General features: G+C 68.3%; 52 protein-coding genes and 2 tRNA genes (2 of these 54 cut by a window edge). 17 read left to right on the top strand and 37 right to left on the bottom strand.

Translation table 11 applies throughout. The features are described from left to right. Positions 1–508, top strand: partial view of a permease gene (locus AAY78_RS11650; protein WP_046748489.1) — the end only. 815 nt of this gene lie to the left of the window's left edge; the window shows 508 of its 1,323 coding nt (coding positions 816–1,323); its start codon lies beyond the left edge, outside the window; it ends in the stop codon at positions 506–508. A 20-nt stretch (positions 509–528) separates the two neighbouring features. On the opposite strand, the gene mutM is transcribed toward AAY78_RS11650, so the two are convergent. From mutM to AAY78_RS11620, 6 genes are all read right to left on the bottom strand, one after another. Beyond that, a complete protein-coding gene (gene mutM / locus AAY78_RS11645) occupies positions 529–1,395 on the bottom strand; it encodes a bifunctional DNA-formamidopyrimidine glycosylase/DNA-(apurinic or apyrimidinic site) lyase (RefSeq protein ID WP_046748453.1) in 867 nt (288 codons plus the stop codon). Beyond that, positions 1,388–2,080 carry a ribonuclease III gene (gene rnc, locus AAY78_RS11640; protein ID WP_046748452.1) on the bottom strand — a complete coding sequence of 231 codons (693 nt, stop codon included), beginning with the start codon at positions 2,078–2,080 and terminating at the stop codon, positions 1,388–1,390. The genes mutM and rnc overlap by 8 nt, the downstream gene beginning before the upstream one ends. 10 nt (positions 2,081–2,090) lie before the next feature. Beyond that, the gene (gene rpmF, locus AAY78_RS11635; RefSeq protein WP_017830754.1) at positions 2,091–2,300 is read right to left on the bottom strand and encodes a 50S ribosomal protein L32; all 210 of its coding nucleotides are present in this window, start codon (positions 2,298–2,300) and stop codon (positions 2,091–2,093) included. 2 nt (positions 2,301–2,302) lie between these two features. After that, positions 2,303–2,851 carry a YceD family protein gene (locus AAY78_RS11630; protein ID WP_046748451.1) on the bottom strand — a complete coding sequence of 183 codons (549 nt, stop codon included), beginning with the start codon at positions 2,849–2,851 and terminating at the stop codon, positions 2,303–2,305. Positions 2,852–2,922: 71 nt separating this feature from the next. Further along, positions 2,923–3,420, bottom strand: coding sequence for a pantetheine-phosphate adenylyltransferase (coaD, locus tag AAY78_RS11625; RefSeq protein ID WP_046748450.1), 498 nt, complete (start codon positions 3,418–3,420; stop codon positions 2,923–2,925). A gap of 30 nt (positions 3,421–3,450) precedes the next feature. Beyond that, positions 3,451–5,625 (bottom strand): ATP-dependent DNA helicase RecG, encoded by a 2,175-nt coding sequence (locus AAY78_RS11620; RefSeq protein ID WP_046748449.1) that lies wholly within the window; start codon positions 5,623–5,625, stop codon positions 3,451–3,453. Positions 5,626–5,686: 61 nt separating this feature from the next. On the opposite strand from AAY78_RS11620, the gene rsmD reads away from it, so the two are divergent. After that, positions 5,687–6,304, top strand: a complete 618-nt coding sequence (gene rsmD, locus AAY78_RS11615; RefSeq protein ID WP_046748448.1) for a 16S rRNA (guanine(966)-N(2))-methyltransferase RsmD — start codon at positions 5,687–5,689, stop codon at positions 6,302–6,304. Here rsmD and thiL read toward each other — a convergent pair. Next, positions 6,274–7,269: a thiamine-phosphate kinase gene (gene thiL, locus AAY78_RS11610; protein ID WP_046748447.1), complete on the bottom strand. Its 996-nt coding sequence runs from the start codon at positions 7,267–7,269 to the stop codon at positions 6,274–6,276. The genes rsmD and thiL overlap by 31 nt on opposite strands. Positions 7,270–7,292: 23 nt before the next feature. Between thiL and AAY78_RS11605 the strand changes: the two genes are divergently transcribed. After that, entirely contained in the window at positions 7,293–7,775 is a 483-nt protein-coding gene (locus AAY78_RS11605) for a DUF3515 domain-containing protein (protein WP_046748446.1), read from the top strand. 20 nt (positions 7,776–7,795) lie between these two features. Here the strand turns inward: AAY78_RS11605 and AAY78_RS11600 are convergent, their stop codons facing one another. The 6 genes from AAY78_RS11600 to leuC form a co-directional block, all read right to left on the bottom strand. Continuing rightward, a complete protein-coding gene (locus tag AAY78_RS11600) occupies positions 7,796–8,878 on the bottom strand; it encodes a D-alanine--D-alanine ligase family protein (protein ID WP_046748445.1) in 1,083 nt (360 codons plus the stop codon). Beyond that, positions 8,784–9,917 carry an NAD(P)H-dependent glycerol-3-phosphate dehydrogenase gene (locus AAY78_RS11595; protein ID WP_046748444.1) on the bottom strand — a complete coding sequence of 378 codons (1,134 nt, stop codon included), beginning with the start codon at positions 9,915–9,917 and terminating at the stop codon, positions 8,784–8,786. The genes AAY78_RS11600 and AAY78_RS11595 overlap by 95 nt, the downstream gene beginning before the upstream one ends. Next, entirely contained in the window at positions 9,907–10,671 is a 765-nt protein-coding gene (locus AAY78_RS11590; protein WP_046748443.1) for a lysophospholipid acyltransferase family protein, read from the bottom strand. The genes AAY78_RS11595 and AAY78_RS11590 overlap by 11 nt, the downstream gene beginning before the upstream one ends. Next, positions 10,668–12,035: a UDP-N-acetylglucosamine 1-carboxyvinyltransferase gene (murA, locus tag AAY78_RS11585; protein WP_046748442.1), complete on the bottom strand. Its 1,368-nt coding sequence runs from the start codon at positions 12,033–12,035 to the stop codon at positions 10,668–10,670. Before murA ends, AAY78_RS11590 begins: the two co-directional genes overlap by 4 nt. Positions 12,036–12,100: 65 nt before the next feature. Then, positions 12,101–12,697, bottom strand: coding sequence for a 3-isopropylmalate dehydratase small subunit (gene leuD, locus AAY78_RS11580; protein ID WP_046748441.1), 597 nt, complete (start codon positions 12,695–12,697; stop codon positions 12,101–12,103). 3 nt (positions 12,698–12,700) lie between these two features. Then, positions 12,701–14,143, bottom strand: coding sequence for a 3-isopropylmalate dehydratase large subunit (leuC, locus tag AAY78_RS11575; RefSeq protein ID WP_046748440.1), 1,443 nt, complete (start codon positions 14,141–14,143; stop codon positions 12,701–12,703). A 205-nt stretch (positions 14,144–14,348) separates the two neighbouring features. Between leuC and AAY78_RS11570 the strand changes: the two genes are divergently transcribed. After that, complete coding sequence (locus tag AAY78_RS11570) at positions 14,349–15,644, top strand: O-acetylhomoserine aminocarboxypropyltransferase/cysteine synthase family protein (protein ID WP_046748439.1); 1,296 nt, start codon at positions 14,349–14,351, stop codon at positions 15,642–15,644. Next, the gene (locus tag AAY78_RS11565; protein ID WP_046748438.1) at positions 15,641–16,954 is read left to right on the top strand and encodes an LLM class flavin-dependent oxidoreductase; all 1,314 of its coding nucleotides are present in this window, start codon (positions 15,641–15,643) and stop codon (positions 16,952–16,954) included. Before AAY78_RS11570 ends, AAY78_RS11565 begins: the two co-directional genes overlap by 4 nt. A 17-nt stretch (positions 16,955–16,971) precedes the next feature. On the opposite strand, the gene AAY78_RS11560 is transcribed toward AAY78_RS11565, so the two are convergent. Continuing rightward, a complete protein-coding gene (locus AAY78_RS11560) occupies positions 16,972–17,469 on the bottom strand; it encodes a DUF427 domain-containing protein (protein WP_046748437.1) in 498 nt (165 codons plus the stop codon). 49 nt (positions 17,470–17,518) lie between these two features. Beyond that, the gene (locus AAY78_RS11555; protein WP_046748436.1) at positions 17,519–18,523 is read right to left on the bottom strand and encodes a TerC/Alx family metal homeostasis membrane protein; all 1,005 of its coding nucleotides are present in this window, start codon (positions 18,521–18,523) and stop codon (positions 17,519–17,521) included. A 281-nt stretch (positions 18,524–18,804) separates the two neighbouring features. On the opposite strand from AAY78_RS11555, the gene AAY78_RS11550 reads away from it, so the two are divergent. The 4 genes from AAY78_RS11550 to AAY78_RS11535 all read left to right on the top strand — a co-directional run bounded on the left by AAY78_RS11550 (position 18,805) and on the right by AAY78_RS11535 (position 22,411). After that, complete coding sequence (locus AAY78_RS11550; RefSeq protein WP_046748435.1) at positions 18,805–19,365, top strand: RNA polymerase sigma factor; 561 nt, start codon at positions 18,805–18,807, stop codon at positions 19,363–19,365. Next, entirely contained in the window at positions 19,362–20,504 is a 1,143-nt protein-coding gene (locus AAY78_RS11545) for a DUF4349 domain-containing protein (protein ID WP_046748434.1), read from the top strand. The genes AAY78_RS11550 and AAY78_RS11545 overlap by 4 nt, the downstream gene beginning before the upstream one ends. A gap of 117 nt (positions 20,505–20,621) precedes the next feature. After that, positions 20,622–21,170, top strand: a complete 549-nt coding sequence (locus tag AAY78_RS11540) for a helix-turn-helix domain-containing protein (protein WP_046748433.1) — start codon at positions 20,622–20,624, stop codon at positions 21,168–21,170. Then, positions 21,170–22,411: an MFS transporter gene (locus AAY78_RS11535; protein ID WP_046748432.1), complete on the top strand. Its 1,242-nt coding sequence runs from the start codon at positions 21,170–21,172 to the stop codon at positions 22,409–22,411. Before AAY78_RS11540 ends, AAY78_RS11535 begins: the two co-directional genes overlap by 1 nt. A gap of 60 nt (positions 22,412–22,471) precedes the next feature. On the opposite strand, the gene AAY78_RS11530 is transcribed toward AAY78_RS11535, so the two are convergent. After that, positions 22,472–22,544: transfer RNA gene (locus AAY78_RS11530), tRNA-Glu, on the bottom strand. Between the two features lie 150 nt (positions 22,545–22,694). Here AAY78_RS11530 and AAY78_RS11525 point away from each other — a divergent pair. Both AAY78_RS11525 and AAY78_RS11520 read left to right on the top strand, forming a co-directional pair. Beyond that, positions 22,695–23,333: an MBL fold metallo-hydrolase gene (locus AAY78_RS11525; protein ID WP_046748431.1), complete on the top strand. Its 639-nt coding sequence runs from the start codon at positions 22,695–22,697 to the stop codon at positions 23,331–23,333. A 3-nt stretch (positions 23,334–23,336) separates the two neighbouring features. Next, complete coding sequence (locus AAY78_RS11520; RefSeq protein WP_046748430.1) at positions 23,337–24,218, top strand: aminoglycoside phosphotransferase family protein; 882 nt, start codon at positions 23,337–23,339, stop codon at positions 24,216–24,218. Here AAY78_RS11520 and pepN read toward each other — a convergent pair. Together pepN and AAY78_RS11510 are read right to left on the bottom strand one after the other, a co-directional pair. Continuing rightward, positions 24,211–26,697 carry an aminopeptidase N gene (gene pepN, locus AAY78_RS11515; RefSeq protein ID WP_046748429.1) on the bottom strand — a complete coding sequence of 829 codons (2,487 nt, stop codon included), beginning with the start codon at positions 26,695–26,697 and terminating at the stop codon, positions 24,211–24,213. The genes AAY78_RS11520 and pepN overlap by 8 nt on opposite strands. Positions 26,698–26,741: 44 nt before the next feature. Next, entirely contained in the window at positions 26,742–29,195 is a 2,454-nt protein-coding gene (locus tag AAY78_RS11510; RefSeq protein ID WP_046748428.1) for a hypothetical protein, read from the bottom strand. Positions 29,196–29,336: 141 nt separating this feature from the next. Here AAY78_RS11510 and AAY78_RS11505 point away from each other — a divergent pair, with 141 nt between their 5' ends. Together AAY78_RS11505 and AAY78_RS11500 are read left to right on the top strand one after the other, a co-directional pair. Further along, the gene (locus AAY78_RS11505; RefSeq protein ID WP_046748427.1) at positions 29,337–29,834 is read left to right on the top strand and encodes a hypothetical protein; all 498 of its coding nucleotides are present in this window, start codon (positions 29,337–29,339) and stop codon (positions 29,832–29,834) included. A 1-nt stretch (position 29,835) separates the two neighbouring features. Continuing rightward, on the top strand, positions 29,836–30,843 hold the full coding sequence (locus AAY78_RS11500) for a DUF3137 domain-containing protein (RefSeq protein WP_231589708.1): 1,008 nt from the start codon (positions 29,836–29,838) through the stop codon (positions 30,841–30,843). Here the strand turns inward: AAY78_RS11500 and AAY78_RS11495 are convergent. The 3 genes from AAY78_RS11495 to AAY78_RS11485 form a co-directional block, all read right to left on the bottom strand. Then, entirely contained in the window at positions 30,809–31,822 is a 1,014-nt protein-coding gene (locus AAY78_RS11495; RefSeq protein WP_046748426.1) for a DNA topoisomerase IB, read from the bottom strand. The genes AAY78_RS11500 and AAY78_RS11495 overlap by 35 nt on opposite strands. A gap of 87 nt (positions 31,823–31,909) precedes the next feature. Then, on the bottom strand, positions 31,910–32,410 hold the full coding sequence (locus tag AAY78_RS11490) for a hypothetical protein (RefSeq protein WP_046748425.1): 501 nt from the start codon (positions 32,408–32,410) through the stop codon (positions 31,910–31,912). Positions 32,411–32,419: 9 nt separating this feature from the next. Further along, positions 32,420–33,742, bottom strand: a complete 1,323-nt coding sequence (locus AAY78_RS11485) for an MFS transporter (RefSeq protein ID WP_231589707.1) — start codon at positions 33,740–33,742, stop codon at positions 32,420–32,422. Positions 33,743–33,786: 44 nt separating this feature from the next. Between AAY78_RS11485 and AAY78_RS11480 the strand changes: the two genes are divergently transcribed. Next, a complete protein-coding gene (locus tag AAY78_RS11480) occupies positions 33,787–34,563 on the top strand; it encodes a hypothetical protein (protein WP_156172649.1) in 777 nt (258 codons plus the stop codon). 33 nt (positions 34,564–34,596) lie between these two features. Here AAY78_RS11480 and AAY78_RS11475 read toward each other — a convergent pair whose 3' ends face one another. From AAY78_RS11475 to AAY78_RS11420, 12 genes are all read right to left on the bottom strand, one after another. Further along, a complete protein-coding gene (locus tag AAY78_RS11475; protein WP_046748423.1) occupies positions 34,597–37,956 on the bottom strand; it encodes an ATP-binding protein in 3,360 nt (1,119 codons plus the stop codon). Beyond that, positions 37,953–38,615 carry a DUF4194 domain-containing protein gene (locus AAY78_RS11470; protein WP_046748422.1) on the bottom strand — a complete coding sequence of 221 codons (663 nt, stop codon included), beginning with the start codon at positions 38,613–38,615 and terminating at the stop codon, positions 37,953–37,955. Before AAY78_RS11470 ends, AAY78_RS11475 begins: the two co-directional genes overlap by 4 nt. Beyond that, a complete protein-coding gene (locus AAY78_RS11465; RefSeq protein ID WP_046748421.1) occupies positions 38,608–40,071 on the bottom strand; it encodes a DUF3375 domain-containing protein in 1,464 nt (487 codons plus the stop codon). The genes AAY78_RS11470 and AAY78_RS11465 overlap by 8 nt, the downstream gene beginning before the upstream one ends. A gap of 96 nt (positions 40,072–40,167) precedes the next feature. Beyond that, a tRNA-Gln gene (locus tag AAY78_RS11460) sits at positions 40,168–40,239 on the bottom strand. A 101-nt stretch (positions 40,240–40,340) separates the two neighbouring features. Next, entirely contained in the window at positions 40,341–41,846 is a 1,506-nt protein-coding gene (gene gltX, locus AAY78_RS11455; protein ID WP_046748420.1) for a glutamate--tRNA ligase, read from the bottom strand. A 53-nt stretch (positions 41,847–41,899) separates the two neighbouring features. After that, positions 41,900–42,460, bottom strand: coding sequence for a hypothetical protein (locus tag AAY78_RS11450; RefSeq protein WP_046748419.1), 561 nt, complete (start codon positions 42,458–42,460; stop codon positions 41,900–41,902). Positions 42,461–42,515: 55 nt separating this feature from the next. Beyond that, positions 42,516–43,280 (bottom strand): class I SAM-dependent methyltransferase, encoded by a 765-nt coding sequence (locus AAY78_RS11445; protein WP_046748418.1) that lies wholly within the window; start codon positions 43,278–43,280, stop codon positions 42,516–42,518. Further along, the gene (locus tag AAY78_RS11440; protein ID WP_046748417.1) at positions 43,277–44,536 is read right to left on the bottom strand and encodes an MFS transporter; all 1,260 of its coding nucleotides are present in this window, start codon (positions 44,534–44,536) and stop codon (positions 43,277–43,279) included. The genes AAY78_RS11445 and AAY78_RS11440 overlap by 4 nt, the downstream gene beginning before the upstream one ends. After that, a complete protein-coding gene (locus tag AAY78_RS11435) occupies positions 44,533–45,309 on the bottom strand; it encodes a fumarylacetoacetate hydrolase family protein (protein WP_046748416.1) in 777 nt (258 codons plus the stop codon). Before AAY78_RS11435 ends, AAY78_RS11440 begins: the two co-directional genes overlap by 4 nt. A 139-nt stretch (positions 45,310–45,448) precedes the next feature. Further along, on the bottom strand, positions 45,449–46,549 hold the full coding sequence (locus tag AAY78_RS11430) for a branched-chain amino acid aminotransferase (protein ID WP_046748415.1): 1,101 nt from the start codon (positions 46,547–46,549) through the stop codon (positions 45,449–45,451). Positions 46,550–46,611: 62 nt separating this feature from the next. Then, a complete protein-coding gene (locus AAY78_RS11425; protein WP_046748414.1) occupies positions 46,612–47,655 on the bottom strand; it encodes a 3-isopropylmalate dehydrogenase in 1,044 nt (347 codons plus the stop codon). An 81-nt stretch (positions 47,656–47,736) separates the two neighbouring features. Next, complete coding sequence (locus AAY78_RS11420; RefSeq protein ID WP_046748413.1) at positions 47,737–49,272, bottom strand: MFS transporter; 1,536 nt, start codon at positions 49,270–49,272, stop codon at positions 47,737–47,739. Between the two features lie 95 nt (positions 49,273–49,367). Here AAY78_RS11420 and AAY78_RS11415 point away from each other — a divergent pair, with 95 nt between their 5' ends. Then, entirely contained in the window at positions 49,368–49,910 is a 543-nt protein-coding gene (locus AAY78_RS11415) for a TetR/AcrR family transcriptional regulator (RefSeq protein WP_046748412.1), read from the top strand. Between the two features lie 66 nt (positions 49,911–49,976). Here the strand turns inward: AAY78_RS11415 and serA are convergent, their stop codons facing one another. From serA to AAY78_RS11400, 3 genes are all read right to left on the bottom strand, one after another. Continuing rightward, positions 49,977–51,581, bottom strand: a complete 1,605-nt coding sequence (gene serA, locus AAY78_RS11410) for a phosphoglycerate dehydrogenase (protein ID WP_046748411.1) — start codon at positions 51,579–51,581, stop codon at positions 49,977–49,979. A 123-nt stretch (positions 51,582–51,704) separates the two neighbouring features. Next, complete coding sequence (locus tag AAY78_RS11405; RefSeq protein WP_046748410.1) at positions 51,705–52,040, bottom strand: hypothetical protein; 336 nt, start codon at positions 52,038–52,040, stop codon at positions 51,705–51,707. Then, positions 52,037–52,558: a hypothetical protein gene (locus AAY78_RS11400; RefSeq protein ID WP_046748486.1), complete on the bottom strand. Its 522-nt coding sequence runs from the start codon at positions 52,556–52,558 to the stop codon at positions 52,037–52,039. Before AAY78_RS11400 ends, AAY78_RS11405 begins: the two co-directional genes overlap by 4 nt. A gap of 85 nt (positions 52,559–52,643) precedes the next feature. Between AAY78_RS11400 and AAY78_RS11395 the strand changes: the two genes are divergently transcribed. Continuing rightward, on the top strand, positions 52,644–53,612 hold the full coding sequence (locus AAY78_RS11395) for a hypothetical protein (protein ID WP_046748409.1): 969 nt from the start codon (positions 52,644–52,646) through the stop codon (positions 53,610–53,612). Positions 53,613–53,625: 13 nt separating this feature from the next. Here the strand turns inward: AAY78_RS11395 and AAY78_RS11390 are convergent, their stop codons facing one another. Continuing rightward, complete coding sequence (locus AAY78_RS11390; RefSeq protein WP_046748408.1) at positions 53,626–54,288, bottom strand: GntR family transcriptional regulator; 663 nt, start codon at positions 54,286–54,288, stop codon at positions 53,626–53,628. A 52-nt stretch (positions 54,289–54,340) separates the two neighbouring features. On the opposite strand from AAY78_RS11390, the gene AAY78_RS11385 reads away from it, so the two are divergent. Beyond that, a protein-coding gene (locus AAY78_RS11385) for an FAD-binding and (Fe-S)-binding domain-containing protein (protein ID WP_046748407.1) crosses the window boundary here: on the top strand, positions 54,341–56,299 show its 5' portion. The gene runs 897 nt beyond the window's last position; 1,959 of the gene's 2,856 nt are visible here — the first part of the coding sequence; its start codon is at positions 54,341–54,343; the stop codon falls past the right edge of the window.

Genomic DNA, 56,299 nt, shown 5'->3' with positions numbered 1-56,299 from the left:
GCCGAAAGCGGCTTGGCGGCAGGTCGGTGGTATCGCCACGGCGAGCTTCATGGCCGTCTTCGCCGGTACCGGAGTCGCGCTCTTGAGCATGATGAGCACCTCCGATGCCGCTGCCGCCGACATCGCGCTCGCCGATGACATCCGGACCGGTCTCATCATCACGCTCATCGGCTCCTTCCTGATGGTCGCGGCGTCGGTCGGGGTCAACCAGGCCTCAGACGTCCTCGACCAGCGCGAGCTGCACCGCAGTCTGCATCACCTCGGCATGCCTCTCGAGACCGTGGACAGGGCGCGACGGCGGGCGATCATGTCACCGCTGCTCGTGACCGCGACCGGCTCCGCGCTCGTGGCCGCGATCCTCGTGTTCCCGTTGGTCGGCATCGCGCTGATCACGGCACCAGAGTCGCTGCTGACCATCGCGCTCGTGGTGTCCGTCGGGATCGGTGTCGTCTGGGCGACGACGTGGGCGACCCGTCCGCTCCTGCAGCGTTCCTTCGTGTCTGCGTGAGCGCAAACCGTCCGGAGCAGCTATCTCGGCAGCCGCTGGCAGCGCGGGCAGAAGTGAGAGCCGCGGTTCATGAAGCTCTCGCGCACGATGGGCGTTCCGCACCGCGGGCAGGGCTTGCCCTGCTGCCCGTAGGCGTTGAGCGAGTGCGCGAAATAGCCGGCTTGGCCGTTGACGTTGACGTACTGCGCATCGAAGCTGGTTCCGCCCTCGGCGAGGGCTTTCGCGAGCACGAGCCGGACCTCGGCGAGCAGCCTGCGGACGGCCTGCGTCGACAGACGATCGGCCGGCGTCTCGGGGTGTATCCGCGCTGCCCACAGCGACTCGTCTGCGTAGATGTTGCCGATCCCGCTCACGACACCCTGATCGAGGAGAACACGCTTGATCGCACTCCCCCGTCGCCCCAGAGTTGCTCGAAAGCCACGGTCGTCGAATGCCGGATCCAGGGGGTCACGAGCGATGTGCGCCACCTGAGTCGGGATCCGCGATCCGCCGTCGTCGATCAGCGCATCGACGGCGAGGGATCCGAAGGTCCGCTGATCGGCGAAGACGATCGCGAGCTCGCCGTGCCGGGGATGCTCGATTCCGATCCGCACCCGCTCATGTCGTTCGGCCCCCGCGTCGGGCGCGCGCAACAGCATCTGACCGCTCATTCCGAGATGCCCGATCAGCGCAGAATCCTCGTCATCGAGCGGCAGCCACAGGAACTTCCCGCGGCGCGATGCGTCGGTGAAAATGCGTCCCTCGAGGCGAGCGACGAAGTCAGCGGCACCGGCCACGTGACGAGTGAGGGCGCGCTCGTCGAACACGCTCACCGCGGTGATGGTCGATCCGATCACGGCCGGTGCGAGGCCTGCGCGGACGACCTCGACCTCGGGAAGTTCAGGCACGCTCGCTGAGGGTACGCCACACGCTGAGGGCTGCTGCCATCTCGGCGGTCTTCTTGCTGCTGCCGGCACCCGTCATGCTCACGTCGCCCACGCTGACCGTGGCCAGGAAACGACGGTCGTGGTCTGGTCCGCTCGCCTCGACCGAGTAGCGAGGCGGGGTGGCGCCGAGCCGGGCGGCGAGCTCCTGCAGGCTGGTCTTCGGATCCATGGCCGCACCGTAGCGCTCCGGGTCAGCCAGCAGGGGCTCCGTCAGTCGGAGCACCAGTTCCGTGGCAGCGTCAGGACCTGCCGAGAGGTAGGTCGCGCCGATGACGGCTTCCATGGTGTCGGCCAGGATGGAGTCCTTGTCCCGACCGCCGGTCTGCTCCTCGCCGCGGCCGAGCAGCAGATGGCTGCCGAGGTCGATGCCCCGAGCCACCTCGGCGAGGGCGACGGTCGACACGACGCTGGCTCGTCGCTTCGCCAGCTCGCCCTCATCGAGATCAGGATGCGTGGTGAAGAGCATGACGGTCACCGCCTGCCCGAGCACCGAGTCACCGAGGAACTCGAGCCGCTCGTTGTGCGGGATGCCGCCGTGCTCGTACGCGTAGGAGCGGTGGGTGAGGGCCAACTCCAGAAGCTCCGCGTCGATATCGACGCGGAGCTTTTCTGGGAGAGGTCTCGTCCCCCCGGGGACCTCCGTCACGGTACGCGACTCAGACGTCGGCGACCTTGCGGCCCTTGTACTCCAGGAAGAGCTCGGTGCCCTGCGAGTCGGTGACGACCTTGGCCTGGTGAGGACGGCTGTAGACGACCTGGCCGTTCTCGATGGTCTTGACGAGCGCGACGGGCGCCGCCTTCCACTGCGCGCGACGCGAGCGGGTGTTCGAACGGGATACCTTGCGCTTCGGGGGGTTACCAGCCATGACTAGCTCTCTTCTTTCTCGGCGGCACGAGATTCTTCCGTGCCGTCTTGGTCTGTGATGTTCTGGAGCGCACTCCACCGAGGATCGATGGGAGCGGCCTGCTCCGTTCCGGTGCTCACGGTCAGTCGTTCACCCGTTTTCGGGTCGAGACCCGGGCAATCCGGCTGACACACCGGCTGAAAAGGAAGTGCCAGTACGGCCGCATCCCTGACGAGAGTTTCAAGATCCACGTGGTCGTCTTGAACCTCGAAGTCAGTTTCTTCCTCACCAGGATACGCGAAAAGCTCCTGGAACTCGACTTCGACGGGCCGAGTGATGTCCATCAGGCATCTTCCGCACACGCCGGCGTACTCGGCCTCGGCGATTCCCGACACGAGGATGCCCTCGTGCACCGACTCGAGGCGGACATCGAGATCGAGCTCGGAGCCGGCCTCGTACGACACGATCCCCTCACCCCATGACTCGGCGAGGGCGACGGTGAACTCGTGTTCCCGCATCTCCCCCGGACGCCGGACGATGTCACGGACGGGGAGCACGAAAGGGCCGTTCATTCGAGAGCGCACACTCCCATGCTACCGGCCGCTGCACGCTGTCGTCCTGATTCCGCGTCCAGGCGAGAGGTTCAGATCCCTCGGGATCCCGTGTCCAGGAATGCAGCGACCGCGGGCGGAACGAAGGGACTCACATCGCCACCGAGAGACGCGACCTGGCGGACGAGGGAACTCGAGACCATGGCGTGCGAGGGGTCGGGAAGGAGGAAAACCGTCTCGATGCCGGCGAGGTGTCTGTTGACGATCGCCATCGGCGACTCGTACGCGACATCGATCTGCGAGCGGATGCCCTTCACGAGCACTCCCGCGTTGACGTCACGGGCGTAGTCGACCAAGAGCCCCATGCTCCACGAACCGATCACGATCTCGCCCTGCATGCCGTCGTCGGCGATCGACCTCTCCAGCAACGAGAGCCGCTGCGCGATGGGGAGCATCGCCTCTTTGCCCGGATTGTGCACGACCAGCACGTGCAGCTCGTCGTAGAGGGCCGCGGCGCGCCGGATCACATCGAGGTGACCCAGGGTAGGCGGATCGAAGGAACCCGGGACGACGGCGATCCGGCTGCTCATGGTTCCAGCCTAGGGCACGCCGGTTCCCCGTCAGTTCTTCGCCAGCGCCGCCCGATCCTCGTCGCTCACCCGGCGCCCGATGGCCTCGCGGAGACCCGGGTGATCAGCCAGCTGCGGGTCGGCGGCGAGGATACCTTCCGCGACCTCGCGTGCGCGGGTGATCAGCCCTGCGTCCTTCACCACCCTGAGCAGCTTCAGAGAGGAGCGAACGCCCGCCTGGGCGGCGCCCAGCACGTCGCCTTCGCCGCGCAGCTCGAGATCGACCTCCGCCAGGGCGAACCCGTCGAGAGTCGCCGCCACCGCGTCGACGCGCTCACGGGCCAGCGTGCCCGCCTCAGCCTCGGTCACGAGCAGGCAGAGCCCTGGCACGCCGCCTCGACCGACCCGGCCGCGGAGCTGATGCAGTTGAGAGACCCCGAACCGGTCCGCGTCGAGGACGATCATCGTCGACGCGTTCGGCACGTCGACGCCCACCTCGATCACGGTCGTGGCCAGGAGCAGATCGATGTCACCGCGTGCGAACGACTGCATCACGGCATCCTTCTCATCCGCTGGCATACGACCGTGGAGCACGGCACGCCGCAGTCCACCCAGCGTCGGATGGGTCGCCAACGCCTCATCGAGCTGCACCACGCCCCAGCGCGGCCCTGACGCTCCCTCCGGAGCGAGTGCCTGCTGCTCCCCCGCCTCCGTCGTCTTCTTGGCCGTGTCGATCGCGGCGCACACCGCGAAGACCTGCCGTCCCTGGGCTATCTCCTCGGCGGCGCGCTCCCACACACGGTTGAACCACCCCGGGTGCTCTGCGAGCGGGGCGACGAAGGACTCGATGCCGGCACGCCCGGCCGGCATCGTGCGGATCACGGAGGTGTCGAGGTCGCCGAAGACGGTCATCGCGACCGTCCTCGGGATCGGAGTCGCGGTCAGCACCAGCGCGTGCGGACTCGATCCCTTCGCGCGCAGCGCCTCGCGCTGCTCGACGCCGAACCGATGCTGTTCGTCGACGACGACCAGACCGAGATCGGCGAAGGTGGTCTTCTCGCCCAGCAGCGCATGAGTACCCACGACGATCAGTGCCTGACCCGAAGCGACCCGCAGGGCTGCCTTGCGGCGATCGGCCGCCGGCATCTGACCGGTCAGGAGTGTCGGCATCAACAGCGGCGCGAGATCGGGACCGAGCATCTTGGTGATCGAGCGAAGGTGCTGCCCCGCGAGCACCTCCGTCGGCGCGATCAAGGCGGCCTGGCCGCCGCTCTCCGCCACCTGCAGCATCGCCCGCAGAGCGACCAGGGTCTTGCCGGAGCCGACTTCTCCCTGGACCAGACGGTTCATGGGCCAGGCGCCCACGAGGTCCGCGGCGATCTGTCGTCCCACCGTCTCCTGGTCGGCGGTGAGCGTGTACGGGAGGCTTGCATCGAAACGTTCGAGCAACCCGCCGGGCATCGAGGGGCGAGACGTGGCGGCCAGCGCCCGGATCGCGTCGCGCTGCTGCAGGAGCGCCGTCTGCAGGGTGAGGGCCTCATGCATTCGCAGCGTCCGCACGGCCGGATCGATGTCGTTCCGTGTCCGCGGTCGATGCACGAGCTCCAGCGCCTCGCGCGCGGTGAGCAGTTCTTCGCGCTCCCTGATCTCCGCGGTCAGGGGATCGGGCGCGTCCACCAGGTCGTCGAGAACCCGACCGACCAGTCGGGCGATCTGCCATGTCTGGATCGCGGACGTGGCGGGGTAGATGGGGATCGGCACGGTGGCGCGCGCGTCGGCGCTGCGACGGGCGGCGTCCTCATCATCGAACAGCTCGTACTCGGGGTGGGCGAACTGCGTCACGCCGTTGAACTCCCCGACCTTGCCGGAGAACACACCGCGACGACCGACTGCGAGATCCTTCGAGCGCCACTCCGCCGCGCCGACGTTCTTCGCGAAGAACGTGAGAGACATGCGTCCGATGCCGTCGCCGATCACGACGTCGACCATCGCACCGGGACGGTTCCGCATCCGTCGGAAGCTCGAGGAGAGCACCTCGGCCACGATGGTGACTGTCTCGCCGAGCGGGAGGTCACGGATGGGCGTCAGCTCTCCCGGATCGGCGTAGCGGCGAGGGTAGTGGGACAGGAGGTCGCCGACGCTCTTCATGCCGAAGGCCCGACCGAGCGTCTTGGACGACGCCGCACCGATGGCGTCCTCCAACGAGGAATCGAGCGTGAGCGACATGCTCCGAGTCTAGGGAACACGACGGACACGGCAGGCACTCGAGCTGTCGTATCGTGAACGGGTGACGAGGATCATCGCAGGCAGCGCCAGAGGGGCCCGGCTCGAGGTTCCGGGCTCGGGAACCCGACCCACGAGCGACCGTGTACGCGAATCGCTGTTCGGCGCGCTGGAGTCCCTGAGCGCCATCGCCGGCGCACGGGTCCTCGACCTGTACGCCGGTTCGGGCGCCCTCGGACTCGAGTCGCTCAGCCGTGGAGCAGCGAGCGTCGAGTTCGTGGAACGCGGCCGCCAGGCCGCAGCCATCGTCCGACGCAACGCGGAAGTCGTCGCGAAGGCGGGGAGCCTCCCGCTCGGGCGCGTTCACGAGAGCACGGCGCATGCCTTCCTGCATCGCGCCGTCGGACCCTACGACCTCGTGTTCAGCGATCCGCCCTACGACCTCGACGACGCGGCCATGACGGCAGACCTCGTCGCGCTCGCACCGCTGCTGTCCTCGGACGCCGTGGTGGTGGTGGAACGAGCTCGTCGGTCCACGCCTCCGGACTTCGGCGCCGCGAACCTGGAGCAGTTCCGCGAGAAGTCGTACGGCGACACGAACCTGTGGTGGGCCGAGCCGGCGACGGAGGACGAGGACCCTGGCCCCATGGGTCAGCCCGCGGCCGAGTCCCAGTCCCGATAGGGATCCCAACCGCTGAGGTCGACCGGCTGCTCATCGCACAGCAGGTCCTCATCGCCGGCGGCGCGCACCCTGCCGATGGCTCGGAACGCCGGCGGCAGGAGCCCCTCGGGAAAGGTGGCGAGCAGCGCGTGATCCTCTCCCCCGGCGAGAGCTCGCGCCGGATCGGTGCCGAGGAGCGCACTGTCGAGGGCGATCGTCACGCCGGACGCGGCAGCCATCCGTCGCGCATCGAGAGCCAGCCCGTCGGAGATGTCCATCATGGCGGTCGCGCCGGCCGTCGCCGCCACCGCGCCGAGACCGATCGGGGGCGACGGGCGCAACTGCGCCTTCACGGCTTCGCTCTCGCCTGCTGCGAGAGCGCCAGGGTCGACGGGCACCGGCACATCCCCATCCCGGAACCTCCCGAACAGAACGGCGAGACCGCGTGCCGCGTGACCTAGCTCCCCGGCGACGGCGACCACGTCACCAGGACGTGCGCCGCTCCGCGTCACCGCTGCGCGTCCCTCCAGGTCGCCCAGGGCCGTGACCGCGACGGTCAACGTGTCGGAGACGGTGAGATCACCACCGACGACCGCACAGCCCGGCGCGAGCGCGGCACAGGCATCCCGGAAGCCGTCGGCGAGTCGCTCGACGAAGGAGACTCGTAGTTCGCGCGGCACCGCGAGTGCGACCAGGAGCGCCGTCGGGCGCGCGCCCATGGCAGCGACGTCCGCGAGATTCACCGCCGCAGACTTCCAGCCGAGGTCGTATCCGCTGGACCAGGCGAGGCGGAAGTCGGGGCCGTGCACCAGCGTGTCGGTCGTCGCCACCACGGAGCCCGACGGGGTCGCTATCACTGCGGCGTCATCGCCCGGCCCGATGAGCGCGTGCGAGGCGGCCGGCGTGCGTGACAGTATCGCGCGGAGGATGCGCCCTTCGGGCACATCTCCCAGGCGTGGATCGTCGGCGTCGGGTCGGGAGGGCATGCTGTCAAAGGTAGCCTGGAAGCATGCCCCGTTCCCGTCGCCTCGCTGCCCTCGCCGGAGCAGCGGCACTCAGCGCTGTGCTCGCCGGCTGTGCGACCACCGTGCATCTCGAGCCCGCAGCGGATGCGAACAACCCCGCATGCGCGAACGTGTCTGTACTGCTCCCGGAGAGCGTCGGCGGTCTCGATCGCGTCTTCACCGATGCGCAGGCGACAGGTGCGTGGGGAGACCCCACGGTCGTTCTGCGCTGCGGCGTAGAACCCCCTGCTCCGTCCGCGCTGGTGTGCACGACCATCGGAGGAGTCGACTGGCTGGTCCTCGACCAGGAGGAGGAGCGTCAGCGCCTCGTCACGTTCGGTCGCGACCCTGCGGTGGAGGTCACGATCAAGCGCGGCGAGCAGATCGACTTCCAGACCATCGTCGACAAGATCTCGGCCAGCATCCAGTCGGGGCTTCAGCCTGCCACCGGGCAGTGCACTGATCGCGTCGAGTTCCCCGCGGGCTGATCCCCCGGGGAACCGGACGCTCAGCGGCGAAGGCCGGCTTCGACGAGCTCGGTGATGAGATCGCCGTAGCTCAGACCCGACGCGACCCAGCACTTGGGGAACATCGAGATGGGCGTGAACCCCGGCATCGTGTTGAGCTCGTTCACCACGAGTTCGCCGGAGGGTGTCAGGAACATGTCGACACGCGCGAGCCCGCGCCCGTCCACCGCCTCGAAGGCCTGGACGCCGATCTCCTGGATGGCGGTGCGCTCCGCCTCAGTGAGGTCCGCAGGACACACGACGTCCACACCGTCCCCACCGAGGTACTTGCCCTCGAAGTCGTAGAAACCCCGCGACGTCAGCACGATCTCCCCGGGGAGCGATGCACGGACGCCGTCGACGCCCTCGAGCACGGCGACCTCGATCTCGCGGCCGCTCACGCCGGTCTCGATCAGCACCTTGTCGTCCTCGGCGAACGCCACGGCCAGCGCCGCATCGAGCTCGTCGGCATTCTCGACCTTGGAGACGCCGACACTCGAGCCCGCCCGCGCGGGCTTCACGAACACAGGAAGACCGAGGCCTGCGGCCCGCGTGCGCACGTCGGAGGCGTCACGGTCCCAGTCCTTTCGCCGCACCGTCACCCAGGGCGCGACCGGGATCCCGGCCGCCTCCAGGGCGATCTTCATGAAGTGCTTGTCCATGCACAGTGCGGAATCGAGCACGCCACCACCGGCGTAGGGAACCTCGAGCGTGTCGAAGTATCCCTGGATCGTCCCGTCCTCGCCGTGCGGTCCGTGCAGGATCGGGAGCACGACATCGATCTCACCGAGGCCCGCGACGGAGCCGTCGGTCTGCACCACACGGAGTGTGCGATCGCCTCCCGGCTCGGGCCACAGGACGCGCGTGCCGTTGTCGACGACCTCCGGGAGGTGCTCCGCGTCCAGGGGGAACTTCGCCGGGTCGTCGTCCTCGAGCACGAAAGCGCCCTCGCGAGTGATCCCGACGGGGATCACGTCGTATCGGTCGCGATCAATCGCCCCCAGAACGCCCCCCGCCGTTGCGGAACTGATCGAATGCTCGCTGGAGCGCCCGCCGAAGAGCACCACCACCGTCTGCTTGTCCATGGTTGGTCCTCTCACCCTGCGGGGTGTCGTCGTCCGTCGTCAGGTGGGGTGCGATGTCCCGCGGATCCATCTTGCCGTCGAGCACCATCTTCACCTGCTCGACGATGGGCATGTCGATCTCCGCCTCGCGCGCCAGCTGGAGGATCGGCGCGACGGACGCGAGCCCCTCTGCGGTCTGCTGCATCTGCTTCACCACGTCCTGGAAGCTGTACCCCTGTCCGAGCAGACGCCCGGCGGTGTTGTTGCGACTCAACGGGGACTGGCATGTGGCGATGAGATCGCCGAGACCCGCGAGACCCTGGAGAGTCTCCGGATGCGCGCCGTTCGCCACGGCGAAGTCGGTCATCTCCACCAGTCCGCGGGTGATGATCGACGCCTTGGTGTTCTCGCCATAGCCCACGCCGTCGACGATCCCGATCGCGACCGCGATCAGGTTCTTCAGGACGCCGCCGAACTCGGTTCCGATCACGTCGGTGTTCACGAAGGTGCGGAAGTAGCTGTTCCGTGCTGCGCGTGCGACGATCTCCGCCGTCTCCTGGCTCCGCGAGGAGATGACGGCTGCGGTCGGCTGCTCACGGGCGATCTCGAGCGCGAGGTTCGGCCCGGACGCCACGGCCACGCGATCGGGGTCGCAGCGCAGCTCCTGCTGGATGACCTGACTCATCCGCAGCCCGGTGCCGCGCTCGACACCCTTCATGAGGCTGATGATCTTCGTGTCGCTGTCGGCGATCAGCGGCCGCAGCGCCTTCAGGTTCTCCCGCAACGACTGGCTCGGCACGGAAAGATAGACCTGGTCGACGCCGTCGAGCGCGGTCGCGAGCTCATGCGTCGCAGCCATGGTGCGCGGAAGGTTGATCCCTGGCAGGTAGCGGGAGTTCCGCTTGCCCTCGTTGATCTCCTGCGCGAGCTCGGCTCGGCGCGCCCACATCGTCACCTGCGCGCCGCCGTCGGCGAGGATCTTCCCGAAGGTCGTGCCCCAGCTGCCCGCGCCGATCACGGCGACTCGTGGACCGACCGGCGCGGTTCTCTTAGGAGTCAAGGCGTCCCGTCTCCTTCTGGCCGTGGGTTGCGGGATTCCAACGTTCGGCCGGTGCCTTCTCGTCGCGGATTTCCTCGAGGAGCGCCGTGATCGCGTTCATGAGCCGAGTGGTCGCTTCGTTGAGGGCTGCCGGCTCCCCGGCGCGCCCTCGCAGATCGGACACGTCGACCGGGTCGCCGATGAGCACAGTCACGGGCTTGCGCAGCGGCCAGAGGCTCAGACCCTTCTGGTAGCGCCCCATGATCTCCTGCGTGCCCCACTGTGCCATCGGGATCAGCGGGATGCCGTCGGCGAGTGCCAGTCGCACCGCGCCCGACTTGCCGCGCATCGGCCACAGGTCGGGATCCCGCGTCAGCGTGCCTTCCGGATAGACGATCACGCCGCGGCCGTGCTCCACGAGCTCTTCCGACTGCTTCATCGTCTGACGCGCGGACGCCGCAGAAGACGTCCGGGCGACGGGGATCATGCCCGTGCGGTGCAGGAACCAGCCGAGAACGGGAACCTTGAACAGGCTCTCCTTGGCCATGAACCGCGGCGCACGACCGGCACGCCACACGGCGACCGCGACGATCAGCGGATCGAACTCCGAGTAGTGGTTGGGCGCCAGGATGTAGGAACCCTGCTGCGGCAGCTTCTCGGCCCCGCGGATCCGGATCTTCGCGATCAGCGACACCGGGGGGATGACGAGCGCCGCGAGCGGCCAGAAGATGCTCGGACGCTTCGTCTCCGATGAACGGGACGTCACGGCGGTCACCGGATGACGTCGAAGTCGGCGCCGAGCGCGTCGAGCTTGGCGAGGAACTTCTCATACCCCCGGCTCAGGATGTCGACACCCGACACCTTCGATTCGCCCGTGGCTGTCAGGGCTGCGATCACATGGCTGTATCCCCCGCGAAGGTCGGGGACCACGATGTCGGCACCGTGCAGCGGTGTGGGGCCGGTGATGACGGCGGCCTGTTCGAGGTCGCGACGAGGAACGCGCCGCGGTCCGTCCTGCAGACCCCGGGGGTGCACGACGATGTCGGCACCCATCTTCACGAGCGCGTCGGTGAAGCCCATGCGGTTCTCATACACCGTTTCGTGCACGACCGAGCGACCGTGCGCCTGGGTCAGTGCGACCACGAGCGGCTGCTGCCAGTCGGTCATGAAGCCGGGGTGCACATCCGTCTCGATCACGACCGGCTTGATGTCGCCGTCGCGACGGAACAGGATGCCGTCCTCCTGGATGTCGAACCAGCCGCCAGCCTTGCGGAAGACGTTGAGGAAGGTCAGCATCTCCTGCTGCTTGGCGCCGCCGACGAAGATCTCACCGTCGGTGGCCAGCGCTGCGGATGCCCACGATGCGGCTTCGTTGCGGTCGAAGATCGAGCGGTGGTCGTAGCCGCGGAGCTTCTCCACGCCTTCGATCACGATGACCCGGTTCGGCTCGTAGGAGATGATCGCGCCCATCTTCTGCAGCACGGCGATCAGGTCCATGATCTCGGGCTCGATGGCCGCGTTGCGCAGCTCGGTGACGCCTTCGGCGCGGACCGCGGTCAGCAGCACCTGCTCGGTCGCGCCGACGCTCGGGTACGGGAGGTGGATGTTCGCGCCGTGCAGGCGGGTTCCCCCGGTCGAGAGGCGGATGCCGCTGGGGAGCTTCTCGACGATGGCGCCGAACTTGCGCAGTGCGTCCAGGTGGAAGTCGATCGGACGGTCGCCGATGCGGCAGCCGCCGAGGTCGGGGATGAACGCCTGGCCGAGCCGGTGCAGCAGCGGGCCGCAGAACAGGATCGGGATGCGCGATGCCCCCGCGTGCGCGTCGATCTCCTCGAAGTGCGCGGACTCGACATCGCTCGGGTCGAACACGAGCGAACCGGGCTCATCGCCCTCTGAGACGCGGACGCCGTGCACTTCGAGCAACGACCGCACGACGGCCACATCGCTGATCGCCGGCACATCGCGCAGGGTGCTCACGGTCTCGCCGAGGAGCGAGGCGACCATGGCCTTGGTGGCCAGGTTCTTCGCGCCCTTGACGTCGACGCGTCCCCGGAGCGGGCGTCCGCCGCGAATGGCGAGGACGTCTCCGGTGAGTGCAGGGACTCCGTCCGGAAGAGCGTCGCGCACAGGTGTCGTCATTCGGAGCCTCACTTCATCTACGGATTTCGGGGGCGGGTTGCCCCTGGCTCCCCCGCCCCCACCGTCTACTGAACGGGAAGGGTTCGGGGCCGCCACGACTCGCGACGGGCCTCGAACTGCGCGATCTTGTCTTCGTTGCGCAGCGTGAGCCCGATGTCATCGAGCCCTTCGAGGAGCCGCCATCTAGTGTAATCGTCGATCCCGACCTCGGCCTGGACGTCACCGATCGACGCGGTGCGCGCCTCGAGGTCGACGGTCATCTTCGCACCGGGATTCCGGTCGATCTCGGCCCAGAAACGCTCGAGATCCTCTTCCGAGATCGTCGCGGCGAGCAGGCCCTGCTTGCCCGCATTGCCGCGGAAGATGTCGGCGAAACGCGGGCTGAGCACGACCTTGAAGCCGAAGTCGCGCAACGCCCACACGGCGTGCTCACGGCTGGAACCGGTGCCGAAATCGGGACCGGCGACGAGCACGGAGGCACCCTGGAAAGACGCCTGGTTGAGCACGAACTCGGGGTCCTGCCGCCAGCCGTGGAACAGTGCGTCTTCGAAGCCGGTCTTCGTGACGCGCTTCAGGAACACCGCAGGGATGATCTGGTCGGTGTCGACGTTCGAACGCTTCAGCGGAGCGGCGATGCCGGTGTGGGTGGTGAACTTCTCCATGGGTCAGAACCCTTCCGTCAGGTCGCTCGGGCTGGACAGGGTGCCGCGGATCGCCGTCGCAGCGGCGACGAGGGGCGACACGAGGTGAGTGCGCCCTCCCTTGCCCTGACGACCCTCGAAGTTGCGGTTCGATGTCGATGCGCAGCGCTCCCCCGGGGCCAGCTGATCGGGGTTCATGCCCAGGCACATCGAACAGCCGGCGAAGCGCCACTCCGCACCGAAGTCCTTGATCACCTTGTCCAGGCCCTCGGCCTCGGCCTCCAGGCGCACTCTGGCGGATCCGGGCACCACCATGACGCGGACGCCATCGGCCTTCTTCTTGCCCTGGATGATCGATGCGAACGCGCGCAGATCCTCGATGCGGCTGTTGGTGCACGACCCCATGAAGACCGCGTCGACCGGCACCTCCTTGAGAGGAGTGCCCGGAATCAGATCCATGTACTCCAGGGCGCGCTCGGCGGCCGCGCGCTCGTTCGGGTCGTCGATCTCGGCGGGATTCGGAACCGCGGCGGAGAGCGAGCTCCCCTGTCCGGGGTTGGTACCCCACGTCACGAAGGGCTCCAGCTCGTCGGCGTCGATGAAGACCTCCGCGTCGAACGTCGCCCCGTCGTCGGTCGGGAGCGTGCGCCAGTAAGCGACGGCATCGTCCCAGTCCTGGCCCTTCGGGGCGTGCGGGCGGCCCTCGAGGTAGGCGAAGGTCGTCTCGTCCGGCGCCACCATCCCGGCGCGGGCACCGGCCTCGATCGACATGTTGCAGATCGTCATGCGACCCTCCATGGAGAGCGCTCGGATCGCACTGCCGCGGTACTCGAGGACGTAGCCCTGACCGCCTCCGGTCCCGATCTTCGCGATCACGGCCAGGATGATGTCCTTCGCCGTGACGCCGGCACGCAGAGTGCCCTCGACGTTGATGGCCATCGTCTTGAAGGGCTTGAGCGGAAGCGTCTGGGTCGCCATGACGTGCTCGACCTCGCTGGTGCCGATGCCGAACGCCATCGCACCGAACGCGCCGTGGGTGGACGTGTGCGAGTCACCGCAGACCACGGTGATCCCGGGCATCGTCAATCCGAGCTGAGGACCGACGACGTGCACGATCCCCTGCTCCGCATCGCCGAGCGAATGCAGACGCACACCGAACTCGGCCGCGTTGCGCCGGAGCGTCTCGATCTGCGTCCGGCTGGTCAGGTCTGCGATCGGCTTGTCGATCTCCCACGTCGGGGTGTTGTGGTCCTCGGTCGCGATCGTCAGGTCGAGGCGCCGCAGTGGACGCCCCTCGCTGCGCAGGCCGTCGAACGCCTGCGGGCTGGTGACCTCGTGCACGAGGTGGAGGTCGATGTAGATGAGGTCGGGCTCCCCGTCCTCGCCCTTCACGACGAGGTGGTCGTCCCAGACCTTCTCGGCGAGTGTCCTGGGGCGTGCGGAATCCGCACCGGCGGTGGTGGTCATGGCGTGTCTCCTGTGGCTGGCGGTTCGGCCCACGATGGACTCCGCGACGAGGAGGGGCTCAGAACGAGGTCTCGTCGCGGCGCCTAAGAAGAAGGAGCACGGTCCGCATGACGTCAGATTACCACCGCTCCGACATGCCCCGACCCGTCATGACACTCTGAGGACACCCGCACCAGCTGCGCATCGACCGACCGAGAGGCACCGCATGACCGTCGACACCGCCCGCTTCGCCACCCGCGCGGTCCATGCGGCGAGGAGCAGAGAGACGGCCGCCTCGCGGGCCACGCCGATCTACCTCACTGCGGGCTTCGAGTTCGACGACTTCGACCACGCGGCGGATCATTTCAGCACCGGTGCCGGATTCGGGTACACCCGAACGGGGAACCCCACGGTGCGCGCGGTGGAGCGTCAGCTCGCCGCTCTCGAGTCGGGGGCGGACGCGGTTCTGGTCGCGAGCGGGCAGGCCGCCGTGGCGACGGCTCTGCTCACCGTCGCGGGTGCCGGCGATCACATCGTCTCCTCCACGCACATCTACGAAGGCACGAGGGGCCTCTTCCTCGACAACCTGGCCCGACTCGACATCGAGACCACGTTCATCGACGACATCTCCGACCCGGAGGCCTGGCGTGCCGCGATCCGCCCGAACACGCGGGCACTGTTCGCGGAGTCGCTCGCGAACGCCCGCAACGACGTTCTCGATGTGCGCGGCGTCAGCGACATCGGCGACGAGCACGCGATCCCGCTGATCGTCGACAACACGCTGGCGACGCCGGCGCTGCTGCGTCCGATCGAGCATGGTGCGGCCATCGTGGTGCACTCCGCTTCGAAGTTCCTCGCCGGGCACGGATCCGTCCTCGGCGGTGTGATCGTCGACGACGGCCGTTTCGACGCAGACCTCGCCGGCCACAATGCACCCCACCTCGTCCTTCCCGGTCGTGGTGACACGCCCAGCGTCTTCGCCCGCCACGGCGGACGCGCACGGATCGGGTACGCGCGAGAGTCCGTGGCCCCGCGATTCGGCGCTTCCCCCTCGCCTCTCAACGCCTTCCTGATCGGGCAGGGCGTGGAGACCCTGGGGCTGCGTGTGGAGAGGCAGTCACGGAATGCACTGCAGATCGCGCAGTGGCTGGAGCAGCACGCCGAAGTCGAGAGCGTGGACTACGTCGGGCTCCCCTCCCACCCGGATCACGAACTCGGGCGACGGTATCTCGATGGTGGCTCCGGCTCGATCTTCACGTTCACGTTGCGAGGGGGGCTTCCGGCGGCTCGAAGATTCGTCGAGCACGTGCAGGTTTTCACGCACATGACCCACATCGGCGACGTGCGCTCTCTGGTGCTGCACCCAGGAACGACGAGTCATGCCCAGCGGACCGAAGAGGAGCGCGAGGTCCTCGGCGTCCGTCCGGGAACTCTGCGACTCTCGATCGGCATCGAGGACGTGGACGATCTCATCTCCGACCTGTCCCACGTGCTGCAGCACGTGCGGGAGACGGTGGCATGAGCCGCCCACAGCACTTCGGCTGGTTCCTCGCGCGCGGCTTCGGGCCGCAGGGGTGGGGCTACCCCGCGCTCGATTGGGACTACGACTGGACGCGCCCCGACGTCTATCAGCACGCCGCACGCACGCTCGAACAGGCGGGGTTCGATCTCGTCATCATCGAGGATGCGCCGTCGCTGGGATCGCCCTCGACGATCGACCTGCGCGTGCGGCATGCGTTCGGCGGCCCCAAACACGACCCTCTTCTCCTCGCGCCCTACCTCTTCCAGGCCACCAGGCACCTCGGCGTGGTGCCCACCGTCAACCCGGCGGCCTACCTCCCGTACACCGCGGCGCGGCAGTTCGCGACGCTGCAACACCTGAGCGGACACCGGCTGGGCCTCAACGTCGTCACCGACACGGGCAGCGCACGGCACTTCTCCGACGCGGCGCAGCTCGGCCACGACGAGGCATACGACCGGGCAGAGGAATGGCTCTCCGGTATCCGCGCCCTGTGGCGCAGCTGGGATGACGGCGCATTGCTCGCCGACCGTGAGACCGGTGTCTTCGCGGACGGCAGCCGGCTGCGGGCCACCGAGCATCGCGGCGAGTACTTCGCCTTCGACGGGCCGCTGAACGCCGTGCCCTTCACCGACGGGGATCCCGCGATCGTCTCACCCGGCGGTTCCGGCCGCGGGCTCGGCTTCGCAGGCGCCAACTCCGATGTGCAGCTCGCGCTCGCTCCGTTGCACGAGAAATCCGTGCGAGAGTATCGCGCCAAGGTGCACGATGCCGCGCTCGCGAAGGGAAGGCGACCCGAGGACATCAAGATCCTCTTCGCCATCCAGCCCGTGATCACGTCGTCGAGCGAGGAGGCCGATCGGATCGTCGCGGCGTCGGCGCAGCCCGACGATTCCGCCCTCGTCCAGATCGCGCGCAAGCAGTCGAGCGACCTCGAGACCGATCTGACCTCCCTCGACCTCGACGAGCCACTCGACATCTCCATCTTCGGAGCGCACGTCTCCCGTGGAAGCATCCAGCGTCTGGTCGGCGATCGCGACCAGGATGCCCCGTTGCGCGCTCACCTCACAGCCCTCGCCCGCACCGGCAGGATCACGGACCGTACGGGGTTCGTCGGGACCGCGCACGAGTTCGCCGATCTGATCGAGGAGCTCGGCGAATGGGGCAACGACGGCGTGCTGCTCTGGGGCGACTTCCATCCGGTGACCCTCCACCGAACGCTCGACGAGCTCGTCCCCGTCCTGCGTCGACGCGGCATCCTCCGGCGCGAGTACGCGGAGGGCGGCCTGCAGGCGAACCTCCACCAGTTCTGACCGATTCCGACCGAGCCTCACCAACCCCGCGAGCCGGGAACGCCCTTGAAGGGGCCGACGACCCACGAGGTGACCCAGCCGCCGTAGAACCCGCCCGGCTGCGGAGAAGCGACCTCGTCGCCGACGGTGCACTCATCCATCTGCCCCGCGTACACGGCGACCCGATCGGACAGGATCTCGAACCCGCGAGCCGGCTGCGGGTAGGTCCAGGCGGCTCCTGGGCGCACCGTGTCGCCGGCGCGCACATCGAAGTATCGTGCGGAGCCCTTGAACTCGCAGAACGACGAGCCGGCGGCGTCGACGAGAGCACCGGGGACGAAGTCCGCGATCGGAAGATAGTAGACCGGAGGATGACTCGTCTCCAGCACGCGGACGGCGTCCACCGTGTCGGCGATCAGCTGGCCGCCGAGCCGGATCGTGATGCGCTCCACGACTGCCTCGACACGCGGTGGCCTCGGGTAGTCCCAGACGGATTCCTGCCCAGCGGCGGGGGCGATGGGGCGCGGCGTGTGCATCTGCTCACCCTACGTCTGCTCGCGATATGTCGCGCGATACCGTGCCACGTCATTCGACGGGGGTCGTGGTCCTCGCCGCCCGCTTCTCACGCGCGGAGGCGATGAGGCTCGCGACCGTGGCGATGGTCATCGACGCCAGGATCACGCCGAGCGAGACCATGTTGCTGATGTCGGGGACCCATTCCACGTGCTCCCCGCCGTTGATGAACGGCAGTTCGTTGACATGCAGGGCGTGCAGGATCAGCTTCACGCCGATGAAGCCGAGGATGACGGCGATGCCGTAATGGAGGTAGCGCAGGCGATCGAGCAGATCGCCGAGCAGGAAGTACAGCTGACGCAGACCCATGAGCGCGAAGATGTTCGCCGAGAAGACGAGGAAGCCGTTCGTCGTGATCTCGAAGATCGCGGGGATCGAGTCGATCGCGAAGATCAGGTCGGTCACACCGATCGTGATGAAGACGATCACCATGGGCGTCCACATCCGCTTGCCGTCGACCGTCGTGCGGATCTTCGAGCCGTCATAGGTCTCGCTGATGTCGACTCGACGACGCAGCAGACGGACGATGAAGTTCTCGCGTTGCACCTCTCCCTCGTGGTCACCCTCCGGCATCGCCTGACGGATCGCGGTCCAGATGAGGAACGCGCCGAAGATGTAGAAGATCGGCGAGAAGTTCTCGACGATCGCGACACCGGCCAGGATGAAGAGCCCGCGCAGCACCAGCGCGATGATGATGCCGATCATGAGCACCTGCTGCTGCAGGCGCCGCGGTACGGCGAACTGCGCCATGATCAGCACGAACACGAACAGGTTGTCGATCGAGAGGCTGTACTCCAGTGCCCACCCGGTGATGAAATCGCCCGCGTTCTGCCAGCCGCCGACGTTGCCGAGGAGCACCGCGAACAGCAGCGCGAGGCCGACGTAGAACACGACCCAGAGGGTGGACTCCTTCGTCGACGGGATGTGCGGCCGAAGCCGGATGAGCAGCAGGTCACCGATCAGGATGATCGTGAGGACGACCATCGAGGTGATCTCGAACCAGACGGGGATTTCCAAGGGCGCACTGGACCTTTCGCGGAGGGGTCGGGAAGGAGTCGAAAGTCTCTCCCCCGCACGGATGTGCGTCGCGCGCCCGGAGCAACGATGACGGTGCTCGTGATGACGGACGCGCGTTTGCGGGATACTCCCTCTCGCCCGGGCAATGCTACCCGAGGCACGGGGCGAGCGGGAACGGATTGCATTCGAATCTCATCCGCCCGCTCGGCATGGACCACCGATCTGAGACGATGGGGCGGCGATCGACACTCTCCTCGTGAGAGACACCGAACGGAACCAGGATGCCCCTGCACACAGATGATCAGAGATGGGCGGCGCAGGCCGCGGGCGGCGACGAGAGCGCCTTCCGCGAGCTGTACCGCGCTCACGTGCGACCCGTGTACTGGATCGCTCAGGGAATCCTCGCCTCGTCGGCGGATGCCGAGGACGTGACACAGGAGACGTTCGTCGTCGCCTGGGGGAAGCTGCCCGACCTCGAACTCCGGGGCGAGTCGATCCTTCCGTGGCTCGCCACGATCTGCCGGTTCCAGGCGGCGAATCGGCTCCGGCAGCGTCGGCGAGACCAGGCGCACACCGCCGAGGCCGTCGACGAAACACTGCTGGCGGACACGGTGAGCGTCGAGGAACAGGTCATCACCGCGGAGCTCGCGGCGCGGATCACCCGCGAGGTGGGCACGCTCAGCGAGTTGGATCGTGAGGTCTTCCGTCTGTGCGCCACGGAGGGATACGCCTACCAGGTCGCTGCGGATGAGCTCGGGGTGACGCACGCCGTCGTCCGGAACCGTCTCTCACGAGTGCGCACGCAGCTGCGAGGCGCCGTGACCGAAGCGAGGGACGCATGAACGACCAGACCACCAGCGGCGACCTGCCAGAACTCTCGGACGAGACCATCGCCCGCATCGAAGATGCCGTGTTCACAGAGATCGCCGCAGAGCGGGCGCGGGCACCGCGCACCGCGAAAGAGACGCGGTCGCGGCGACGCGGCTGGCTCACGGCAGGCGGTATCGCTGCAGCCTTCGCTGTCGGAGTTCTCGTGACCCCGCCCATCCTCAGCGCGGTCGGCGGGGCGAGCTCCGTCACCGCCGACGGCGTCAGCATGTCCGAAGACTCCGCCACGGATGCCGCACCGTCGGGTCCCGAGCGGATCACGGGTCTGACCGCCGAGTCGGCACCGGACGGCGCTCTGAGCCCGGACGCGAGCGCGGGTGCGCTTCCCGGCGTTGCGGCGAACGACAGCGGTCGCGAGATCATCGCCACGGCGCAGGCGACCGTTCAGGTGAAGGACATCTCCGAAGCAGCAGCTGAGATCGCCGCTCTCGCCGAGGAGCACGGCGGCTACGTCGAGAGCACCGAGATCGGGAAGTCGGTCGCCGTCGACGGCTCGTCCGAGCCCGTTCCAGATCCCGCAGACTCGGCATACGGCTGGATCAGCATCCGAGTGCCATCCGCCGACCTCCCGAAGGCGATCGCCGCACTCGACGACACCGGCGAAGTACTCTCCTCTTCCACCTCGAAGCAGGATGTGACCTCCGTCGCGATCGACCTGCAGGCCAGGGTCGACTCCACCAAGGCGTCCGTCGAGCGGCTCACGCAGCTGATGGCGCAGTCGGGCAGCGTCTCCGAGCTGATCGAGGCCGAGGTGGCGCTCACCGACCGTCAGGCGCAGCTCGAATCGTACGAACAGCAACTCGCCGCGCTCGACGACCAGGTCGCCATGTCGTCGCTGCAGGTGCAGCTGACGAAGGCGACCGCACCGACGACTGCCGACCCTGCGGGCTTCGGGGACGGTCTGATGGCGGGATGGAACGGACTCGTCGTGTCGCTGAATGCTCTGGTGATCGCGGTCGGCTTCCTCCTCCCCTGGCTCGCGATCGCGGGCGCCGTCGTGCTGCTCGTCTGGCTCATCCGCCGCGCCCGGCGGCGCCGGCGTCGTCGCGACCAGCAGGTCCCGTCCCAGCCCGAGGCCGCCGAAGGCAACTGATCGCCCGAAGTGGAATGGGCCGGTTCTCCTGACGTGAGGAACCGGCCTGTTCCTTGATTTTCCAAGGTATACAAGAACCCTTGTGCGTTTGACGCCGTGAGCCTAGCGTCGTCTTCCGTGGAAGACATCTCCGTTATCACCGCTGTGCACCATCCGCTGCGCCGCCGCATCTACGACTATCTGCTCCTGTACGGAACGGCACAGGTCACGGCGATCGCCCGCGCGCTGGACAGTCAGGTCGGCAGCATCAGCCATCACCTTCGCATGTTGGAGCGCGCCGGCGTCGTCGAACGCGCCCCTGATCCCGACGGAGACAAGCGCACGAGCTGGTGGAGAGTGGCACGTCGGGGTCTCACCTGGTCGACAGACGATTACGCGGACTCGCCCGCCGATGCCCTCCTCGCCCGTGAGGCGCAGCGTCAGGGTATCCGTATGCAGATCGGCCGGCTCCAGCGCTGGCATCGCCATCGCCATGACCCCGCTTACGCCGAGTACGACGGATCCAACACGGAGACCACGGCGTGGGCCTCACCCGACGAGCTACGGGATCTCTCCGCGCGGCTGCTCGAGACGATCAGGGAGTGGCAGGACGGCATCGATCTCGACGACGGCCGAGGCCGTGCTCCCGTCTTCGTGTTCGCGCACGCGTTCCCGACGGAGCCCTGATGTCCGCCGTCACCGACCCGGAGGAGATCGTCGCCCCTCCCCCTTTCCGTCGCGATCGTCTCGTGCACGCCTGGATCGGAGTGAAGGCGCTGTCGGATGCCGGCGATGCGCTGTGGACCATCGCGCTCGCCTGGACGGCCGTCCAGGTGGCCTCCCCCGCTGTCGCCGGTCTGATCGTCGCTGCCGGTACCGTGCCGCGTGCCGTGATCCTGCTGTTCGGAGGGGTGATCGCCGACCGCGCGGACCCGCGCCGCATCATGCTCGTGTTCAACGTGCTGCGCGTGGGCGTGCTCGTCGCGGTGGCGCTGTGGGTACTCGCCACCCCGCCCACCGTCTCGGTTCTGCTGTTCGCGGCGATCGCGTTCGGGGTGTGCGACGCGTTCTACGAGCCGTCCGCCGGGACGATCGCCCGTCAGCTCGTGCGAGCCGTCGACCTTCCCTCCTACGGCGCAGCAGCTCAGACGGCCTCGCGGCTGGGGACCATGGGTGGGGCGGCGATAGGCGGATTCATCGTGGCCCATGCCGGCCTTGCGGGAAGCGCGTCCGTGAACGCCCTGACCTTCACACTGGTCGTCGCCTTCATCGCGATCTGGCTCCGCCCGCGCTTCCGCCTCACCAGAGCGGAGAAGGAGTCGGCACTGCGCGGGATCGCGCGCGGGTTCGCGCACCTCGCCGAGAATCCCACGACCCGCACGCTCGTGATCGCCCTCTCCGGGCTCAATCTGGCGGTCGGCCCGGCGATCGGAATCGGACTCGCCCTCCGCGCCCATGCGGAGGGGTGGGGCGCGCAAGCCGTCGGACTCTTCGAAGCGCTGCTCGGGCTCGGTGCAGCGCTCGGCGCGATCTCCGTCGCGAAGTGGCGTCCGAGCCACGAGGCCCGCGGCGGGTTCCGGGCGCTGGTGCTTCAAGGCGCCGGGATCATTGCGCTCGGAATCGGGCCGGCGTGGAGCGTCGCCGTGGCGGCCTTCGTCATCGGCGCGACGGCTGGTTACGCATCGGTGCTGTTGAGCGCGACGTTCTCGGCCACCGTCGACACCGCCTACCTCGGCCGGATGAGTTCGCTCACGCGCCTCGGCGACGACTGTCTGATGCCGCTGGCGATGGCCGGATTCGGTGCTCTCGCGTCGTCGACGGCGCTCTGGGTGCCGTTCGCACTCTTCGGAGGAGCCATGATGGCGCTGATGATCCTGCCCCTGAGCAACCGTGCATTCCGGTCGTTGTCGTTGAGGCCCGCTGTATGAGCGACGACCACCCTGGGCAACGAGAAAGCCTCCGGCGAACCGGAGGCTTTCTCTGTTGTGTGACCCCAGCGGGATTCGAACCCGCGTTACCGCCGTGAGAGGGCAGCGTACTAGGCCGCTATACGATGGGGCCGTCTGGCGGAATGTTTCCGTTCCGCGACAACCGTTCAAGTATGCCACGGCGATTCTCACTGCGCCAAATCGACGCCTCCCCGTCAGGAATCCCGGGCGTGGCGCACCGGATCCGTTTGCCGTGCGCGTTCCGAAGGAGTTGACTCTTCCCATGCGCGTCACCAAGTTCGAACATGCCGCCCTCCGTATCGATGCGAACGATGAGACCCTCCTGGTCGATCCCGGGTCGTTCACCGCTCCGCTGAACGACCTCACCGATCTGGTGGCCATCGTGATCACCCACGAGCACCCGGACCACTGGACATCCGAGCACTTCGACCGCCTCCTGCGCGACGCACCGGGGACGCCGATCTTCGCGCCGGCCGGTGTCGCCCGCGCCGCCGAGGGCTACGACATCACGGTCGTCAACCCCGGGGACTCGGTGGAGGTCGGCAGCTTCTCACTGCGGTTCTTCGGCGGCACCCACGAGGTCATCCACTCCTCGCTTCCGACGGTCGAGAACGTCGGCGTGCTGATCAACGACGAGCTCTACTACCCCGGCGACTCGTACGCGGTCCCTGAGGGCGTCTCCGTCGGCACCCTCGCCGCTCCCCTCGGCGCACCCTGGCTGAAGATCGGCGAGGCCATGGACTATGTGCTGGCTGTCGCGCCGCGCCGGGCGTTCGGAACCCACGACATGACGCTTTCCGTGATCGGCAAGAACATGCATCGTCAGCGGCTGCAGTGGGCGACCGAACAGGGCGGCGGCGAGTTCTTCGTACTGGAACCCGGCGACTCCCTCGACCTCTGAAACATGGTCGACTCCCCCGCCGCGGAGCTCACCCTGGACGAGCACGGCGTGAGACGGCTCGTTCGGACGGTGGCTCCCGAGCTCGGCGACCTCCCGCTGACGTGCTTCGCGGAGGGCTGGGACAACGTCACCTGGCGTCTCGGATCGGACCTCGCCGTGCGCATGCCCCGCCGGCTCAGGGCAGCGCCGCTCATCCGTCACGAGCAGCACGCACTCCCCCTCTTCGCGATGCATCTCGCAGCGGTGAACATCCACACGCCTCTACCGGTGTTCGCAGGCGCCCCGACGCCGGAGTTCCCCTGGCCCTGGTCGATCGTGCCCTGGCTGCCGGGGAGGCAGGCGCTCGGGCTCCCCCGCCGCGACAACACCTCGTGGGCCTCCCAACTCGCGACAGCCCTCCTCCTGCTCCACCGCGAAGCGCCCGCCGACGCACCCGTGAACCCTGTGCGCGGCGTCCCGCTGGCGGCACGCGACCAGAGCATCAGAGATCGACTCGCCGAACTGACCGCAGCGATCGCCACGCCTCTCGGGGAACTCTGGTCAGCGGGACTCGAGGCCGAGCCCGCCACGGAGCCCGTCTGGATCCACGGCGACCTGCATCCCGGAAACATCCTGATCGACGGCGACAGGCTGTCCGCCGTGATCGACTTCGGCGACGTGACCTCCGGCGACCCCGCCTACGACCTCGCAGCAGGGTGGCTCGCCTTCGACGCCGAAGGTCGACATGTCTTCCGCCGAGCCACCGGCGGAAGGTACGACGACGCGACCTGGGTCAGGGCACGAGCCTGGGCTGCGGCCATGGCCGCGATCCTCTGCCACTCGAGCGATGATCGCGCGGATCTGCGCGCGCTCGGTCATCAGACGGCCGCCGAACTGATCAGCTGACCGAAGCTGCACGCACGCGGAGATCGCGCGCGAGATGGTCCCGCTGCTCCATCACGAGCCGCCGGAGGGCGGCAGGCGCTGCCGGATTCGCGGCCAGCCACGCATCCACCGGCTCCACCGACTCCGACGCGGGGAAGAGCCCGATGACCAGGCGCCGCGCGATCTCGATGCTGCGCTCTGACCAGGCTCGGCCGATCCGCACGAAATACTCGTCGTCGAACTCGGAGATGAGATCACGGCGTCCCCCTGCACGGAAGCCGCCGATCACCGCATCGAGATGATCATTGCTGAGCGAGAGGTCGTTCCACGCGGAGTCCCATGCGTCGCGCCGCACATCCGCGTCGGGCCGTGAGGCACGGGCGCGCCGTGCAGCCGTGCGTCCGTCGCCGGTGTCGTCCCGCTCCTGCTCCGCCGTCACGTCTTCGTCATCAGCCTGCCCCACGGTCACGAGCGCGGTGAGGAGCTGCCAGCGCAGGTCGGGATCGATCACGAGCCCCTCCGGGACATTCCCCTCCAGCAGTGCGCGCACCTCTTCGTGACGACGATCGTCGAAAGCGGACGCGGTCGCGAACGCTCGGGCCCAGGAGAGCTGCGCGTCGCTGCCGGCATCGGCGGCCTCCAGTGCGCTCCACACCGTGTCGGTCCAGCGGCGCTGCTCCTCGTCGCGACTCGCGTCCGGCACGAAGTGACGGATCGTGTAGATCGCGTTCGGCAGCACGCCCGTCAACAGCCCGATGTTGGACTCGTCCGCCGCATGGCTGCGCACGATTCGGAGGTAGCGCAGCGCGTCGAGCTCGCCGTCGCGGGTCGCGTTCCACAGCGAGGACCACACGAGGGCACGTGCCAGCGGATCATCGATCGCGGACAGGGACTCTTCGACCGTGCGGAGGGAGCGTGCGTCCAGACGCGCCTTCACATAAGTGAGGTCGTCGTCGTTGAGCAGCACCAGATCGGCGTCGGGCAGCTCGATCGCGGTGCGCTCACCGATCACGTCGAGCTCCTGCTGCTCGCGACGGAGCACACGACCGTCGAGACGTTCGTACATGCCGATGCGGAGCCGGTGGGGCCTCGGGTCCGTCTGCACCAGGACGGAGCGTCCCTCCTCGTCCGTCTCCGTCGACAGCGTCGACACTCCGGAGGTCTGCAGCCATGCCGCCGACCAGTCGCTCATGTCGCGGCCCGAGACCGCGCTCAGCTGCACCAGGAAGTCGTTCAGCGTCGTGTTGCCGAACGCGTTGGCGGCGAAGTACCGGCGGGCGCCCTCGAAGAACGCGTCATCGCCGACGAATGCCACGAGCTGCTTCAGAACAGCCGCACCCTTGGCGTAGGTGATCCCGTCGAAGTTCAGCTTCGCCGCCTCGAGATCGGTGATGTCCGCGACGATCGGGTGGGTCGTGGGCAGCTGATCCTGCTGATAGGCCCAGGCCTTCCGTCGCGCGGCGAACGTCACCCAGGCGTCCTGGTAGCGCGTCGCCACCGCCGACGCGTGCGCGCCCATGTAGTCGGCGAACGACTCCTTCAGCCAGAGGTCGTCCCACCAGGTCATGGTGACCAGGTCTCCGAACCACATGTGCGCCATCTCGTGCAGGATCGTGTTCGCCCGCGCAGCGCGCTGTGCATCCGTGGCCGCCCCGCGGGAGAGATACGCCTCCGTGAAGGTCACGAGACCCGGATTCTCCATCGCGCCCAGGTTGTACTCCGGCACGAAGATCTGGTCGTACTTACCCCACGGGTACGGGTAGGCGAACGCCTCCGTGAAGAAGTCCAGCCCTTGCCTGGTGACCTCGAGGATCTCGTCCGCGTCGAGGTGCGAGGCGAGCGAACGCCGGACGAGCACACCGAGGGCGATGTGCTGCTCATCGTGCCGCCACTCGCCGTCGACGCGCGAGTACGGACCGGCAGCGACCGCTGTGATGTAGCTCGAGATCGGTAGAGTCGGGGCGAACTCCACACGCTGCACGCCGACACCCAGGTCGGTGTGCGCAGGCGACTGATTCGAGAGCACCTGCCACCCGGTGGGGGCGTCCACGACGAACGTGTACTCGGCCTTCATGTCCGGCTGCTCGAAGCATGCCATCACCCTGCGCGCGTCCGCCGGCTCGTACTGCGTGTAGAGATAGGTCTCGTCGTCCACAGGGTCATGGAAACGGTGCAGTCCCTCACCGGATCGGCTGTACGCCGCGACCGCTTCGACCCGCACGACGTTGGCGGCCGCGAGACCGGAGAGCGAGATGCGCGCGCCGTCGTAGACGACCTCCTGATCGACGCCGTTCACCGAGACACTCCGGACCTCTTCGCCGATGAAGTCGAGCCAGGTGCTCTCCCCCGTCGCATCGAACTCGAGGGTCGTCACCGTCGGGAACCCGGTACGGGCGCGCTCCGGCGCACCGGTCAGGTCGAGCTCGACGCGGATGCGATGCACGGTGACGGCGGCGGATCGCGCGGCCGTCTCCTCGCGGGTGAGGTTGGCTGTGTCCATGCATCCATCCTGTCACCCGGATGCCCGACGGATCGTCCTCACGCTCACGTCGGTCGGAGCCGGTGTCCGATCGCCGAGTACACCTGTGCGGACGCGTGCGACCGGGCCGCTGCTGCGTCGTCGTCGTGACGTGCGAACGCGATGCGCGACAGGATCGCGTCGCTGCGTGCGACTTCGGCGCGGTCTCCGGTCGCCTCCGCGACGCTCCGCGCCTCTTCTGCGTGCCGCTCGGCCTCGGCGAGGAGATGCGGGGACGCGGAGTCGCTCGCCGCAGCGAGGACCAGGATCTCGGCGAGCGAATTCGCAGCCTCGGTGGCGATCAAGGGCGACCCCGCTCGCTCCGCCTCCCGGAGGATCCGCTGCGCCGTCGTCCGCGCGCGGTCGGACTGGCCGTTCCGCCCGTCGATCCGGGCGCCGAGGAGTTCGAGATCGGCCGATGTCGCGAACTCTCCTGCGGACTGCAGGGCGCCTATCGCGTCGGCGCACAGTCCACGGGCCCGCAGGTCGTCACCCCGTGCTTCCGCGATGAGCGCACGCGTCCGGCGGACGAACGGCAGCGGTTCACCGTTCGATTCGTCCATCAGCTCCTGCAGTTCCTCGTCTGCAGCATCGAGGTGTCCGATCGCGAGGAACAGCAGCGGGCGATTGCCGCGCACGACAGCCACGTTCAGCTCGTCCCTCTCCGCCTTCGCCATGCTCAGCGCAGCGGTGTAGCCCTGCAGCGCCTCCGGGTAGCGGGCGAGGATGCGAAGGGTGTCCGCATGGTTGCCGGTTGCCCGCCCTTCGACGACCCTGTCCCCCGCGTCGCGCGCGTGTGCGATCGCCCGTTCATAGGAGACCAGCGCCTGCTCGAGATGACTCATCCAGCGCTGAACGTTGCCGATCTGGTTCCAGGTGCGGGCGAGAGCCGCGCCCGAAGCGATACGACGCACGCGGTGCAGGATGATGAGCGCTTCGTCCAGCCGCCCGAGCTTCTCCGCGCAGTGCGCCACGCCGAGAGCGATGTCGGGCACCAGGTCGAGGCCGTCTCCGCGGGCTGCCAGATCGTGCAGCTGCAGCGATTCGCTCCAGAGCGACCAGCGGGACAGCACCGGGTGCGATGCGATCGCCAGCCGTTCCACTTCGGAATCGAGACCGTGCTCGCGAGCCGCCGACGCCACCGCGAGCACCGTCCCCACCTCACGCGCGGCGAAGTCGGGATCCTCTTCCATCCGGACCAGCACGGCCGACGCGGAGTCGCGGACGAAGTCCCTGCGGACGGATGACGGGCGGAGGGAGCGCGACCGCTCTGCGGCGAAGGAGAACACCGTGTCGTGAATCCGCACCCGTCCCTGGCGCAGCTCCACGAGGTGCCGGGCATACAGACGGTGCAGATCGCGTGCGGCGGCGGGGCCTCCGGCTGCGATGAGCACACCTTCCTCCACCTCTCGGTCGAGCAGCGCGGCGTTCGCGAGGAGATCGGCTTCGCCCGTCGGCAGGGATCGTGTCGCCGCCTCCAGAACAGGTCGGATGCGCACGTCGCGTGGCTCATGCTCGAACCGCGATGCCAGGTCCGCGAACGACCACCCCTCGTGTTCACGGATGATCCCCGCGAGCATCACCAGATCGAGCGGCAGGCCACCCGCCACGGTGACGATGCGCCGCAACGCCGCCGCACGCTCATTGCTCCCTCTGATCACGGTCGAGGAAGCCCCGTCGAGGGAGAGGAGGTGATCGAGCAGGCGCTCGGCTTCTGCGTGCGACATCGGCGGGACGACGACCCTCTCCACGCGCAGAGCCGTCGGGGACAGACGCTCCTCGAGGCCCCCGAGGTCGACGCGCGCCGTCACGATGAACCGCACACCGGGAACCAGCAGCGCAGCCAACCGCACCGGGTCACCCGCGTCCTCGATGACGACCGTCAACTCGCGCGCGCTGATCCGCAGCTGCTCACGAAGACGCGGCAGCTCGTAGGGAAGGGAGCGGACTCCGAGAGCCCCCAGCATCCGCCGCAGGACGTCGATCGGATCCGCCGGAGGGCGTTCGGTGTCGGATTCGCGCAGGTGCACGGTGAGCACCGGCGAACGGCCGGCCAGCGCCGAGGCGAGAGTGGTCTTCCCCGCCCCCGGCAGACCGGTGAGAACCAGCACGTCGGCATCGGGAAGAGCGGTCAGCAGCTCTTCGCGTCCGATCTCCGCGCCCGCGGGATCCCGGATTCCGAGTGCCACCTCGACGTGCACCCCCGATCGCGCACCGTTGAGAAGCCGCGCGGTCTCCCGCCACTGCGCAGCCTCCTCGTCGTCGCCCCCGAGCACGCGGACGATATCGCCCACCAGACGATGGTCCACGCGTCGCCGTCCCGGACGGAAGCAGTCGTAGACGGTCACCTTCGGCGGTTCGGCACCGTGACGCACCCCGCCGATCCGACGGGCGATCTCGGCATACGACGGCGAGCCCGCGTCCACACGCATCCGCCCGAGGCCCAGGCAGAGCTCGTCGAGGGTGCGGGGCACGGGCATGAGTCGAGCCTAGGACACGCGGTCGGCGGGTTCGGCGCCGTGCGTTCGGGCTCGTTCGGACTCCGACGGGCCCGCCCAGCGCACACCTAGGCTCTCTCGACGGAGAGGCCACCCGACCTCCCGGAAGAGGAGAGAATCCCCATGACGACACGTACAGAGATCGCGGCCAAGCTCGACGACTTCTCGTACCAGAAGCTGAATTTCGGCGGGTTCCTGATGAACAAGCGCGCCAAGAACTCGCATGCCCTGTGGACCCGCGCCGCCGACAAGGGCGTCACCGAGCTGGCGCTGCTCGCCACAAGGGACTTCGGCGAGGGGAACGTCTACGACGTCGCCGCCTTCACGCTCGAAGGGGCCATCCCGACCGAGGTCCTCGACGAGCTGAAGCAGCAGGCCGAGGCGCTCGTCGACCGCGTCAATCTGCGTGCACACGGATACGTGTACACCTGCCTGGAGCCGTGGGACGGCGGCGGCACCATCTGGATCTCCAAGAAGCCCGAGTTCCGCGAGCTCAGCCGCCTCGATCAGGGCATCCACGTCGTGCCGATCCAGCGGCTCACCGGTCCGGGCGAGCCCCGGTGGCTCGCCTGGGCGCGCGAGGGCGGACAGCTGAACATCGCCATCGTGTACAAGCCCTGACGTGGCACCCTTCTCGGCCGGTCGGGCCGCCCCACTCGCGACGGCTCGCGGATGGGGCAGCCTGACACTGGTCGCGTCGTCGGTCGCCACGCTCGTCATCGCCGGAGCCCTGGCCTTCTATCTCCTGCCGATCGGATTCGCGCTGTCCGGGACGACGCTCGTGTACGCCCAGGTCGCGACGATGCTGCTCGGCGCCGCACTCGTCGCGTGGTCGACGATGTCCATCAGTCGGCATCGTCGACGGCGCACCGCCCTCGCCGAGACCGCCGCGGCTTTGGGCTGGCGGTATCGCGCTGACATCGGCGACCACCCGTGGGGCGGCTCCATCGACGAGCAGGTCGATCGCGGCGACCGCACCGCGCAGGACCACCTGGACGCCCGACACAGCGCCGTCCCCTTCGACAGCGTCGAACGCACCTTCGTGGTCGGCGATGGAGAGGGCGCGACGATGCACACCGTGCGCGCTGTCCGCATCCCGCTGCCGTCCGAGGCTCCGAGGATCATGCTCCGGTCGCGGCGCGGTGGCGGGGCGCTCAGCGTGCTCCCTCGGCGTCCGACCGGCCGAACCCGCATCCGGCTCGAGGGGGACTTCAGCGACGTGTTCGACGTGTCAGTGCCGCCGGGATACGAGACGGACGCGCTCTATGTGCTCACTCCCGACCTCATGGCGATCCTCGTCGACGAGAGCGCCGACCTCGACCTGGAGATCGTGGACAGCACGTTGCATGTCTACTTCCCCGCCGTCGATCTGACCGATGGGGAGGAACTGCGGCGCTTCCTCACCGTGATCGCGGCGCTTCACGATCGCGTCGGGCGAAGAACCCTGCTGTACCGCGACGAGGCCGCGACGCCTCTCGATCCGGGGACCTACCGGCGTGACGGCGACATGCTCGCCGCTCGCGCACGCCACGTCGACACGCGTACCCGGTGGTGGCCCGTGATCGCAGCCGTGGCCACGCCCCTCGTGCCGATGCTCATCGCCGTCGTCTGGCTCCGGATCGCCGGGTGACCTTCCTCGAGATCTCCGGACCACCGAGGAGTCTCCTGATGGCGCTCTCGGGCGTCACGGAGAGGTCGAGCGTCCGTCCGCGTCCGTATTGGCTGAAGACCCGAGGATCGATGTAGCTCGCTCGTGCCACCGCGGTCGTGTTGCCGAGCGCCGTCGCCGCCGCCTGCACGGCAAGGCGCTCTGCCTTACTCCGGTGGTTCCGGCTGTCGAGCTCGCCGATCCGGGCGAGGGCGTCCGCGGCGATGATCGTGCCGTGCAGCGTGCGGAAGTCCTTCGCCGTGAAGGACTCCCCCGTGACCTCCCGGAGATAGGCGTTGACCTCTGCGGGCGTGAGACGCACGCGACGCCGGCCTCGGCGGTACGCGAGCAGGAAAGCGCCCGACTTGCCCGCGGCGAAGTCGGTCAGGGCATCGGCCAGGGATTCATCCGTGATCTCGATCGACGCCGTGCGGCCGCTCTTGGCGGGGAACGACAATGCGACATCACTCCCCGCCACACGCACATCTCTTCGTCGCAGTGTCGTGAGACCGCGGCTGCCGTGTCGCACCAGGTAACGCTCCGACCCGATACGGAGGGCTGCGTCGTCGAGAAGGCGGAAGGCGATGGCGAGGGCGCGCTCCTTCGTCTGCCCCTCCTGGGCCAATGCCCGGGTCACCTGCGCTCTCGCGCGCGGCAGCGCGGCGGCCAGATCGAGGGCGCGCACGAACTTCTTGCGATCTCGGCTCACCCGCCACAGGGGGTGGTACAGGTACTGCTTGCGGTCGGCGCCGTCCACGCCCACCGCCTGAATGTGAGCGAGCGGGTCCGCGGCGATCCACACATCCCGCCATGCGGGTGGGATGACGAGGTCGTTGATCCGCTCGCGATCGGCCTCGGGCGCCGTGTTCCCTGCCGGATCGACGTACCGGAACCCCGATCCCGATCGCACGCGCCGGAACCCCGGATCCTGTCCGGGGACAACCCGGATGAGTTTCGCCATCGTGAGCCCTTCCTCGACTGCCTGCGCTCGAGGATGCCCCGTGGCACGGATCCGCGGAAGGGAGTGGCGCTGTACCCTGCCCCCGTGCTATTCGCTCCCGGCTTCCGCGCGCGGCGCCGCGAAGGCGCTGCGCATGTGGTCGCTGGTGAGGAAGTCGGCGATGCCGATCATGATCAGGCTGAAGACGATCTGCTCCGACACCATCCAGAGCGGGTAGAGCCCGGGGATCGCCGCCATGACGAGCGTGATGACGGGGAAGATCTGCGCGAACAGACGAAGGCGCTGATACGCCCACCGCCAGCCACGCTGTGCACGCCAGGCGAAGTAGAACAGCGTCGCCGTCATCGCGAGCACCACGAGCGTGCGCATCCAGACGGCGAACGAGACCGACTCGCCGTCGACCGCGAGCACCAGCGCGACGACGACGGCCCCGACGCCGATGACGAGCTCGACGATGAGGAGCCAGATGATCCAGGTGAACGCGCGCACCGTCTTGGGATGCGTGCGGTCGGTCTCGCTGATGGCGACGCCGGCCTGCCGCCCACCGGCGATCCGATCCAGTCGGAGGAAGAGGGACTCCAGAGCCATGCTCGGAGCCTATTGGGTCGGGAGCCGGTCCGCCTCGTCCGTTCGATGGATGCCGGTGACGCCGTTGGCGGTCGGGGAGACGACCCGCTCGAGGACGATCGCCAGCACTCCGACGGCGAGACTGCCCGCGATCATGACGCCGATGAATCCGGCATCGAGTCCTCCTCCGAGCATCACACCCGCGACGAGCGGCCCGAGGATCGCCCCTCCCTGGAACGCGGCCGAGTTGATGGCGTTGTACCGACCACGCGTGCGATCGGTAGCCAGATCGTTGTAGATCGCGGGAACCGTCGGCTGGAGCATCGTCTCGCCGAAGGCGAAGACACCCATGTAGGCGATCACGCCGATCGCCGCGGCGAGGGTGCCAGGCAGGAATCCGGTCGCCCCGAGGAGCACCCATGACAGCGCCCAGATGAGTGCCATCACCTGCATCACGCGCGTACGACGCTTGCCGGAGATGAGTCTGAGGACGGCGAACTGCAGCAGCACGATCACCGCGGTGTTGACGGCGAACGAGATGCCGACCACCTGCGTCGAGACCTCCGACACCTGTCGGGCGAAGGCAGGGAAGCCCGCCTCCATCTGCCCGTAGCCGATGAACACCGAGAGGAACGTGAGCAGGGTCAGCCAGAGCACGGCGGGGCGACGCAGGATCTCGCGATATCCACCGGCAGGCGGTGCGTCTTCTTCGGCCTCATGCTGAGTGCGCACACGTCGGAGCGGGCCCAGGAGCAGGGCGAGGGGAACGAGGCTGCTCGCGGCGTCGACGAGGAAGATCGTGGTGAACGTCGCGGGGTCGCTGACGTCGACGAAGAAGCCTCCGATCACTCCGCCGGCCCCGATGCCGAAGTTGACGAGAGCGAAGTTGACGCCGAAGTATTGCTGGCGCACCTCGCCCTCCACCACCGACGCGATCAGCGCGTTGAAACCCGGCCACGACACACCGAAGTTCACGCCGATCAGCATGACGGCGATCGCGGCGACGACAGGGTGCGTGGCGAATGCCAGAAGCGCGCACCCCACGATCATCGACAGCAGCCCGACGATCAGCACCCGGCGTGCACCGAACCGATCGATCAGTGTTCCTCCCGGGCCCGTCACCACGAGTCCGGTGATCGCGATGAGGCTCATGAGAGCGCCGGAGACCCCGAGGTCGAACCCACGGACCTCGTGGAAGTAGATGATCGTGAACGGGAGCGTCATGCCGCGTCCGAGTGTCTGGATCGCGACCGTCGACAGCAGCCAGCGCCCCTCCGTTGGCAGGGCGTTCCAGAAGCTCCTCATACCGATCACCTCGACATTCTTCCGGATGCCGGGGACATCGCGATCCACGAGCGGATTGTCCGCCGAGCGTGGTTTCTGCCATCATCGCCAGCATGGCGCTGTCTCTCGACGAATTCCGCACCTCGCTGCAGGACCCCGGTGCCCGGCCGGGCCTTGGCCTCCCCCTCACGGATGCGGAGGCGCAGCAGGTGGCCGCCGACGCGCAGGCGACCCTGAGCTGGTACGAGTACTGGCTGGCCGTGACAGCGCAGGCCGCGCCGCTCGGCACCCACGACTTGATGCACGCCGCCGCCTTCGCTGCCGCTCCCCCGGCCTATGGCGGCACTCCGCCTGCCGCTGGACCGCATGTCACGCCAGGCGTCGAGCCGGAGAAGAAGAGCCGGGTCGGGCTCTGGGTGACGCTGTCGGTGATCGGCGCACTCCTGCTCATCGCCCTCATCGTCGTGGTCGTCGCCCTCACCACCGCCCGGCACTGGACGAAGGTGGATTCGCCGGAGAAGCCCGAGACCTTCCACAGCGAGGAGTACGAGACCGGCCTCTACCTCGTGGCCGACGACGGTGTGAGCCCGTGCGCCGTCGATCAGGACTGGACCGACTGCATCAACGCGATGGAGGCCCAGTACGCCGGAGCCTGCGCCGGGGTCGAGCTGGTCCCCGCCGCGGCTACCCTCTGCGGACAGCATCGTGCCGAGATCGACCGTATGCGCGCCGAGGACTCGGAGGGAACGGTCGTGGCCTCGCTCGGCGACTTCGGGCACCTCACGCGCACCCCGGAGATCGCGACGCGGCAGGTGTCCAACAACGACTACGAGGCGGCTGTCACCCACGAAGCCGTGTGCTACCTCGGCTTCCTCGGCGAGTGCGAGTAGGCAGGCGGACCCTCCTGCCCCGCACCGCCGCGCTCAGATCGCCGCGTCCGGCAGACCCACCTTCGCCTTCGCCCAGGAGCGCCCGCGGGTGTCCTTGAGGATGTCGTACTCGACGTCGACGTGCGGCTCGATCGCACTGTACTTGTCGTTCGGCGCGCCGATCACGAGCTGGAAGCCGAGTCCACGCCATGCGCCAATCGCGCGCTTCGTGAAGTGGGCATCCGCCTTGATGAGCGCTTCGTCCATGAAGACGGGGGCGTAGCGCGGCCGGGCAGCGCCCGCATCTCCGAGCTGGTAACGCAGCGCTGCTCCCACGATGAACGCGACGAGCTCCTGCGACTCCCCTCCGGACTTCTCGCCGATGTGGTCGTAGAGCGCGACATGCTCCCGCGTCGTCGCTGTGACCCGCTCGGCACTCACGCGCACGTGGTTGCGCACGTCGATGAGCTCGGCGAAGTCGGGGGCCGTACGGCGCATCCGTCCGATCAGACGGCTCATCTTGCGGTACACGGCCTCGCGCTCGGCGTCGGTCTCGGCAGCGTCGATCAGTCCCCGCACCTCGCGGAGCTCGCGGCGGAACCGCTTGCGTGCCTCGCTCTGATTCTCGCGCGGGGTGATCTGCAGACGATGGTCGTCGTCGTAGAACGGCAGCTCCTCCATGATGCGGTTGATCGGGTCGATGCGATCCTTGATCTCGCGGAGCGACCGGCTGAGAGTCGAGTCGAGGCTCGTCAGGTCGTTCCCCGAGAGCTTGAGCAGACTGTCACGCCACTCGGTCTCCAGCTCGTGGAGCCCGTTGGTCTGCAACGCCTCCAGAATGCTCTCGAACTCGCCGACGGACTCGTCGGGGTCCGGCAGGATCGTGAGGTTGTCCCAGCGCTCGAGGAACCCCGTCATCAGTCGCCGCATGCTCTCGCGCTGCTGCTCGTGGGCCTCCGCGGCCTCACGACGGTCCTCGTGCAGGCGCTGAGCGGCGGTCCTGAGCGCGGTGTCCAGGTGTGTGAGCCGCTCCGACGCGGTTACGCTCGCCCCGCTCTCGGCGTGCAGGAACCGGCCGTCCAGGAACGACGCATGTGTCTCGCCGAGCGAGAGGTCCGTGGCTGCCGCGGAATCGATCACTCTCTGACAGGCGTCGACGTCGTCGGTGACCTGTCCCCAGTGCTCCTGGGTCTGGGTGAGTTCGTTGCTGAGGCGCGCCTCCTCGTCCCGGAGCGTGCTCGCGCGGGACCGCAGATCCTCCGCCTGACGCTTGAGCTGTGCGATCTCGGGGCTGGCTGTCGTGACCTCCGCTTCGACGGAGAGCCAACGTTCCCGTTCGGCCTCGACCGCGGCGACATCGATCTGCTCCCACGTGAGGTCCTCGATCTTCGCGAATGCGGTCGATCGTGCCTCGATGCGGTCGAGGGCGGCTTCGGCGTCCTGCGCCGTCGATGCGTAGCCGTCGTGACGATCGGTCAGCAGCCGCAGCTGGTCATCGATCTCGCGAAGCCGACGGTCGTTGGTGAAGCCGAGCACGTTGGCGCGTCCCTGACCGCCGTGGGCTCCCCTGCTGCCCTGCGACACCTGGCCGTTGATGCTGAGCGCCTTCTGATGGGCGTCCAACTGGGACGATGAGTCGACGCACACGTATCCGAACCGGTCCTGCAGCCGCTGCTGGAGCCACCCGGTGAAGGGGGTCGGCAGGTAGTCGAGCCTCCCGGGGAGGGTCTGCGGATCGGCGTTGCGCACCTCGAGGAGTCCGGTGGGGACGCCCTCGTAGTTCAGGCGCTCCGGGGTGCGCGTGGAGTTGATCGCCGCCCGGAAGGACGACAGCTTCTCCGCGTCGACGAGGAGCGTCCTGGCGAAGCCGCCGAGGGCGAGGTTGAAGGCCTCGCGCCACGGCTCGAACTCCGTCCGCACCTCGATGAGCTCTCCCACGAAGGGAAGCTCCGAAGGGTCGAGACCAGCCGCCTCCGCGAGCATGGCGCGGGACTCGTCGAGGTGGGAGGGAATGCTGCCGCGCACCAGACCGGTGCGCTCGCGCTCCTGACGCAGGCGTGAGATCTCGAGCTCGGTCGTCCTGCGGGCGGTCTCGGCATCGGCGAAGGCCGCGCGCGCGTCCCGGATCCCCGATCTCGGCGATGAACCCCGACTGTCGGCCACGAGGGCCTCGAACTGGTCGGCGTTCTCCACTTCCGCACCGAGATCCCGCACGATGGCGTCGAACTTCGCGCGTTCCCGCCGCACGTCGTCCAGGCGACGTTCGGCGACGCGGAGCTCCCGTTGCGCTGTCTCGAGGCGGTCACCGCCGGACTGCCGCAGGACATCGAGCAGACCCTCCCGCTCGGCATCGGCGGCGTCGACGAGGGCGCGCTTCTCCCGCACGGCGAGGCTGAGGGCGCGGGAGCGGTCACCCAGCTCGACCTCGACCTCGCGCAGCAGATCCAAGCGGCGCTGAGCGTTCCAGAGCGCGGCGAGGGACGACGGATCGGTGAAGACTCCGACTTCGTCGATGATCCGTACCCGTTCGGCTGAAGCCGCGATGCGCTCCTTGATTCCGCGGATGGGTTCGAGTGCGCTGACCTGCTGCTTCGCCGTCAGCATCCGGGTGCGCGTGCTCTCCAACTCATCGAAGTGCGCCACGACGGCATCCGCTGTGGCCATCGTCTCCGGCTCTTCCAGCACGAGCTTCTTGTACAGATCGTCGACCGTGGTGATCTGCTGCCCCGCTTGGATCCTGGCCAGCAGGCTGATCGCCTTCGCCCCGGACCCGGCCGCCCCGATCCCGAGCACCGCCTGCAGCCGGGCAGAGAACTCCCGGTCCGTCGCCAGCGTCTCCAGTCCCGCTGCCCGCACCGACGCATCGGAGAGCCGCTGCGTCGCGGCCTTCTCCAGCTGTGCCAGGTCGAACGCCCCGTTCACGGTCGCTCGAACCCGGGTCGTGTCCTCCAGCACGCGGGCATCCGCCGGGATGTACCAGGCCCGCACGGCGGTGAACCGCGACCCGTCGTGGTCGAGCCAGGTCGTCGCGATGGCACTCCATGTGTCTTCGCCGTCGCCGCGGAGGACTCGCAGCTTGGTGCCGTCCTCCGTGCGGGATTCGTCGATCTTCCCTCGCCCGTACGAGAGGATGTTCCGCTGCTCCTCGCCGCGCGGTCGGCCGGTCACTCCGCCGTTCGACGCACCGTTGAACGGCGTCGTGTGAGGCATCATCAGCGCGATGTACGCGTCCATCAGCGTCGACTTGCCGGAGCCGGAGCCGCCGCACAGCAGCGTGGCGTTCGGCGAGAAGCGCACCCGGTGCGGGCCCCCGTCGTATCCACCCCAGTTGATCAGCTGCAGCTCGTCCGCGATCCACTGCTGTCCCCGCGAGCCGGCGGGGATGAGCCCGAAGAGCGTGTCGACCATCGTCATCGTTGCACCGCTTCCTGCGACCGCAGCCAGTCGCGGAGTTCCTTCAGGGTCTCGGCGCTGAGGACGACCTCGACGAGCGCCGTGATCCGATAGCGCCCGCTGGTCTCCTCCTGCACGATCCCCTCGCGATCCAGTCTGTCCATCGCGTTCCTGATCGCCTTCTGCTGCCGTGCCGTTCCGCCATCGACATCGGTGAAGTAGCTCAGCACGGTCTGCTCGAGATCCTCGATGTCGATGCGCACCGACGACTCACCGGCGGCGGACTCCCGCTGGTAGACGGTGCGCAGATGCACGAGCACGAGCGTCTCCGCACGTGTGTACGGGGAGTCCTTCAGCAGCACCGGCATATCGATCTCATCGGAGCGCAGCTGCTGCTTGTAGGCGAAACCGCGACCGTGATCGACGACAAGTCGGAGGTACAGGTCGTTCAGACGCGACTCGATCACGTGCTGATGATCGAGCAGCAGCGTCCACTCCTTGCGGTTGCGCTCCGCGGCGATGAAGCGCCGCTGAAGGATGTGGGCGAGCAGACGGCGGATCTCCGGATCGAGGGTGCCGCGGTCGCCGGCGAAATGCTCCTCGATGTCTTCTTCCATGGGGACGGGAGCGATGAACGGGTCATCGACCGCTGCTTCCGGCGCGGGGCTCTCTTCAGGCATGTGCGTCTTCCTTCGTGTTGCGCGCCGTGACGGCACCGAACGCGAAGCGTCGCGTCGAGCCGTCGGGGCGCAGAGCTTCGACCACCGACACCGTCTCGCTCTCGGTCATGCCGTTGCGGTGGGCGATCTCGAGCAGTCCGACGAGGTCGACAGGGCGCCGGGTGTCGTCGTCGCTCTCGGCGAATGCGGCGGCGAGATCGAACTCGGGTCCGAGCCCCGCGACGTACTGCTCGAGCTCCGCATACCTCGGACCACCCCACGCGCGGGAGTCGACGTCGGCGAACTCGACGTCCCCGGCGTCGGCCAGAGGGGCGGGGACCGCGGGTGGACGGATGCTGCTCACGGTCTGCCTGAGGTGCCCCAGGTCGGCGAGCGGAAGACTGCGCACCGGTGCGTCGCTCGCCCCCGTCCCGTCCCACACGTGCAACGCGGCGATGACGTCACGCAGCAGGTCGTCGATCTGACGGTCCCGCAGCGGATCGTGCGTCTTCACCTGGCCGGTGATGACGTGCGAGGCTCGACGTTGCGCAGCCAGCACCTCCTCGACCCCGAGCTCCACGCGGCGTCCGATCGCGTCGAGCTCGGCCCGCTGCGTGCTGTCGAGCATCCGGGCCAACGGCTGTCGGAGCAGACCATGCAGTTGGTCGGTGAGGGCATCGATGCGCTCCGGATCGCCGATCAGCTTGAGAGCGCCGGCGAAGGCGCGTCCTTCCGGCGTCGAGTTCATGACATCCTGCGCACGCTGCAGGTACTCGCGCAGCACCTCACCCGTCGGCCGCTCATCACGGCGCAGATGGGCGACGACGTCGCGCTGCATGAGTTTGAGGGATTCGGCGACCCGGGTGAAGTCGGCGGGAAGCTCGCGCGCCAGATGCAGCACGTTCTCCGCTTCCTCGAAGAGCTCTTCATCATCGAGTGGATCGGCTCTGCCCGACTCCTCGATCCGATCGATCTCGGCATCGAGTGCGGCGCGCTCCTCCCGGAGGCGGGCGAGTCGACGAACGGGGTCTGCCTCGGCGCTGTCGGCCAGATGCTCCACGGCCTCGAGGAGCGTGCGCACTCGGGAGTTGGATACGCGCGTGCGCCCGCCGCCCGTGCGCCCCGCGATCTCCAGAGCCTCGACAGCGTGCGCGGAGAGTCGATACACCTCGACGTCCTCGTCGATCTGCTGCACCAACCAGCCCAGGCGGACCCAGTTCCTCGCGACGTCGCGGCCGGTTCCCGAAGGGACCCGGCGATCGTCGTCATCGTCGCCCGCATCCCTGAGTTCATCGAGGATCTCCGCGAGCTCGGCCTGGGCGTCGGCAATCGGGATGGAGACCCGGTCCGCCGTGAACAGAAGAGACAGCGACGCCACGACGAAGGGGGCGAAACGGCCGTGCAGCAGGTCGAGAGTCGGAGTGCTGAAGGCGGTGACGGCGCGGGAGAATGCCGCTTCCACTCGAGTGCCTGTCACACCTTCCAGAATAGTCGGCGCCCTCGTCGTCCCTCGACGCGACGCGATGGTCTCGGAAACGAAGAAACCCCCGCCTGAGCGGGGGTTTTCATCTTGCTGGGGTACCTGGACTCGAACCAAGAATAACGGAACCAGAAACCGTCGTGTTGCCAATTACACCATACCCCAAGGGCGAAACCAGGGCCTCGCACCGAGAGTCAAGCCTACCCGAGCGGCGGCGGAACACCAAAACCGGTGGGCCGAGGACCGCCGCCCGGGCGCGTCGCGACTCAGCCGGCCAGGAACACCGAGAGCGAGCGGAGCCGACGCAACGACTCCTCCTTGCCCAGCAGCTCCATCGATTCGAACAGCGGCGGCGAGACCCGGCGGCCGGTGATGGCGACACGGGGTGGACCGTAGGCGATGCGCGGCTTGAGCTCGAGCCTCTCGACGAGCTCAGCGGCGAGGGCCTCCTGGATCTTCTCCGGGGTGAAGTCGTCGAGGGGCTCGAGAGCCACGACGCACGCGTCGAGCACCTCGGCAGCATTTGCCGGAAGGCCCTTGAGGGCGTCCTCCGCGTACGAGACCTCGTCGGTGAACAGGAAGCCCACCATGCCGGGCACCTCGCCGAGCAGCTGCACCCGCTCCTGCACGAGAGGCGCGACGCGGAATGCCGTCACCAGCTGTTCGTGCGTCGGCTCGTCGAAGAGTCCGGCTGCGGCGAGGTACGGGATCGTCCGCTCGGCGAAGTCCTTCTCGCCGAGCATCCGGATGTGGTCGCCGTTGATCGACTCGGCCTTCTTCTGGTCGAAGCGCGCCGGGTTCGGGTTCACGTCGACGATGTCGAACGCGGCGGTGAACTCGTCGAGCGAGAACACGTCGCGGTCATGTCCGATCGACCAGCCGAGCAGGGCGAGGTAGTTCAGCAGTCCCTCGGGGATGAAGCCGCGGTCGCGGTGCAGGAACAGATCCGCCTGCGGGTCGCGCTTGGAGAGCTTCTTGTTGCCGGTCTCCCCCAGCACCAACGGCATATGCGCGAACCGCGGGACGAACGTCGTCACACCCGCATCGATGAGAGCCGCATACAGCGAGAGCTGCCGGGCGGTGGACGGCATCAGGTCTTCACCACGCAGCACGTGCGTGATGCCCATGAGCGCGTCGTCGACCGGATTCACGAACGTGTACAGCGGCACACCGTTCGGGCGCACGACCACGAAGTCGGGGAACGATCCTGCGGGGAAGGTCACCTCGCCGCGGATGAGGTCCACATACGTGACGTCTTCGTCCGGCACCCGAAGGCGCAGCGCCGGCTGACGACCCTCCGCACGGAACGCCGCCTTCTGCTCGTCGGTGAGGTCGCGGTCGAAGTTGTCGTAACCGAGCTGCTTGGCGCGCCCGGCGGCCTCGTTGCGCGCGTCGATCTCCTCGGCAGTGGAGTAGCTCTCGTAGAGGGCTCCCGTGGCGATGAGCTTGTCGATCACCTCGCGGTAGATGTCGTGGCGCTCCGACTGCCGGTACGGAGCGTGGGGTCCACCGACCTCGACACCCTCATCCCAATCGATCTTGAGCCAGGTGAGCGCGTCCACCAGCTGGCGGAAGCTCTCCTCGCTGTCACGGGCGGCATCGGTGTCCTCGATGCGGAACACCATCTTCCCGCCGTTGTGACGGGCGTACGCCCAGTTGTAGAGAGCCGTGCGGACCATGCCGACGTGCGGCAATCCGGTCGGCGAGGGGCAGAAGCGGACGCGGACGTCGGCACCACTGACGGTCGTGGTGAGGGGGTGAGGGGTAGCCATAGCCCTTCGATTCTACGGGGACCGCGCGTTCGCCCGTCGGCGGGCGCGAGGGCTCAGCCTCCTGGGCAGTCGCAATCGCCACCGCTGTGACACTGGCAGATCGGAGGCGGGTGATCCGCCGCCGTCACCGTCTCCCGCACCTGAAGGTCTGAGAACGGGACGACCTCGTCGTAGCTGGCGACATCAACGGCGTCACCGCAGGCAGCGCCCTCCGTCCGGATCTCGGCGGCAGCCTCAGGGAAGACGAAGTCGACGCACGTAACGGCGGTCGACTGCTGGTACCAGAGCCCTCCGCCGGTCTCCGCCCCGCCTTCCACCGCGAGCGTCAGGGCCACGCCGTCCCCGGCCTCCTCGACGGCCAGCAGGGTGTAGAGGTGGCTGCCGGTGTCCGCCCCGACTCGCGCATCAACGATGAAGTCGAGTCCGGCGACGGTCGCTTCCGGATCCTCGACCATCTGGTCGCGGTACTCCCACAGCACGTCCTGCGCATCTTCCACGGAGTCGGCGAGGCTGTCCCTCATCAGGGTCCCGATGCTCGGCGCGCACCCGGCGAGAACACCGACGGTGGCGGCGAGCACGGCACCTGCGGCGATCCGTCCGGCGAGAGAGGACATGGCTCTGACCGTAGCGCAGAGCGCAACGCATCCGCCGGAACCCAGGGCGACATGCTCAGGGCGACATGCTCACGGCGACCGCCGCACGATGCTCCAGGGGCAGGAGGCCTTCGACGCTGCGCTCGCCCACGACGAGCTCGAACGCTGCACGGAATCGCCGACGATCATCGTGTCCGAGCCGGGCGTAGAGAGCACCGGCACCGGCCACGCCCCCTTCGACCGAACGCCAGAGTGCATCCGGGTCCGCGCGCCAGGTCCAGCCGTGCTCGGCGGCGGTCACGCGCTCCAGGCTCGCGTCCCGAAGCATCTGCGCGAAGCCGGCGGCGCTCCGCTCGAATTCCTCGTCGGCAGGGAGCTTCGCACCGGTGAACGGCGCCACTCCCGCGCGTTCAGTGACCTCCGCCCAGAACCATGAGGGCGACAGCGTCCAGATCGTCGCGACCACGGGGCCACGACTCACGCGCCGCAGCTCGGCCGCCGACCTGCGTGGGGAGCCGACATGGTTCAAGACGAAGTTCGCGACGGCCACATCGACCGCGCCGTCGGCGAACGGCAGATCCGGCAGCCCCGCATCGATCGTGACGATCTGCGGACGGTCGCGGCGCGACACCGCGCGCATGGACGCCTCCGGCTCGCACGCCTGCACGCGCCATCCCGCGTCGGCCCATGCTGCAGCGAGCCTGCCGTCACCCGCGCCGACGTCGAGCAGACTGCGCCCTCGCGGTGCGCCGAGGGCGAGCTGCATCGCCGGGAAGGTCCCTGCGCAGAGCGCGGCGTACGATGCGGAATACGCCGCGCCGACGCCGGCCCAGTTCTTCATCGGGAGCCGGAGCGGGCGAGCGGGGACAGCGCCACGACCGCGATGACCAGGACGAAGGCCGCCACACCGAGTCCCGCGTACTGGAAGTTCGCCAGCACCACGCCCGCCAGCACCGATCCCGCCGCCGCGGACAAGCTCATCAGGGAATCGCTGCGCCCTTGCCTCCGTGTGCGGAGCTCGGGTGCGGACGACTCCGTGAGAAGGGCGGCACCGGCCACCGTCGCCGCGCTCCATCCCAGCCCGAGCAGGATGAGCGCGACCATCACGCCCCAGGCCTCCGTCCCCGTGAACACCGCGAACGCCAGAGCACCGGCGAGCAGCACCTGTCCGAGCAGCACCACCTGGAGCCTGCCCCAGCGGTCGGCCAGCACGCCGAAGAGGGGCGAGAGGGCGTACATGCCGCCCACGTGCAACGCGATCGTGATCCCCACGAGCGCTGACACATCGGCGGGGGTCGCTGCCATGCCCCCGGCGCCGTGCGCCATGTGCGAGAGATGCACCGGAGTCATGGCCATGACCGAGGCCATGACCACGTGGGATCCGGCGATCGCGAAGATCGCGTACCGGGCGACGCGCGGCCGATCCACGGCCACCGCCCCGTCCGTCGAAGCTGAGGCCTTCGCGAGACGCTGCGCCGCGAGCAGCGGATCCGGACGCAGAGCGACGACGTACAGCACGAGCGCAGCGCACTGCGCGACGAAGGAGAAGAGGTACGAACCCGTCTGCGGCGGCATCCCCACCGCGTGGCCGACGATCTCCCCCGGCCCGAGAAGCAGCGGACCGGCGACCCCGCCGATCGTGGTCGACCAGACGACGATGGAAAGGTCTCGTCCGCGGTGCTGCGGCGCGGCGAGATCGGTCGCCGCGAACCGCGACTGCAGGTTTCCCGCGTTGCCGGCCCCGATCATCAGGATGCCGACGAGCAGCATCGGGAAGATCCGCAGAGACGCGGCGAGGATGACCACCGCGATGCCCACCAGGGCGAACAGGTTGCCGAGAGTGAGCGCACGACGACGCCCGACACGGGCGGCGAGACGTGCGAGCGGGATGGCGCACGCGGCCGCTCCCAGTGTGACGGAAGCTGTCGCGAGACCGGAGAGGGCATCGTTCCCCGAGATGTCCGCCGCGAGGAGGGCGCCGAGGGAGACGGTAGCACCGAAGGCGATCCCGCCGAGCACCTGCCCCAGCGACAGGACCAGGACGGTACGTCGCTGAACCGCCTGCTGCTGCGTCGCCGTCAGGGCGACATCGGTCATGACGCGGGTACGGCGTCGCGCACGGTGTTGCGAAGGATGCCGAGTCCGGAGATCTCGACCTCGACGACGTCTCCCGCCACGAACGTGCCCACGCCCGCCGGAGTCCCCGTCATGATGACGTCGCCCGGAAGCAGCGTGAACACCGCCGACGCGTACTCGATGATCGCCGGCACCGAGTGGATCATGTCGGTGAGTGGCGCCTGCTGCCGCACCTCGCCGTTCACCCGTGTCTCGATCGTGGCCTGCGCCGGATCGAAGTCCGTCTCGATCACGGGACCGAGCGGGCAGAAGGTGTCGAAGCCTTTGGCCCGCGACCACTGACCGTCCTTGCGCTGGAGGTCACGCGCGGTGACGTCGTTGCCGATCGTGTATCCGAGCACGTAGTCGAGTGCGTTCTCTGCCTTCACGTTCTTCGCGATCTTGCCGATCACCACCACGAGCTCACCCTCGTACTCGGTGCGCTTGGAGAGCGCCGGACGCACGATCGTGTCTCCGGGCCCGATCACCGAGGTGTTCGGCTTGAGGAACAGCAGCGGCTCCTCTGGGGCCTCTCCCCCCATCTCCGCCGCGTGATCGTGGTAGTTCTTGCCGACGCAGACGACCTTGGACCGCGGGATCACCGGAGCGAGCAGAGCGGCATCCGCGAGCGGCACGCGGGCACCGGTGGTCTCGTACCCCGTGAACATCGGGTCTCCGGCGAGCACCACGAGCTCACGCTCGTCGATGATCCCGTACATGATGGCTTCGTCGTGACTGAACCGGGCGATCTTCATGGGATCAGCCTATCGAGCGCCTCGCCAGGCCTGGAGCCCCAGCAACTTCCGAGACCCCCTGCTCGCGACGAGACCCACGGCCCCGGGCGGACGACAGCATGGGTGTCGGCGGGGGACGTGGGCCTCGGCAGCAGGAAACTCAGGCGTCGAGGCGGAGGAGCCAGCCGTGCTTGTCCTCGCGGCGCCCGTACTGGATGTCGGTGAGTTCTTCGCGGAGGGACAGCGCCAGCTCACCCAGCGGCTGGGGCTCGTCGAAGCCTTCGCCCACGAGCGCGCCGATCGGGGTCACGACCGCGGCCGTGCCACAGGCGAACACCTCGACGATGTCGCCGGAGGCCACGCCCGCGCGCCACTCGTCGATCGAGATCGGACGCTTCTCGACCGTGTAGCCGCGGTCCTCGGCCAGCTGCAGCAGCGAGTCGCGGGTGATGCCCTCGAGGATGCTGTCCGACTCCGGCGTGACGACCCGGCCGTCCTTGAAGACGAACACGACGTTCATGCCGCCGAGCTCCTCCACGTCGCGGTTCTCGTTGAGGAACACGACCTGGTCGCAGCCCTTCGCACTGGCCTCGGCCTGGGGAAGGAGGCTGGAGGCGTAGTTGCCGCCCGTCTTCGCTTTGCCGGTGCCACCGCGACCCGCGCGGGCGTAGTCCTCGGAGAGCCAGATGCGCACAGGCTTCACGCCCCCGGTGAAGTAGGCACCGGCGGGGCTCGCGATCACGTAGTAGGCGACCTTCTGCGCCGCCCGCACACCGAGGAAGGCCTCCTTGGCGAACATGAACGGTCGCAGGTACAGGCTCTGGTCGGCACCGGAGGGCACCCACCGACCGTCGACGGCGATGAGCTCCCGCAGCGACTGGATGAAGTACTCGGTCGGCAGCTCCGGCAGCGCGAGGCGGCGGGCGCTGGCCTGCAGACGCGCGGCGTTCCGGTCGGGACGGAAGGTGTGGATCGAGCCGTCGGCGTGCCGGTAGGCCTTGATGCCCTCGAAGATCTCCTGTGCGTAGTGCAGCACGGAGGCGGCGGGGTCGAGCGGGATCGGACCGTAGGGCTGCACGCGCGGACGGTGCCATCCACCCTTGGCCGACCAGCAGATGTCGACCATGTGGTCGGTGAAGACGACCCCGAACCCGGGGTCCTCCAACACTTCGGCGACGCGTGCCGGCGAGGCCGCGTTCAGGTTCTTCGTCACGGCGAACTCCAGAGGAGCCACGCTCGTCTCGGCGTCGATCGTCGTCATGTCATCATCCAATCCTCGTGGGGTGGGCGCATCCTCGCGCCCTGTCAGCCTACGCCCGCCGTTCAGAGACGGGCAGTGATCGCGGAGCCGATCTCCGCGGTGGTGCGGGCACCGCTGCGGGCGGCGATGTCCGCCTCGACCGCGGCGCTCACACGCGCCGACTCGGCCGTCAGGCCGAGGTGGTCGAGCAGCAGCGCGATGGAGAGGATCGCGGCGGTCGGGTCGGCCTTCTGCTGACCCGCGATGTCCGGAGCCGAGCCGTGCACGGGCTCGAACATCGACGGGAAGGCGCCATCGGGGTTGATGTTCCCCGAGGCGGCGAGGCCGATGCCGCCCGTGACGGCGCCGGCGAGGTCGGTGAGGATGTCACCGAAGAGATTGTCCGTCACGATCACGTCGAAGCGCGAGGGATCGGTGACGAGGAAGATGGTGGCGGCGTCGACGTGCAGGTAGTCGACGGCGACGTCGGGGTGTTCGGAGGCGACCTCGTTCACGACGCGCTGCCAGATGCCGCCCGCATGCACGAGCACGTTGGTCTTGTGCACGAGGGTCAGCTTCTTGCGACGACGCTCCGCGAGGGCGAATGCGTAGCGCACGACCCGCTCGACACCGAAGGCCGTGTTCACGGAGGTCTCGTTCGCCACCTCCTGCGGCGTCCCCTTCCGGATCGCCCCGCCGTTGCCGACGTAGGGACCCTCCGTGCCCTCGCGGACGACGACGAAGTCGATCTCCCCCGGGTTCGACAGCGGACCGGATGCGCCGGCGAAGAGCTTCGAGGGGCGCAGGTTCACGTAGTGGTCGAGAGTGAACCGCAACTTGAGCAGCAGTCCGCGCTCGATGTTCGCGTCCTTCAGCCGCGGGTCGCCCGGCGTGCCACCGACGGCACCCAGGAGGATCGCGTCGTGTGCGGAGATCGCGGCGAGGTCGTCATCCGTGAGCGTGTCGCCGGTCTCGAGGAACCGGCCGGCACCGAGCGAGAAGCGGGTCTTGTCGAACGTCACGTCGCTGTCGACGGTGACGGCGTCGAGCACCTTCTCCGCCTCGGCGATGACCTCGGGACCGATGCCGTCACCCGGGATGACGGCCAGCTTCACGACACGCGACATGAGACTCCTTGCGCACTGCACGGGGGTGGACCGACTCGTTCCCGCCCGAGAGCAGGAGAGCCGGTCCCCCCAGCGTACTGGTCAGTGCGTGGGTGCCTTGCGCAGTGTGACGGCCGCGATCACTCCGGCCGCGACCACGAGGCCGGCACCGATGAGCGAGGTGACGGTGACGCCGGAGCCGAACGCGTCCGACGCGGCCTGCCACAGCGCATCGCCGAGCTGCGTCGGCAGAGCCTGCGCAGCGGTGTAGGCGCCAGCCAGAGTCTCCTCCGCTGCATGCGCCACGTCGGCGGGAAGACCCGCAGGGAGAACGAGCGCTCCGCGGTAGAAGGCCGTGATGATGCCGCCGAGCACAGCCGTTCCGAGCACCGCTCCGAGCTCGTACGCCGTCTCGGACACCGCGCTGGCCGCTCCTGCCTTGGCCGCAGGAGCGCTCGACAGGATGAGCTCGTTGGAGATCGTCTCGGCCGCGCCGATTCCGATGCCCAGCACCACGAACGCGATCACCAGCGGCAGGACGCCGTGCTCGTGCGTCGTGAGAGCGACGATCAGGTAGCCGGCGACGGAGAACGCGAGCCCGGCGGGGATCACGATGTGCGGCGGGATCCGGCGCGAGATCGGCACGACCGACAGCCCGGCCACGATCATCGCCACCATTCCCGGCACCAGCGCGAGACCTGCCGTCATCGGCGACAGCCCGAGGACGAGCTGCAGATGCTGCGACACGAAGTAGAGGAAGCCGACCAGAGCCACGACACTGAGCAGGTTGACCAGGATCGCCCCGGAGAACGACCCCCGCTTGAACAGCGCCATGTCGAGCATCGGCGTCTTGGCACGCAGCTGGCGCCGCACGAACAGGAAACCCATCGCCAGGCCGAGAAGTGCCCACGCACCGGCCTTCAGACTCGGACCATCCACGGCCAGCGACTTGATCGCGTAGACCACCGGGATCATCGTGGCCATCGACAAGACGATGCTGATCAAGTCGATGCGACCGGGGTGGGGGTCGCGGCTCTCCGGCACCAGCAACGGCGCAGCGACGAGCAGAGGGATCAGCACCGGCACCGCGATGAGGAAGACGGACCCCCAGGAGAAGTGCTCGAGGAGGAAACCGCCGACGATCGGTCCGAGCGCCGATCCTGCGGAGAAGGCCGAGGCCCACACCGCGATCGCCATGCGGCGCTGGTCGCGGTTCTGGAAGATCGAGCGCAGCAGGGACAGGGTCGACGGCATGAGCATCGCCCCGAAGAAGCCGAGCAGAGCACGAGCGGCGATCAGCAGACCGGCCGTGGGCGCGAAGGCTGCGAGGGCGGAGACCGCCGCAAAACCGGTGGCTCCGATCAGCAGCATCTTCCGACGCCCGAATCGGTCTCCCAAGGTACCCATGGTGACGAGCAGGCCCGCGAGCACCAGGGGGTACACGTCGATGATCCACAGCTGCTCGGCCCCTGTGGGCGCGAGCGCGATGGAGATCTCGGGGAGCGCGAAACTCAGCACCGTGTTGTCCACCGACACCAGCAGCACCGGCAGCATGAGGACGACGAGCGCCGCCCAGCCGCGGGCTCCGACGCGGGGAGCATCCGTCTCTGTCGTCGGGATCGACGCAGTACGGGTCATGGAACACCTCTCAGGATCTTGATCGCACGGTTAGTGAACCGTCCAGATGGTATAGTAACAGAAGTCCCGCCCCCCGAATCCGCAGAGGATCCACGATGCCCCGACCTCCGCTCGCCCGCGAGAAGGTGCTCGACGCCTTCGAAGCGATCCTCATCGAAGACGGCGAACGAGCCGCGACGCTCGACGCCACGGCGAAAGCGGCCGGTGTGTCGAAGGGCGGCCTGCTCTATCACTTCGGCTCCAAGGACGAGCTCGAGGCCGGCCTCGTGGAACGGCTCGATCGCCTCACGACCATGGACCTCGAACGGATGGCCGCCGCGGAGGAAGGCCCCGTCGCCTACTACGTGCGCACCTCCGTGATGGAGGACGACGCACTCGATCGCGTGCTGATCGCGACGACGCGCCTCGCCCAGGGCGGGTCCATCCCCGCAGCGGACATGCTCCGCGACACGAGGCGCCGCTGGGCGGAGACGATCCGCCCGCACGTGCGCGACAACGCGAGCCTCGATCTGGTGATGCTGGTGAGCGACGGCCTCTACTTCAACAACTCGCTCGACGTGCACGGCCCCGAGCGACTCGTGCCCCGCAGCGATGAACTCGCGGAGCTGATCACCCTGGTTCTGAAGGCGACCGCCTGAGGATCACCGCAGACACGAGAGAGGGCGGAAGCTTCACGCTCCCGCCCTCTCTGCTGCGTCTGCCGATCAGATCTCGGTGATCTCGATCTGACGGAACAGGTCGGCGTCGATGGCACCGCGCACGTCGTCGAGCAGCTCGTCCGAGACGGGCGAGTCGAGCGTCAGCACACTGAGCGCCTGGGCGCCTGCCGCCTGACGGGCGATCTGCATTCCGGCGATGTTGATGCCGGCCTCGCCGAACTTCTGGCCGTACACGGCGACGATGCCGGGGCGGTCGGTGTAGAGCATCACGACGTGGTGCTTCTCGATCGGCAGCTCGAGCCGGTGGTCGTTGATGCCGACGAGCTTCTCCGTCTGCTTCGGACCGGTGAGCGTGCCGGACACCGAGAGCTGAGTGCCGTCGGACAGCGCACCGCTGAGAGTGATGACGTTGCGGTACTCGTCGCTCACATCGTCCTTGAGCAGCCGCACCGCGATCCCGCGCTGGTCGGCGAGGAGCGGAGCGTTGACGTAGGACACCGTCTCACTGACGATGTTGGTGAACACGCCCTTGAGCGCGGCGAGCTTGAGCACGCTCACGTCGTAGTCGTTCAGCTCGCCGTGCACCTCGACGTCGAGGCTGGTGAGAGGCGACGTCGCGAGCGCGGCGAAGATCTGGCCGAGCTTCTCGACGAGCGAGATGCCGGGACGCACGTAGGGGTCGATGACGCCGCCGGCCACGTTCACGGCGTCCGGGACGAGGTCACCGCCGAGGGCGAGGCGCACGGAACGAGCGACCGAGACGCCTGCCTTCTCCTGCGCCTCCTCGGTGCTCGCGCCGAGGTGGGGCGTGACGACCACGTTCGGGAGGTCGAGCAGCGGACGAGCCGTGCCGCCCTCAGCGGGCGGCTCCGAGGTGAAGACGTCGAGACCGGCTCCCGCGATCTCCCCGGCGACGAGCGCCGCGTGCAGGGCCTCCTCGTCGATGAGGCCGCCACGGGCCACGTTCACCACGAACGCGGTCGGCTTCATCGCCGCGAACTGCTCGGCGCCGATCATGCCCGTCGTCTCCGGGGTCTTGGGCATGTGGATGGTCAGGAAGTCCGACTCGGCGACGAGTTCTTCGAGGGAGAGCAGCTGCACGCCGAGCTGCTGGGCGCGTGCAGAGGTGACGTAGGGGTCATAGGCGACGACACGCATGTCGAAGGCCGCGAGGCGCGCGGCGACGAGAGCACCGATGCGACCGAGGCCGACGATGCCGACGGTCTTCTCGAAGAGCTCGGCTCCGGTGAAGGAGCTGCGCTTCCACGCTCCGGCGGAGAGAGAGGCATGCGCGGCAGGGATGCGGCGGGCGAGGCTCAGGATGTGGCCGACCGTGAGCTCGGCGGCCGAGACGATGTTCGAGGTCGGGGCGTTGACGACCATGACCCCGGCAGCCGTGGCCGCCTTGATGTCGACGTTGTCGAGGCCCACGCCGGCGCGGGCGACGACCTTGAGCTTCGGCGCGTGGCTCAGCGCCTCCTCGTCGATGCGCGTGGCCGAGCGGACCAGCACGGCGTCGGCGTCGGCGAGTGCGGCGAACAGCGCCTCGCGGTCGGTGCCGTCGACGTTGCGGACGTCGAAGTCGGGACCGAGAGCGTCGATCGTGGCGGGAGAGAGTACTTCGGCGATGAGCACGACAGGCTTCGGCACAGTGGATCCTTCGGGGCAGCGCGGCAGGGGCCGATGCGCCGCACACCATGGGGGCGCGATCGCCACAACTCTACCGGAGCGCCGACAGCGCTCCGTCCCGTGTGACGCGTCTCGACGGGCGGCTCAGGCGCTCGGCATCGTGAGGCTCAGCGCGATCAGACTCATCCAGAACACGGCGACGACGCCGAGTCCGGCGAGGAAGACGAGGGCCAGCTCGCCCACCGTGCGACGCCGTCCGATGACATACGCGAAGACGAACACGATCGCGGGGAAGACGACTCCGAACAGCAGGGTCGCCCAACCTCCCCCGGTCAGCCCCGTCTGAGCCATCGTGATCAGGTGCGCCACGGCGTTCCACACGGCGTAGGCGTAGAAGAGTCCGGCCAGTCCGGTGACGAGCCCGATGAGCCAGCGGGGAGAACCCTCCGACGTCGATGTTCCGACCGCGGAAGCCATCATGATCCGATCACCCCCACGGTGACGAAGGGCCAGGGAACGAGCAGGACGACGCCGGCGAGCAGCACGGCGACGCGGATCCAGCCTGCCTTCCCCCGCGTGAGCACCCAGCTCGCGAGGAACCAGAGGGCCGGGGCGGCGATCGCGAGGAAGAACCACGGGAGGAACATCACATCGGAGACCAGGAATGACGCGAGGGGCTGCAGCCGCAGTCCGCCGACGATCCAGCCGATCGTGTAGAGGAGATAGATGCCCCCGACGATGCCGACGAGCAGGAGCATCGGCGTGCTCAGGCCCGCCTGCTCCTCGACAGCCGCCTGCTCCTCGACAGCCGCCTGTTCGTCTGCCGGCACCTGCTCGACTGCCGGCGCCTGTTCGGCGGTGGTGTCGCCTTCCTCGATCGTCCCCACCTCGTCGCTCCCCCGTCCGACGGCCTTCCAGCCGCGCGGTAGGGCGCGCTCCTTGGGGTTCGAGGCCTCGTCGCCGTCCCAGCTGAGGGCGTCGTCGAAATCGGAAGTCATGTCCCCAGCGTAGGACACGCGGTCCACTAGGATCGGGGTTGCCTCGAGCCGGAACGGCGGGCATCGGACGTTATGGGGGAGCATCGTGGCCGACAACGACAAGAAGGATGCCAGCAGCGGATCGACACCCGCAGGCTCTGCACCCGCCACCTCCCGATCCACCACCTCGACTCCCGAGCCGCCCGCCGGCTGGGTCCCGACTCCGGAAGCCAAGGCGAAGGCCACGCGGTTCCGTTGGATCGCCGGCATCCTCTGGGCGGTCGCGATCATCGGCGAAGGCGTCGGCATCTTCTGGCTCCTGCGTCAGCGGGTCTTCGTCGGCGAGGACGGCACTCTGGTGCGCAACCGCGACACCGGACTGCTGGAGGAGCAGGGTGTCACGGCGACCTTCCCACAGTGGGCGTTCATCACACTCCTCGTGCTCCTCGTGGTCATCGCCGCTCTGTCCATCACCGGTTCCGTGCTCTGGAAGAAGGCGAATCGACTCGACCCGGCCCGCAGAGCGGACAAGACACGGTTCTTCGTGCAGAACCAGCTCGGGGCCATCATCGCCGTGGTCGCCTTCCTCCCGCTCGTCATCCTGATCTTCCTCAACAAGGACATGGACAAGGGCCAGAAGGCCACAGCCGGGATCGTCGGCGTCGTGCTCGCCGCCCTCGCGCTGTTCGTCGGCGCCGACTTCAACCCGCCGTCCGTCGAGCAGTACACGGCCGACCAGTCGGCCGTGATCCAGCTCCTCGGCAAGGACGAGGTCGTCTGGGTCGACGGCGGCAAGGTCTACCACGTCTGCGACGAGGTGCCCGCGATCCAGACGGGGAGCGAGATCCGCACCGGCACGACCGCACAGGCCGTCGAGGCCGGGAAGATCCGCCTCACCCTGCAGTTCGGCTCCGAGCTGCGAGCCTGCGGTCTCCCGGTGCCGGAGAACGATGAGGAGATCACCGAGGCTCTGCGGGCGATCCAGGCGGGCCAGGTCGACACGGTCCTCCCCGCACCGGTCTGGGCCGACCCCGCAGAGGCACCCATCGTGGTCGAGGAGGCACCGGCGCCGTGACGCCGGCTCGACGCTAGTCCGCGTCGAGCGCTTCCACGAGCCGATCCTCCGCTGACGACAGATGGGCTTCGAGGAGGGCGGCCGCCCGCTCCCCGTCTCCTGACGCCACGGCATCGAGGATGTCGGCGTGCTGCGCGGCGATGTCCGCGGCATCGAGCAGACGGCGGCCCTGCACCTGCGCCATGCACAGCCGGACCTCGTCGAGGACGCTGCGGTACATACGGCCGGTGCGCTCGCTGTCGAGCGCGTCGATGAGGGCCGTGTGGAAGCGCAGGTCGGGAGCGACGGTCGCAGGGTCGGGTCCGCCGGGCATCGCCATGATCTCCGCGTTCGCCGCGAGGGCCGCGGCAGGAACGCTCTTCGACGCGGCGAGTTCGCGAAGCGCCGCACTCTCCAGGCGGGTTCTGGTGCGATACACGTCGCGCACGGTCACGGAGTCGATGTCGACGACGCGCGCGCTCCGGTGCGCTGTGCGCACGAGCAGGCCACTGGCGACGAGCTGCTCGATCGCCGCCTTCGCGCTCGGACGTGCGACTCCGAAGCTCTGCGACACCGCGGCCTCGGTGATCGGGGAGCCGGAGCGGATCGCACCGCTCAGGATGTGACCGCGCAGCTGCGCTGTCACGGCATCGACGACGCCGACGACTCCGAGCGGCGCTTCCGAGGTGGTGCTCATCCGGTCAGCCTATCGAAGAGCCGAGCAGTCGGTACACTTGTCTGACAATCTCATGACGGAGCAGAGGAGCACCGTGAAGACCACCCTCGCCGAGCCGCTGGATCCTGCCCTGCTGGGGCCGACGACACAGGTGCACGCACGCTCGATCGACCGTTTCGCCCGCGCGCACGACGCGTCCCACTACCTGCTGATCCCCGATGCCGTCCTCTCCCCCGCTGACGCGGAGGGTGTCGCTCGTGCCTTCGGAGCGGTCAGAGCTGCCGGTCGCACGATGACGTTCCGCTCCGGAGGCACCAGCCTGTCCGGTCAGAGCGTCAGCGGAGACATCCTGGTGGACACGCGCAGCGGCTTCCGCGACATCCGTGTCGAGGACGACGGCGCTGCGGTCCGGGTGGGTCCGGGTGCGACGGTGCGCCAGGTGAACACCAGGCTCGCGAGGTACCGCCGCAAGCTCGGCCCCGATCCGGCGAGTGAGATCGCGTGCACGATCGGCGGCGTCGTCGCCAACAACTCCAGCGGCATGGCGTGCGGTATCACCGAGAACTCGTACCGGACGATCGAGTCGATGACGATCGTGCTTCCCAGCGGCACGATCCTCGACACCGGCCACCCGGATGCGAACGAGATGCTCCGCGCGGCGGAACCCGCCATCGCCGAGGGCCTGCTCTCCCTGCGGGAGCGTCTGCTGGCATCCCCCGAGCACGTCGCCTTCCTCCGTCAGCAGTTCTCGATGAAGAACACGATGGGCTACGGGCTCAATGCACTGCTCGACTTCGATGATCCGGTGCGCATCCTGGAGCATCTCGTCATCGGCTCCGAGGGCACGCTCGCCTTCGTGGCGGAAGCCCGCTTCCGCACGATCGAGGTGCTCCCCTCGATCGCGACCGGCCTCCTGGTCTTCGACACGCTGTCCGCCGCGATGACGGCTCTGCCTGATCTCACGCGACTCGGTCTCGCCACGATCGAGCTGATGGACGCCGCCTCGCTGCGAGTCGCGCAGGGGTTGAGCGACGTGCCGGACGCCATCGCCGAGATCGAGGTGCAGGGACACGCCGCTCTGCTGGTCGAAGTCCATGCTCAGGACGCAGACACCCTCGTCGCGTCGAGCTCCGCCGCCCAGACGCACTTCGAAGCCCTCCCGCTCGCCGTCGCCCCGCGCCTCACCACGGATGCGGCCGAACGCGCCGCGCTGTGGCACGTTCGCAAGGGGCTCTACACGGCGGTCGCGGGCGCCCGACCGTCCGGAACGACCGCCCTGCTGGAGGACATCGTGGTCCCGGTGCCGCGTCTCCTCCACACCTGCGAGCGCCTCATCGAGCTCTTCTCCGAGCACGGCTACGAGGGCTCGGTCATCTTCGGACACGCCAAGGACGGCAACATCCACTTCCTCCTCAACGAGCGGTTCGACGATGCGGAAAGCGTCGCGCGCTATCGGCGCTTCACCGACGACCTCGTCGAGCTCGTGCTCTCGCAGCAGGGGTCGCTGAAGGCGGAGCACGGCACCGGTCGGATCATGGCGCCGTTCGTCCGCCGACAGTACGGCGACCAGCTCACCGACATGATGTGGGAGATCAAGAACCTCCTCGACCCGCACGGCATCCTGAACCCGGGCGTTGTGCTCTCCGACGACCCCGACTCCTACCTGCACGACCTCAAACGGGTGCCGACGGTGGAGAAGGAAGTCGACCGCTGCGTCGAGTGCGGGTACTGCGAGCCGACCTGTCCCAGCAAGAGCATCACGCTCACGCCTCGACAGCGCATCGTGATCCGTCGCGATATGGCGTGGGCCGAGGAACAAGGCGACACCGAGCTGCTGCGCGATCTGCAGAAGGACTACGACTACGACGGCGTGCAGACCTGCGCGGTCGACGGCATGTGCGGTGTGGCCTGCCCGGTCGACATCAACACGGGCGACCTGGTGCGTCGACTTCGCGCGGAGCAGTCGAACGCGATCGAGGGGGCCGTGTGGGGCACGGCGGCCAAGCACTGGGGTACGGTCACCCGCGCCGGC

Source organism: Microbacterium sp. Ag1, from assembly GCF_001005635.1.
Classification (GTDB): Bacteria; Actinomycetota; Actinomycetes; order Actinomycetales; family Microbacteriaceae; genus Microbacterium; species Microbacterium oxydans.
The sequence above is the reverse complement of the archived record's forward strand: the minus strand, read 5'-3'. Positions and strand labels throughout refer to the sequence as shown.

Excerpts from the sequence above, each read along its gene's own strand:
- leuC (WP_046748440.1), bottom strand. The coding sequence starts at position 14,143 with ATGACCACCACCGCCGGTGCGGATTCCGCACGCCCCAGGACACTCGCC.
- AAY78_RS11510 (WP_046748428.1), bottom strand. The coding sequence starts at position 29,195 with ATGCCCGTGCCCCGCACCCTCGACGAGCTCTGCCTGGGCCTCGGGCGG.
- AAY78_RS11545 (WP_046748434.1), top strand. The coding sequence starts at position 19,362 with ATGAACGACCAGACCACCAGCGGCGACCTGCCAGAACTCTCGGACGAG.
- AAY78_RS11475 (WP_046748423.1), bottom strand. The coding sequence starts at position 37,956 with ATGACGATGGTCGACACGCTCTTCGGGCTCATCCCCGCCGGCTCGCGG.
- AAY78_RS11415 (WP_046748412.1), top strand. The coding sequence starts at position 49,368 with ATGCCCCGACCTCCGCTCGCCCGCGAGAAGGTGCTCGACGCCTTCGAA.
- AAY78_RS11560 (WP_046748437.1), bottom strand. The coding sequence starts at position 17,469 with ATGCACACGCCGCGCCCCATCGCCCCCGCCGCTGGGCAGGAATCCGTC.
- AAY78_RS11405 (WP_046748410.1), bottom strand. The coding sequence starts at position 52,040 with ATGATGGCTTCCGCGGTCGGAACATCGACGTCGGAGGGTTCTCCCCGC.
- AAY78_RS11495 (WP_046748426.1), bottom strand. The coding sequence starts at position 31,822 with ATGGCGAAACTCATCCGGGTTGTCCCCGGACAGGATCCGGGGTTCCGG.
- rpmF (WP_017830754.1), bottom strand. The coding sequence starts at position 2,300 with ATGGCTGGTAACCCCCCGAAGCGCAAGGTATCCCGTTCGAACACCCGC.
- AAY78_RS11420 (WP_046748413.1), bottom strand. The coding sequence starts at position 49,272 with ATGACCCGTACTGCGTCGATCCCGACGACAGAGACGGATGCTCCCCGC.
- AAY78_RS11620 (WP_046748449.1), bottom strand. The coding sequence starts at position 5,625 with ATGTCGCTCACGCTCGATTCCTCGTTGGAGGACGCCATCGGTGCGGCG.
- coaD (WP_046748450.1), bottom strand. The coding sequence starts at position 3,420 with ATGAGCAGCCGGATCGCCGTCGTCCCGGGTTCCTTCGATCCGCCTACC.
- AAY78_RS11600 (WP_046748445.1), bottom strand. The coding sequence starts at position 8,878 with ATGGACAAGCAGACGGTGGTGGTGCTCTTCGGCGGGCGCTCCAGCGAG.
- AAY78_RS11435 (WP_046748416.1), bottom strand. The coding sequence starts at position 45,309 with ATGAAGATCGCCCGGTTCAGTCACGACGAAGCCATCATGTACGGGATC.
- AAY78_RS11605 (WP_046748446.1), top strand. The coding sequence starts at position 7,293 with ATGCCCCGTTCCCGTCGCCTCGCTGCCCTCGCCGGAGCAGCGGCACTC.
- AAY78_RS11450 (WP_046748419.1), bottom strand. The coding sequence starts at position 42,460 with ATGTCCTCTCTCGCCGGACGGATCGCCGCAGGTGCCGTGCTCGCCGCC.
- AAY78_RS11505 (WP_046748427.1), top strand. The coding sequence starts at position 29,337 with ATGACGACACGTACAGAGATCGCGGCCAAGCTCGACGACTTCTCGTAC.
- AAY78_RS11565 (WP_046748438.1), top strand. The coding sequence starts at position 15,641 with ATGAGCCGCCCACAGCACTTCGGCTGGTTCCTCGCGCGCGGCTTCGGG.
- AAY78_RS11480 (WP_156172649.1), top strand. The coding sequence starts at position 33,787 with ATGGCGCTGTCTCTCGACGAATTCCGCACCTCGCTGCAGGACCCCGGT.
- AAY78_RS11490 (WP_046748425.1), bottom strand. The coding sequence starts at position 32,410 with ATGGCTCTGGAGTCCCTCTTCCTCCGACTGGATCGGATCGCCGGTGGG.
- AAY78_RS11445 (WP_046748418.1), bottom strand. The coding sequence starts at position 43,280 with ATGAAGAACTGGGCCGGCGTCGGCGCGGCGTATTCCGCATCGTACGCC.
- thiL (WP_046748447.1), bottom strand. The coding sequence starts at position 7,269 with ATGCCCTCCCGACCCGACGCCGACGATCCACGCCTGGGAGATGTGCCC.
- leuD (WP_046748441.1), bottom strand. The coding sequence starts at position 12,697 with ATGGAGAAGTTCACCACCCACACCGGCATCGCCGCTCCGCTGAAGCGT.
- AAY78_RS11390 (WP_046748408.1), bottom strand. The coding sequence starts at position 54,288 with ATGAGCACCACCTCGGAAGCGCCGCTCGGAGTCGTCGGCGTCGTCGAT.
- AAY78_RS11630 (WP_046748451.1), bottom strand. The coding sequence starts at position 2,851 with ATGAACGGCCCTTTCGTGCTCCCCGTCCGTGACATCGTCCGGCGTCCG.
- murA (WP_046748442.1), bottom strand. The coding sequence starts at position 12,035 with ATGACGACACCTGTGCGCGACGCTCTTCCGGACGGAGTCCCTGCACTC.
- AAY78_RS11470 (WP_046748422.1), bottom strand. The coding sequence starts at position 38,615 with ATGCCTGAAGAGAGCCCCGCGCCGGAAGCAGCGGTCGATGACCCGTTC.
- AAY78_RS11430 (WP_046748415.1), bottom strand. The coding sequence starts at position 46,549 with ATGACGACGATCGACGCCGAGACGAGCGTGGCTCCTCTGGAGTTCGCC.
- AAY78_RS11535 (WP_046748432.1), top strand. The coding sequence starts at position 21,170 with ATGTCCGCCGTCACCGACCCGGAGGAGATCGTCGCCCCTCCCCCTTTC.
- AAY78_RS11425 (WP_046748414.1), bottom strand. The coding sequence starts at position 47,655 with ATGTCGCGTGTCGTGAAGCTGGCCGTCATCCCGGGTGACGGCATCGGT.
- AAY78_RS11440 (WP_046748417.1), bottom strand. The coding sequence starts at position 44,536 with ATGACCGATGTCGCCCTGACGGCGACGCAGCAGCAGGCGGTTCAGCGA.
- AAY78_RS11525 (WP_046748431.1), top strand. The coding sequence starts at position 22,695 with ATGCGCGTCACCAAGTTCGAACATGCCGCCCTCCGTATCGATGCGAAC.
- AAY78_RS11570 (WP_046748439.1), top strand. The coding sequence starts at position 14,349 with ATGACCGTCGACACCGCCCGCTTCGCCACCCGCGCGGTCCATGCGGCG.
- AAY78_RS11550 (WP_046748435.1), top strand. The coding sequence starts at position 18,805 with ATGCCCCTGCACACAGATGATCAGAGATGGGCGGCGCAGGCCGCGGGC.
- AAY78_RS11520 (WP_046748430.1), top strand. The coding sequence starts at position 23,337 with ATGGTCGACTCCCCCGCCGCGGAGCTCACCCTGGACGAGCACGGCGTG.
- AAY78_RS11400 (WP_046748486.1), bottom strand. The coding sequence starts at position 52,558 with ATGACTTCCGATTTCGACGACGCCCTCAGCTGGGACGGCGACGAGGCC.
- pepN (WP_046748429.1), bottom strand. The coding sequence starts at position 26,697 with ATGGACACAGCCAACCTCACCCGCGAGGAGACGGCCGCGCGATCCGCC.
- gltX (WP_046748420.1), bottom strand. The coding sequence starts at position 41,846 with ATGGCTACCCCTCACCCCCTCACCACGACCGTCAGTGGTGCCGACGTC.